The 57,671-nt window shown below is 37.3% G+C and carries 62 protein-coding genes (1 of these 62 running past the window's edge); 24 read left to right on the forward strand and 38 right to left on the reverse strand.

The genetic code is table 11. The features are described 5' to 3' along the window. Positions 1-190: 190 nt before the first annotated feature. From FTT77_RS14335 to FTT77_RS14350, 4 genes are all read right to left on the reverse strand, one after another. The gene (locus FTT77_RS14335) at positions 191-832 is read right to left on the reverse strand and encodes a hypothetical protein (protein WP_033917500.1); all 642 of its coding nucleotides are present in this window, start codon (positions 830-832) and stop codon (positions 191-193) included. A 220-nt stretch (positions 833-1,052) separates the two neighbouring features. Then, the gene (locus FTT77_RS14340) at positions 1,053-1,583 is read right to left on the reverse strand and encodes a hypothetical protein (RefSeq protein WP_005028543.1); all 531 of its coding nucleotides are present in this window, start codon (positions 1,581-1,583) and stop codon (positions 1,053-1,055) included. A 200-nt stretch (positions 1,584-1,783) separates the two neighbouring features. Next, a complete protein-coding gene (locus tag FTT77_RS14345) occupies positions 1,784-2,272 on the reverse strand; it encodes a hypothetical protein (protein WP_005006043.1) in 489 nt (162 codons plus the stop codon). Positions 2,273-2,344: 72 nt separating this feature from the next. Beyond that, a complete protein-coding gene (locus tag FTT77_RS14350) occupies positions 2,345-2,779 on the reverse strand; it encodes a DUF6573 family protein (protein WP_005006045.1) in 435 nt (144 codons plus the stop codon). Between the two features lie 152 nt (positions 2,780-2,931). Here FTT77_RS14350 and FTT77_RS17625 point away from each other — a divergent pair, with 152 nt between their 5' ends. After that, positions 2,932-3,429: a cold shock domain-containing protein gene (locus FTT77_RS17625; protein ID WP_087554211.1), complete on the forward strand. Its 498-nt coding sequence runs from the start codon at positions 2,932-2,934 to the stop codon at positions 3,427-3,429. Positions 3,430-3,498: 69 nt separating this feature from the next. Here the strand turns inward: FTT77_RS17625 and FTT77_RS14360 are convergent, their stop codons facing one another. The 9 genes from FTT77_RS14360 to FTT77_RS14400 all read right to left on the reverse strand — a co-directional run bounded on the left by FTT77_RS14360 (position 3,499) and on the right by FTT77_RS14400 (position 9,559). After that, a complete protein-coding gene (locus FTT77_RS14360) occupies positions 3,499-3,837 on the reverse strand; it encodes a hypothetical protein (protein ID WP_005006049.1) in 339 nt (112 codons plus the stop codon). 157 nt (positions 3,838-3,994) lie between these two features. Beyond that, on the reverse strand, positions 3,995-5,092 hold the full coding sequence (locus tag FTT77_RS14365) for a phosphohydrolase (RefSeq protein ID WP_005028536.1): 1,098 nt from the start codon (positions 5,090-5,092) through the stop codon (positions 3,995-3,997). A 175-nt stretch (positions 5,093-5,267) separates the two neighbouring features. Beyond that, a complete protein-coding gene (locus tag FTT77_RS14370) occupies positions 5,268-5,744 on the reverse strand; it encodes a hypothetical protein (protein ID WP_005006052.1) in 477 nt (158 codons plus the stop codon). Between the two features lie 72 nt (positions 5,745-5,816). Beyond that, positions 5,817-6,131 (reverse strand): hypothetical protein, encoded by a 315-nt coding sequence (locus FTT77_RS14375; RefSeq protein WP_024160757.1) that lies wholly within the window; start codon positions 6,129-6,131, stop codon positions 5,817-5,819. 12 nt (positions 6,132-6,143) lie between these two features. Continuing rightward, entirely contained in the window at positions 6,144-6,986 is an 843-nt protein-coding gene (locus FTT77_RS14380) for a hypothetical protein (RefSeq protein WP_033917490.1), read from the reverse strand. A gap of 250 nt (positions 6,987-7,236) precedes the next feature. Beyond that, entirely contained in the window at positions 7,237-7,767 is a 531-nt protein-coding gene (locus tag FTT77_RS14385) for a hypothetical protein (protein WP_005006061.1), read from the reverse strand. Positions 7,768-7,810: 43 nt separating this feature from the next. Beyond that, positions 7,811-8,374, reverse strand: a complete 564-nt coding sequence (locus FTT77_RS14390) for a hypothetical protein (RefSeq protein ID WP_057694171.1) — start codon at positions 8,372-8,374, stop codon at positions 7,811-7,813. Between the two features lie 144 nt (positions 8,375-8,518). Then, the gene (locus FTT77_RS14395; protein WP_005006069.1) at positions 8,519-9,277 is read right to left on the reverse strand and encodes a Fic family protein; all 759 of its coding nucleotides are present in this window, start codon (positions 9,275-9,277) and stop codon (positions 8,519-8,521) included. A 69-nt stretch (positions 9,278-9,346) separates the two neighbouring features. Beyond that, entirely contained in the window at positions 9,347-9,559 is a 213-nt protein-coding gene (locus FTT77_RS14400) for a hypothetical protein (protein ID WP_005006071.1), read from the reverse strand. A gap of 197 nt (positions 9,560-9,756) precedes the next feature. Between FTT77_RS14400 and FTT77_RS14405 the strand changes: the two genes are divergently transcribed. Next, positions 9,757-10,212, forward strand: coding sequence for a hypothetical protein (locus FTT77_RS14405; RefSeq protein ID WP_005028529.1), 456 nt, complete (start codon positions 9,757-9,759; stop codon positions 10,210-10,212). A 104-nt stretch (positions 10,213-10,316) separates the two neighbouring features. Here FTT77_RS14405 and FTT77_RS14410 read toward each other — a convergent pair whose 3' ends face one another. Further along, positions 10,317-10,853, reverse strand: coding sequence for a hypothetical protein (locus tag FTT77_RS14410; protein ID WP_038350032.1), 537 nt, complete (start codon positions 10,851-10,853; stop codon positions 10,317-10,319). A 358-nt stretch (positions 10,854-11,211) separates the two neighbouring features. Between FTT77_RS14410 and FTT77_RS14415 the strand changes: the two genes are divergently transcribed. Then, a complete protein-coding gene (locus tag FTT77_RS14415; protein WP_024160750.1) occupies positions 11,212-11,472 on the forward strand; it encodes a hypothetical protein in 261 nt (86 codons plus the stop codon). On the opposite strand, the gene FTT77_RS14420 is transcribed toward FTT77_RS14415, so the two are convergent. From FTT77_RS14420 to FTT77_RS14440, 5 genes are all read right to left on the reverse strand, one after another. Next, on the reverse strand, positions 11,464-11,958 hold the full coding sequence (locus FTT77_RS14420; protein WP_024160749.1) for a hypothetical protein: 495 nt from the start codon (positions 11,956-11,958) through the stop codon (positions 11,464-11,466). The genes FTT77_RS14415 and FTT77_RS14420 overlap by 9 nt on opposite strands. A 93-nt stretch (positions 11,959-12,051) precedes the next feature. Continuing rightward, positions 12,052-12,477 carry a hypothetical protein gene (locus FTT77_RS14425; protein ID WP_038350033.1) on the reverse strand — a complete coding sequence of 142 codons (426 nt, stop codon included), beginning with the start codon at positions 12,475-12,477 and terminating at the stop codon, positions 12,052-12,054. A gap of 41 nt (positions 12,478-12,518) precedes the next feature. Further along, positions 12,519-13,412: a hypothetical protein gene (locus FTT77_RS14430; protein ID WP_038350034.1), complete on the reverse strand. Its 894-nt coding sequence runs from the start codon at positions 13,410-13,412 to the stop codon at positions 12,519-12,521. Continuing rightward, positions 13,412-13,840 carry a hypothetical protein gene (locus FTT77_RS14435; RefSeq protein WP_024160746.1) on the reverse strand — a complete coding sequence of 143 codons (429 nt, stop codon included), beginning with the start codon at positions 13,838-13,840 and terminating at the stop codon, positions 13,412-13,414. The genes FTT77_RS14430 and FTT77_RS14435 overlap by 1 nt, the downstream gene beginning before the upstream one ends. A 227-nt stretch (positions 13,841-14,067) precedes the next feature. Further along, on the reverse strand, positions 14,068-14,892 hold the full coding sequence (locus FTT77_RS14440; protein ID WP_038350035.1) for a hypothetical protein: 825 nt from the start codon (positions 14,890-14,892) through the stop codon (positions 14,068-14,070). A gap of 186 nt (positions 14,893-15,078) precedes the next feature. On the opposite strand from FTT77_RS14440, the gene FTT77_RS14445 reads away from it, so the two are divergent. Next, positions 15,079-15,405, forward strand: a complete 327-nt coding sequence (locus tag FTT77_RS14445) for an H-NS family nucleoid-associated regulatory protein (RefSeq protein ID WP_024160744.1) — start codon at positions 15,079-15,081, stop codon at positions 15,403-15,405. A 79-nt stretch (positions 15,406-15,484) separates the two neighbouring features. Here the strand turns inward: FTT77_RS14445 and FTT77_RS14450 are convergent, their stop codons facing one another. Together FTT77_RS14450 and FTT77_RS14455 are read right to left on the reverse strand one after the other, a co-directional pair. After that, positions 15,485-15,754, reverse strand: coding sequence for a hypothetical protein (locus FTT77_RS14450; protein WP_038350036.1), 270 nt, complete (start codon positions 15,752-15,754; stop codon positions 15,485-15,487). Continuing rightward, positions 15,754-16,098 (reverse strand): hypothetical protein, encoded by a 345-nt coding sequence (locus tag FTT77_RS14455; RefSeq protein ID WP_038350037.1) that lies wholly within the window; start codon positions 16,096-16,098, stop codon positions 15,754-15,756. Before FTT77_RS14455 ends, FTT77_RS14450 begins: the two co-directional genes overlap by 1 nt. Before the next feature lie 160 nt (positions 16,099-16,258). Here FTT77_RS14455 and FTT77_RS14460 point away from each other — a divergent pair, with 160 nt between their 5' ends. Continuing rightward, positions 16,259-16,447: a hypothetical protein gene (locus FTT77_RS14460; RefSeq protein ID WP_024160741.1), complete on the forward strand. Its 189-nt coding sequence runs from the start codon at positions 16,259-16,261 to the stop codon at positions 16,445-16,447. 142 nt (positions 16,448-16,589) lie between these two features. Here FTT77_RS14460 and FTT77_RS14465 read toward each other — a convergent pair whose 3' ends face one another. Next, entirely contained in the window at positions 16,590-17,672 is a 1,083-nt protein-coding gene (locus FTT77_RS14465; RefSeq protein ID WP_098733232.1) for a hypothetical protein, read from the reverse strand. A 77-nt stretch (positions 17,673-17,749) separates the two neighbouring features. Beyond that, positions 17,750-18,394: a type I-E CRISPR-associated protein Cas6/Cse3/CasE gene (locus tag FTT77_RS14470; RefSeq protein ID WP_227504916.1), complete on the reverse strand. Its 645-nt coding sequence runs from the start codon at positions 18,392-18,394 to the stop codon at positions 17,750-17,752. A gap of 403 nt (positions 18,395-18,797) precedes the next feature. On the opposite strand from FTT77_RS14470, the gene FTT77_RS14475 reads away from it, so the two are divergent. From FTT77_RS14475 to FTT77_RS14485, 3 genes are read left to right on the forward strand one after another with little or no spacing between them, the layout of a single operon-like run. Continuing rightward, a complete protein-coding gene (locus tag FTT77_RS14475) occupies positions 18,798-19,982 on the forward strand; it encodes a SprT-like domain-containing protein (RefSeq protein ID WP_134253125.1) in 1,185 nt (394 codons plus the stop codon). Then, entirely contained in the window at positions 19,979-20,347 is a 369-nt protein-coding gene (locus tag FTT77_RS14480; RefSeq protein ID WP_005006108.1) for a hypothetical protein, read from the forward strand. Before FTT77_RS14475 ends, FTT77_RS14480 begins: the two co-directional genes overlap by 4 nt. Continuing rightward, positions 20,347-22,014, forward strand: a complete 1,668-nt coding sequence (locus tag FTT77_RS14485; protein ID WP_024160737.1) for a DEAD/DEAH box helicase — start codon at positions 20,347-20,349, stop codon at positions 22,012-22,014. The genes FTT77_RS14480 and FTT77_RS14485 overlap by 1 nt, the downstream gene beginning before the upstream one ends. Positions 22,015-22,159: 145 nt before the next feature. Here the strand turns inward: FTT77_RS14485 and FTT77_RS14490 are convergent, their stop codons facing one another. Then, positions 22,160-22,999, reverse strand: a complete 840-nt coding sequence (locus FTT77_RS14490) for a hypothetical protein (RefSeq protein WP_227553478.1) — start codon at positions 22,997-22,999, stop codon at positions 22,160-22,162. A 201-nt stretch (positions 23,000-23,200) separates the two neighbouring features. On the opposite strand from FTT77_RS14490, the gene FTT77_RS14495 reads away from it, so the two are divergent. Beyond that, complete coding sequence (locus FTT77_RS14495; protein WP_024160879.1) at positions 23,201-23,851, forward strand: hypothetical protein; 651 nt, start codon at positions 23,201-23,203, stop codon at positions 23,849-23,851. After that, positions 23,827-24,618, forward strand: coding sequence for a TraX family protein (locus FTT77_RS14500; RefSeq protein WP_043041422.1), 792 nt, complete (start codon positions 23,827-23,829; stop codon positions 24,616-24,618). Before FTT77_RS14495 ends, FTT77_RS14500 begins: the two co-directional genes overlap by 25 nt. A gap of 68 nt (positions 24,619-24,686) precedes the next feature. On the opposite strand, the gene FTT77_RS14505 is transcribed toward FTT77_RS14500, so the two are convergent. The 4 genes from FTT77_RS14505 to FTT77_RS14520 form a co-directional block, all read right to left on the reverse strand. Continuing rightward, on the reverse strand, positions 24,687-25,433 hold the full coding sequence (locus tag FTT77_RS14505; protein ID WP_024160733.1) for a hypothetical protein: 747 nt from the start codon (positions 25,431-25,433) through the stop codon (positions 24,687-24,689). Between the two features lie 117 nt (positions 25,434-25,550). Continuing rightward, positions 25,551-26,291 (reverse strand): hypothetical protein, encoded by a 741-nt coding sequence (locus FTT77_RS14510; protein ID WP_044111932.1) that lies wholly within the window; start codon positions 26,289-26,291, stop codon positions 25,551-25,553. A 34-nt stretch (positions 26,292-26,325) separates the two neighbouring features. Continuing rightward, positions 26,326-26,865 (reverse strand): hypothetical protein, encoded by a 540-nt coding sequence (locus FTT77_RS14515; protein ID WP_024160732.1) that lies wholly within the window; start codon positions 26,863-26,865, stop codon positions 26,326-26,328. Between the two features lie 80 nt (positions 26,866-26,945). Next, complete coding sequence (locus tag FTT77_RS14520) at positions 26,946-27,368, reverse strand: hypothetical protein (RefSeq protein WP_024160731.1); 423 nt, start codon at positions 27,366-27,368, stop codon at positions 26,946-26,948. Between the two features lie 59 nt (positions 27,369-27,427). On the opposite strand from FTT77_RS14520, the gene FTT77_RS14525 reads away from it, so the two are divergent. From FTT77_RS14525 to FTT77_RS14550, 6 genes are all read left to right on the forward strand, one after another. Further along, positions 27,428-28,234 (forward strand): hypothetical protein, encoded by an 807-nt coding sequence (locus tag FTT77_RS14525; protein WP_024160730.1) that lies wholly within the window; start codon positions 27,428-27,430, stop codon positions 28,232-28,234. Position 28,235: 1 nt separating this feature from the next. Further along, positions 28,236-29,090: a transglycosylase SLT domain-containing protein gene (locus tag FTT77_RS14530; protein WP_024160883.1), complete on the forward strand. Its 855-nt coding sequence runs from the start codon at positions 28,236-28,238 to the stop codon at positions 29,088-29,090. An 85-nt stretch (positions 29,091-29,175) separates the two neighbouring features. Further along, positions 29,176-29,682 (forward strand): thermonuclease family protein, encoded by a 507-nt coding sequence (locus FTT77_RS14535; protein ID WP_005006141.1) that lies wholly within the window; start codon positions 29,176-29,178, stop codon positions 29,680-29,682. Positions 29,683-29,687: 5 nt separating this feature from the next. Next, positions 29,688-29,996, forward strand: a complete 309-nt coding sequence (locus FTT77_RS14540; RefSeq protein WP_024160884.1) for a hypothetical protein — start codon at positions 29,688-29,690, stop codon at positions 29,994-29,996. Positions 29,997-30,168: 172 nt separating this feature from the next. Next, positions 30,169-31,704, forward strand: a complete 1,536-nt coding sequence (locus FTT77_RS14545; protein ID WP_024160885.1) for a site-specific DNA-methyltransferase — start codon at positions 30,169-30,171, stop codon at positions 31,702-31,704. A gap of 15 nt (positions 31,705-31,719) precedes the next feature. Continuing rightward, on the forward strand, positions 31,720-34,407 hold the full coding sequence (locus tag FTT77_RS14550; RefSeq protein ID WP_024160886.1) for a DEAD/DEAH box helicase: 2,688 nt from the start codon (positions 31,720-31,722) through the stop codon (positions 34,405-34,407). A 52-nt stretch (positions 34,408-34,459) separates the two neighbouring features. Here FTT77_RS14550 and FTT77_RS14555 read toward each other — a convergent pair whose 3' ends face one another. Continuing rightward, positions 34,460-37,303 (reverse strand): hypothetical protein, encoded by a 2,844-nt coding sequence (locus FTT77_RS14555; RefSeq protein WP_005028493.1) that lies wholly within the window; start codon positions 37,301-37,303, stop codon positions 34,460-34,462. A gap of 297 nt (positions 37,304-37,600) precedes the next feature. Between FTT77_RS14555 and FTT77_RS14560 the strand changes: the two genes are divergently transcribed. After that, positions 37,601-38,263: a head GIN domain-containing protein gene (locus FTT77_RS14560; protein ID WP_044112290.1), complete on the forward strand. Its 663-nt coding sequence runs from the start codon at positions 37,601-37,603 to the stop codon at positions 38,261-38,263. Positions 38,264-38,407: 144 nt separating this feature from the next. Here the strand turns inward: FTT77_RS14560 and FTT77_RS14565 are convergent, their stop codons facing one another. From FTT77_RS14565 to FTT77_RS14580, 4 genes are all read right to left on the reverse strand, one after another. Beyond that, the gene (locus FTT77_RS14565) at positions 38,408-40,075 is read right to left on the reverse strand and encodes a virulence-associated e family protein (protein ID WP_227518626.1); all 1,668 of its coding nucleotides are present in this window, start codon (positions 40,073-40,075) and stop codon (positions 38,408-38,410) included. Positions 40,076-40,103: 28 nt separating this feature from the next. After that, complete coding sequence (locus FTT77_RS14570) at positions 40,104-41,012, reverse strand: hypothetical protein (protein ID WP_077170259.1); 909 nt, start codon at positions 41,010-41,012, stop codon at positions 40,104-40,106. Between the two features lie 68 nt (positions 41,013-41,080). Beyond that, positions 41,081-42,280, reverse strand: coding sequence for a hypothetical protein (locus FTT77_RS14575; RefSeq protein WP_005028487.1), 1,200 nt, complete (start codon positions 42,278-42,280; stop codon positions 41,081-41,083). Between the two features lie 1,096 nt (positions 42,281-43,376). Continuing rightward, positions 43,377-43,898, reverse strand: coding sequence for a hypothetical protein (locus FTT77_RS14580; RefSeq protein ID WP_078389065.1), 522 nt, complete (start codon positions 43,896-43,898; stop codon positions 43,377-43,379). A 355-nt stretch (positions 43,899-44,253) separates the two neighbouring features. Here FTT77_RS14580 and FTT77_RS14585 point away from each other — a divergent pair, with 355 nt between their 5' ends. The 3 genes from FTT77_RS14585 (at position 44,254) to FTT77_RS14595 (ending at position 48,361) form a co-directional block, all read left to right on the forward strand. Continuing rightward, entirely contained in the window at positions 44,254-46,917 is a 2,664-nt protein-coding gene (locus FTT77_RS14585) for a type IA DNA topoisomerase (RefSeq protein WP_148728177.1), read from the forward strand. A gap of 16 nt (positions 46,918-46,933) precedes the next feature. Further along, positions 46,934-47,932: a hypothetical protein gene (locus FTT77_RS14590; protein WP_148728178.1), complete on the forward strand. Its 999-nt coding sequence runs from the start codon at positions 46,934-46,936 to the stop codon at positions 47,930-47,932. 195 nt (positions 47,933-48,127) lie between these two features. Then, entirely contained in the window at positions 48,128-48,361 is a 234-nt protein-coding gene (locus FTT77_RS14595) for a hypothetical protein (protein WP_005028471.1), read from the forward strand. A 79-nt stretch (positions 48,362-48,440) separates the two neighbouring features. Here FTT77_RS14595 and FTT77_RS14600 read toward each other — a convergent pair whose 3' ends face one another. The 4 genes from FTT77_RS14600 to FTT77_RS14615 all read right to left on the reverse strand — a co-directional run bounded on the left by FTT77_RS14600 (position 48,441) and on the right by FTT77_RS14615 (position 52,114). Further along, the gene (locus tag FTT77_RS14600; RefSeq protein ID WP_148728179.1) at positions 48,441-50,249 is read right to left on the reverse strand and encodes a zinc ribbon domain-containing protein; all 1,809 of its coding nucleotides are present in this window, start codon (positions 50,247-50,249) and stop codon (positions 48,441-48,443) included. 201 nt (positions 50,250-50,450) lie between these two features. Then, on the reverse strand, positions 50,451-50,780 hold the full coding sequence (locus FTT77_RS14605; RefSeq protein WP_005006208.1) for a hypothetical protein: 330 nt from the start codon (positions 50,778-50,780) through the stop codon (positions 50,451-50,453). Positions 50,781-51,022: 242 nt separating this feature from the next. Then, positions 51,023-51,484: an H-NS histone family protein gene (locus FTT77_RS14610; RefSeq protein WP_038350047.1), complete on the reverse strand. Its 462-nt coding sequence runs from the start codon at positions 51,482-51,484 to the stop codon at positions 51,023-51,025. Between the two features lie 111 nt (positions 51,485-51,595). Continuing rightward, complete coding sequence (locus FTT77_RS14615) at positions 51,596-52,114, reverse strand: DUF2726 domain-containing protein (protein ID WP_125274761.1); 519 nt, start codon at positions 52,112-52,114, stop codon at positions 51,596-51,598. 218 nt (positions 52,115-52,332) lie between these two features. Here FTT77_RS14615 and FTT77_RS14620 point away from each other — a divergent pair, with 218 nt between their 5' ends. Beyond that, complete coding sequence (locus tag FTT77_RS14620) at positions 52,333-53,022, forward strand: hypothetical protein (protein ID WP_148728180.1); 690 nt, start codon at positions 52,333-52,335, stop codon at positions 53,020-53,022. Positions 53,023-53,285: 263 nt separating this feature from the next. On the opposite strand, the gene FTT77_RS14625 is transcribed toward FTT77_RS14620, so the two are convergent. Continuing rightward, a complete protein-coding gene (locus FTT77_RS14625; RefSeq protein WP_038350020.1) occupies positions 53,286-54,323 on the reverse strand; it encodes a hypothetical protein in 1,038 nt (345 codons plus the stop codon). Between the two features lie 81 nt (positions 54,324-54,404). On the opposite strand from FTT77_RS14625, the gene FTT77_RS17505 reads away from it, so the two are divergent. The 3 genes from FTT77_RS17505 to FTT77_RS14640 all read left to right on the forward strand — a co-directional run. Next, the gene (locus FTT77_RS17505; protein ID WP_257224732.1) at positions 54,405-56,351 is read left to right on the forward strand and encodes a hypothetical protein; all 1,947 of its coding nucleotides are present in this window, start codon (positions 54,405-54,407) and stop codon (positions 56,349-56,351) included. A 119-nt stretch (positions 56,352-56,470) separates the two neighbouring features. Then, a complete protein-coding gene (locus FTT77_RS14635; protein ID WP_042893442.1) occupies positions 56,471-57,316 on the forward strand; it encodes a hypothetical protein in 846 nt (281 codons plus the stop codon). 183 nt (positions 57,317-57,499) lie between these two features. Beyond that, positions 57,500-57,671, forward strand: partial view of a hypothetical protein gene (locus FTT77_RS14640; protein WP_228160833.1) — the 5' portion only. Its footprint extends 332 nt past the window's final position; the window shows 172 of its 504 coding nt (coding positions 1-172); its start codon is at positions 57,500-57,502; its stop codon lies off the right edge, out of view.

Genomic DNA, 57,671 nt, shown 5'->3' on the forward strand with positions numbered 1-57,671 from the left:
AAAATCATTTGAATGATTTCTTCTTGGTCTACGTGCCATAAAATACTCCATATATTGATGTTTATAACATCATTTGAGGAGCAGAATATCACTTATAGGAGTTGTTCAAATTTACGGATCCATCTCTGTTGTTTGGTGCTTCGTAGCTCAATTCAATCAATAAGTATTTTTTAGACATGATCAATATTCCTTAGTACAAAACTTCAGTGCCAACAACGCAATCCAAAAACTTACCTTGCAGATCAAATACTAAAAATTGTTGCAGTTCTTTTTGTGTCGAGTGGATGTTAAAAACAGGCACAATCAAGCTGTCTTTTTCAAATAGGTTATGGTTGTTAATGACGAAATCATGAGCTGAATAGCAATGACCTTGCAGATATACACCGCAACGCATCAGCTTATCTAAATCAAAAGATTGAGAGATGTAGTGAACATCTTCTGGTGCATATTCACTGGCAATATCTCGGCTATATGCAAGATTGACTTGCTTGACCAAGCTTTGTTGAAAAAAGTCGCTGTCATGCACTTCTGAACGTGCGATGTCAGTAACAACTAAAATGGGTTGTGTTTCCCAAAAAATGCTGAGTAATTGATTAAAATCAAGATGTTCAGGGAATTGAACTTTTGAAGTAATCACGCCCCAATCATCAAGGGTTAAAGATAGAAAGTTTCCGTAATGATCACGCGGAATAACCGTTAATACATTAAGGTCTTGATGCAATTCTTCGTTATACGAAAAATCAGCAAGGGAATGACCTGTATTTAATTCAGGATTCACAATAATGTTTAATGTTTTAGAACGGTTTGTAAAAAAATCAAGTACGCTTTTCATATCTTCAACTCCAAGTTTTAAGCAATTGCTTAGGTATGAATTAATTATATCTGTGAAATATCCCTTAAAAACTTTTCTCAAATTACTTATGGAACTGGCAATGAAAAATTTCAATATTTTTTTAATCAATTAAAAAACATCGTATACGTCATTAAATCTAATGGCATAAAAAAAGAGGGTAGACCTTTATTGGATCTCCCTCTATTTGTTTAATGGTTTCTTATGACAGGTTGTTTTTAAAGTACTCAATCAGTCTTAAATAAACAGTGTTCGCCATAAAATGTGAGCTATGCAGCGCATTAAAATCTGCGACATCTTCAAAACATTCAGTCAGTAATGCACTGGCGAAACCTTTATTCCATGTATTGAACTTTTCCAGTTCTGCATCTGACAGCAAATCATATTGAATCATGTCATTAATGGCTTGGTGTTGTAAATTTATCGCCACATCCATGACTTCGCCCTCAATCAATGCATGAGAATCATCAGGACTGAATCTAAATGATTCGTGAGCGTCTGCGATGGCTTGAACCTGTAACGGTGCATTGACTTCAATGCAGTAGGCTTGTGACTTATGTTGGTGAAATAAAACGACATCCAGTTCAATGTTAAAAATAAACTGCGGATCTGCTTTGGTTGCTAAGCCAATCACATTGATGACGCAACTTGGTAAACCGTCATACGCTTGGGTGAAGCTTTGTAGCAAGTGGCGCACATTAGCAGTACCAGTATTAAATTTTTGTAGTTGCATTGTCGTATCTCCAAGTTTTAAGCAATGAGCTTTGATGTATTCATTATATCGGTGCATGTGGCCTGTATAACTTTTCAGTAAAAGTATTTCGGCTGATAGGCTCATGATTTCAAGTTATTTTTAATCAATTAAAAACACCGTTTACGGCCATCATCTTATGAAAGGAATAAGCTATGGGTGCTTATTCCTGGTGGGTGTGATTAGTGCGGTTCTACGTCATACGTGTTTTCATTTTCTTTAAGTCTGGCTTTTTCACGCTTCAGTCTTAAACGCTCTTGATGTTCCCTGTACAGGTTGGTGAGTTGACCGACTGGCAAATGTAGAAACTTTAGATCAATGTTTCTTACCCAGCTATTAACAGCAAACTTTTTGCTTTTTTTAACGTCTGGTATTTCGTAATGATCACCCTTGATTGCGCCTTTTACGGCATTTAACACGAGATCCGCGGTAGCTTCATTCCAGCACTTGAATAATTTAATGCCTTTAAACGCCTTATATTTAGCTGGTACTTTTTCACTGTACTTAAACAGCTCTCCAGTAGATGTCACGGCGATAAACCAGTCACAACGGACAAGCTTCATCGTTTCTATACGTTTTAATTCGTTTTTTTCTCTTTGTTGTTCTATTGCTTGCATATTTGCAAAGCCGAATAGGTCAAGGTTGTCAATTTTCATAGTAGCCATTTGCATTTTTAATACCTCTCAATGAACGTTCGGATCTCAAAAAACCTAGCATTGGTTGGTCAATGCTAGGTGTTGTGTTTATTGGTCTTCAGGCATCATAAAAGTAATGATAGGCTCACCATTCACGCCAGGCCCAACCGTAGCAATATTGGTGATTAAGGTGTCAGAAAAGGTATGCGGTGTATCTTGTAGAGCATATTTAAACTTAACGCTTTGGTCATTAAGTGCAACTGAACCACGAACGCTCATGTTCAACATATCAAAGATGGTATATCCCATTAAATCATTGATTTTTTCAGCATCAGCTTCCGTACCATTCGGAAAAATTGCTTTTGCAGCTGTCAGGTGCTTGTTATACAAGTTGCTTGTAATATAAACAGGGAACTTATAGAACTGTTTGCAATCTTTGGCATGTTCTTCTTTATCGCTAAGGCAAAGAATCACGCCCTCTTCTAAAGCGTCTTGTAAAGAAAAAACAGTGATGACTTCAGCACCAGCGAAAAAATTATTCATAATAGCTACTCCAAGTTTTAAGCAATTGCTTTTGATGTTTTAATTATAATAAATCCATAAACCTTAAAACTTTTTTTTAAAAAAAAGATAGTATTTATTCAGGTTTAATAATTATAATTAATATAGCTTTTAATATATATTTGAGGTTTTAGGTGGTACTAACAGGAACAATTAAAAATTATAATATTGAGCGTGGTTTTGGTTTTATATCCACGAGTAATTTTGGTGATGTATTTTTCCATATTAAGGATTTTCAGAAAGGTGAACAGCCAATACCAGGTCGAGAGGTTTATTTCGAGGTAGTTAAAAAAGAAAATAAAAATAGGGCAATCCATGTTTACTATTCCGACCATGAACAAACGCAAGACAAGCAAAAACCATTGCCAATATATCTATGGATAATTTTTATTAGCATAGCTATTGGGGTGGCATATCCAGGTAGCATTCAATTAAAGAAATATCTATATAAAGATAATCAAACTACAAATGCTATATATCAAAAGCCAGTAGCCTATAAATGCGATGGTCGTAAGCATTGCTCTCAAATGCGATCTAAAGAAGAAGCTGATTGGTTTGTGAAAAACTGCCCAGATACCATGATGGATGGTGACGGCGATGGCGATGCCTGTGAAAATGATTCAAGGTGGTAGTTGTATAGTTTCAGACAATAAAAAATGAGCTATTAATACTTAATTAATAACTCATTCCTTAGGTTGATTTTAGATTTCTGCCAGTGTTTTACCGTCTTGTAATTCATTAATCTGCGCCAGTGTGACAGCTTGAGCGTCATATTCTTCTGTCACATACGATACAATTTCTTCTATTGAGCATTCACCAACTACACCCCAAAGCGTAAAATTGGTATGGGTTTTTTCATTCCAGATCTGCTCAACTTGTTCTAGATCCAGATGTCCAATACTCACCAAAAGGTCATAAGCCAATGCCCAATTTTCGTAACGGCTGACAGATTCATCAATGATAGGATCATCAGACATTAAATAGGTCATCATTGCCTTAGCTTTACAGAACTTTTGCATTGTTTCGTTTAAAGTTGTCATAAACATCATCTCATATTGATTGGTTTAAAATCATTTTATGCTGACAGGTGGTGTCAAAAACTTATTCAAAAACAAAATTATTCCAAACCATTTTTAATCAATTAAAAAACATCGCTTGCGGTTTTCATCCTAAAAAGGTGCCAAATGGCACCCTAATTTACAGCGATCCACAACCCTCCTTGTTGAATGCGCCTGGTGGAACCGTCCAGTTATCCGTGAACACTGGTAGGTAATAACTTTCAATTTTGGACTGTACCAGTGCTTCCATATCCTGAATGTCGAATGGCTCAATGCGATTGCTCAGACTGACGACATCGATCTTTGAGCGACTGATCGTACAGTCAAACTTTTGTTCATAACCAGCGATCAGCTGAGCGCGTTCAGGGTAGTAGGTGCTGATGGTTGACCAGATTTTAGGACTGTTGAAGATACAGGTCATGCATGAGCTACGGCCCCAACCTAAGCGATATGGCACTGGTGGCGTAACCTTGTACTTCTCCAGTAACGCCCATACTTGCTCTTCAGTGAAGTGAAGCACGTTCTTCCACCAGTCAACGCGTCTTGCTTTCTTACCGCTTCTACGGTCGCATGGGTGCGGTTCTAGCTGGTTGTACTTACTGCGGTTTGGTGACTCTTCACGGCGTTCACCAGTGATAAAACAAATGTTCTTGCCGTCAAAACGTTCTTGGTTGTTCAATGCTCTGCGTCCGACATCGATCTTTAACGCTGAAGAACACCAGCGCGTCATGAGGCTGGCTGCTTGTTGTGGGAACTTCAAGCGTGTGCCTGGTTTACTGCGGTTGTTATCGCGTTCAAGCTTAATTAAGCCCTCTGGTGTTTCTACGAAGTGGGGTTTTGAGTAGCTGTTTTCTTTGAGCATTTCGCCAAGGAAACCGCCCTCGAGCCAACTGAAGTACAATGGTGTGTCGAATGCCTGAGCGAATGCTTTGGTATAGTTTTCCATGAACACCCAATCCATGAACGGCTGGTTTTCTTCATCAATTTTGTGGTGCCAAAGCTCAATTTTGCTTTTATCTACTCCAGCATCCAGTAAGCGTAAATACGCTGCAATCGAATCCTTACCGCCACTTAAGCAGACAATAAAAATGTCATAGATACTTAGATCGATGTCTGGTGCTTCATGAAAAACATGCTCAGCCAGTTCTTTGTTTAGATCGGTACCAGACAGCAACTCCAGTTGCCCGGCTATTGTGGGGATGATGACTTGATCATCGTACTTATGCGCTGTATTCATTCGACTTACTCCAGATTTAAGGCTTTGTGCCTTGCTTGCTATGGATTAAGTATAGAGGGGTGTACCAGGGGAAAACTTTTCTCAAAATTTAAAAATATCGAGATATTTTAATCAAATAAAATCCATCGTAAGCGGTTATAACGCCTAGCAAAACGGCATTGCGCCGTTTCGGTGGTTACTTATATTTTTGGATGATGCGTTCAATAAATCGAATCATTGTGTCCTTATCAATTTTGGCCTGGTCGTAATTGTCATAGCTAAACATCACCAAAGCATCTTCCTGAGTGATGCCAAAAAACTCACGTACTGCTTTCCACTGGTAAACGACTGGTACAGTGACAACAGGCGCATCTTTTAGCTCTTCATTGCTGAGTATTTTTTCATACATGAAGATTGGCCCAACAGAACCATGAAAATTGAAACCTAGATTTTGGAAATACTCGACAGACGTAGCCCAACCAATCAGGCATCCTACAATATTTTTATCTAACAATTCTTCAGTGGTGAAACCTGAAAAGAAATCGGTGTGTTGTTCTGTATGGCTTGCGTCATAATCACGCCAAATGTCGAAATCAAAGCTTTCATCAGGAATGACCTCGATCACTAGCTCAATCAGCTTTTCTAAACGCTCAACGGTCGTTGCTTTGTTCATATCTGCTCCAAGTTTTAGGCGGTGTGCCAAAAGGGGTAGCGGTACATACTGGCGCACGTACCGCTGTTGGACTTACAAATCCAGTTGAATTAAGAACAGTGGTAAAGGTGCATCACTGTCTTGTGTAATGAGCATAGGCAAGAAGAAACTAAATCCCTCAAAAAACACGCCCATGTCGTAATCATCTTGAAAAGAAAAGGGCTGTGAAGTGATACTGACATTCTCAATAGCACTAATTAGTGCCTCGATGTTGGTATGTTTTGCTGTATCGATCACATACACACGAAAACCGGCTTCTGTGGTGTTCGGTATCTGTTGTACTTGCTGTGGCAAGTAAAAGCCAAGTTCGTTGATGGCACTGACGAGTTGCGGATTTTCAATTGTCATGGGTAGGTTTCCTTATTGAACTACTTTTGCGCTATTTAAATTTTGCAATGCGATATGCGTTAAACGTTGATTAATGATTTCGTCATACGGCGAAATGAAATCCTCTTGCCAGTTATGCATGAGATGTTCGATCGGGTATGTTTCCAGATATTCTTCTAATGCTTCATTCGGCTTAGGAACGAAAGCTAATGGCTCTTTAATGTTGTAATTGCTGGCGATGTATTCCAGTGGATCACAATCACCTGGTACGTTGACCGTAGCAACAAACTCAAGATAAGCACCATCGGGGAAAAACTTATTGAAGCAATCAACCACAACAGATATTTCACGGACTTCATCATCATTTAAAGTGAACTCACGGACTTCTTTATCCAGTGCAACAATTGAGCTAGATAACAAATGGTCAAGGTCTTGTGGACGGATGTTTACACGATCAATAACATGGTTGATATGATCAATAATCTCGTCTTTGATTGGGTCTTCAAAAGCGTAATTGCTCTCAAAAATAATATGATCGACATCTTCATAATTGAGTCCAAAAAACTCACGTACTGCTTCAGAACCGCGATAAACAACATTTGTTTTGAGTTCTTCATAAGTGAATGGCTCACCAGTATTCGCACGGAATGGTGCATAAAGGGGAACGCCGTCTAACATCATGAAGTTAAGTCTTTTAAATGTTTCATCAGCTGTCGCCCAACCTATAACGCAACAATTAGCATCACTATTTATAAGTTGAGCAAAAGTCATATTGTCGGTACCAGGTATCGTGCGCCATAAATCCAGATCAAAACGTTCATGTGGTACTTGCTTGATGATATTTTTTAAATGATTTAGCTTATCTAGTTGATGCATTAGAGGACTCCAAGTTTTAAGCAATTGCTTTCGATAGAGTCATTTTATTTAAAAAATACTAATGAATAACTTTATTGGAATTAATTAACCGACCTAAAACACGTAAAGGATATTTAAAATATTTTAATCAATTAAAATCATCGTATACGTTTTAAGCCATGCTTAGACAGCGTATATACCGGTCTATTTTTCTAATGCAAAAAAAAGAGTACTTAAGTTCGGACTTAAATACTCTTAATGAGTTGGGGCATTATTCCCGATTGGCTAAGTTGAAAAATAGTGAATACATTGCATTCTTAAATAACCAAAAGGTGAGGGGATTATCCGCTTCATCTTTAGACTGGTGGCGAATGATATTCCAGTTGAAATACTTTTCTGAATAGCCCATGTGAGTGACATAAGCAAAATTACGAACGTCATTTTCTGAAACGTATTGGAATGCTTGTTTAAGCTCATTTTGGGTGTTTTGTTCGCCGTCATGGTCAAAAGCATCAGCTTCTAAGATAAGTTCGCGCATGCCGACCATAGCAAGGTATATGACTGCTTCAAAGTCATAGTTCATCATGCGTAGGAAGTGTTTTTTCAAAAAGGCTTCGTCAATGTGTTCAACTTCTTTGTAATTTTTAAGTGCGCTTAGACCATGCACACCAAAGATATATTTAAGTACACGAAATTGAGCGCATAACGGCAAGTTTTCACCCTCCACATGTGAGCAAAGGGCGGTGTAGCGGTTCATGTCGATGACTGAGCTTAGAGATTGTTTTAAAGCGCCTAATAGCATTGTTATATCCTTTTTCGGGTTTTGTTTATTGTATGGTGTACGTTTAAGCAAGAAATGTGTTAACTAAATGAGTTGTGTCATGGTGTTGAGATAACTTTTCGGCATCCATGTCGTTATGTTCTTCATAGATAGTTTTTAAGGTTTTGATGGTTTCATGCATCAAGGTTTCATGATGCTCAGTATTGAATTTGAACTTGTGGCACTCTTTAGCAAGGGATACACGAACTTTGAATTTTTCTAAAAATTCGATGGTTTTATTGGTGGTGTCACTTTCACATCCAAAGTAACAAACATTATCAATATGCAATGCGGTTGTTTTCAGCATTAATGGATTTTTATCAAACACAAAATAAGCAAAAATGCAGCTTTCTCGACTGTTGTAAGTAATGTAAGACTTCTCAACATTAATTGCGTCCACTGATTTAAACCAAACAACGCCATCGTCATAGGTTTCAGCATGGCTTGAGAAAAGCATATAAATTAAGGTGTCGATAATTTCTGCGGTGCTGTTGCCGATAATTAAATGATTCAGACTTGAATCACTTCCGTTTGTAAATTGGTATTGAGCGACCACTTTATTTGCAAATTGATGTGCTGCGTTATTCATTATTCATCTCCAAGTTTCGGACAATATTTTCCTAAGGTTTTATTTTAATCTGAGTCACTTCATTATAAATTTTTCTCAAAAAAAAGATTCTTTTTTCAAGAATCTTTTAATCAATTAAAAGCTATCGTATACAGATTAATCTAATTATCCGTAACTCGGTGAATCATCATCATTTGATTTATCCTGGTCATTTTCCTGTTCTTGCTCTTGTTCTTCAGTATTTTCAAGCTTCAGGACTAGATCGTATGGTTCAATGATATTGTCCATGACTTTTAAAAGGTAAGAGAGGTCTTGTTCCATCGGTTCTAGGTTTTCATAGTTTTCACCGACATAAAGCTCTTGATCTGTCAGTGAACGTTTAAACGCATAGTTCCAATCTGATACGGCGACCTTGCTATATACCATGGTGTAACCAGCATCATTCGCCAGCTGGTTCATCATCAGTTTAGCAGCGCGACCGTTACCCTCTTCAAAAGGGTGAGCTTCATTTAACTTGGCATAAAGCTGAGTGAACTCTTGCACAAACTGGTCTTTGTCCAAACCTTTCAGGTGGTCTTTTTCTTTAACCGCCTGTGAGAACTTATTCAGTTCATCAGGGATCAGGTTTTTATCTAGGAAATGACCGATTTCATAATTACCGTTCGGGTCGATCGCACGTTTAGAAATGTCGTCCAGACGCACTTCTCCAGCCCAATCGTAAATATGCTCAAAGATTTTTTCATGGATTTTAGAGAGGTGGTCGAGATCGTAATTGCCACGTAACGGCGAAATTTCCATTTTCGCTATTCGATGTTCCGTGATTTCTTTTTCCAGTGCCTTTTTATAGTCGCCTTGCGCTTGGCAACTGGTAGGTTGAGATAAGATGTCTTTCGCATCTAAATAAAACTCAAGTTTATCGTCCATATTGTTCTACTTATGAGTGATTGGGTTTGGTAATCCGCTGTAAGCTAGATTAGGTTGTATTCGCGATCATTAGGCTTTGTTTTTAAGTGCATTCCATTTCTTCATCAATGCAGCTTCTTCCTCGTCAAATGTTGTTTGACCAGTTGCTAAGCGCTCCATACGTGCGTTTGATGATGCTTCACATGCTTTAACAATGTGAGGGGAGAACTCTTGAGCTACATTGCCTTGAGCAGAACGGTATGCAGCACGTACACGGTCTTCGTATTTTACTTCTTCAGACATATCGGTTTCCTGTATCAACAATCTGTAAATTACAATAATTGTAACCCCAAACAAGGGGGCGATTCTTGCTAAATTGCGTATAAACAATCTTATTGGTATATACCGATTAACAAAATCAAATAAGATTAAAATTCCAAAAAAATCAAATATCGTATATTAAGTATATAATTTAAGTATATACAGGAAAGTCGTTAAACATGAACGTATTCAAAACACTAAAACTATTTGCAGTTGCAATAATCTCAGTGTCTATGTCGTGCGCTGTTTTAGCTAATAGTTCTTTAAATAACCTGAATACAAACAGCTTAAAATCTGCTGTTGCGCTTTCTCCTACTGCTGAAAACAAACGTAAAGTTGAGCGTTTACTTAACACTAAAACACCGTACCAGATTGAAACTGGTGCGGTACTTAAAAAAGTGAAGTATTCAAAACACTTTAATATGAACGTTCAGATGTCTAGCAAAACTGCAGATAAATACTCTTCTGATGAAACTGACTCTTTAAACCGCTTTGTGAATGAAAAGATTCATCCGTTTTATTGCTCTGTATTCGCCAATGCTCCAGTTAAACCAGATCTGTATGTAGACATCGTGGACAATCAGGGTAAATCATTCTTTGGAAGTGCTGAGCGTTATTCAGATACTTGCCAATAGTTTTAAGGGCTAAATATTACATAGATCTGTTAACGCCGTTTTAGGCAAAAACAAATAGACCGCTTAATTGCGGTCTATTTGTTTTTATACTGACACCTAAAACCTTATGGAAAGGTCTTAGGTAGCACCGCTGTATAGCCTACGATCTTGCGTATTTTGATCTGCATATCAAGATGCAACGGCTGTACTGTCAAACGATTGAAGTAAGACTTAATCTCGCGCATCCACGCATGGAAACGATCATCGCAATGACGCATAAGCTTCTTAAGGTGATTGCGGTCAGCTTCTTGTAAGAAACTGAGTTCGCTGTCGATTGACCAAAGATCAATATCCTGATCATTTATACATAACAAGTACTGCGTATCAACGACCAATGAAGATACCAACTTGCCTTGGTCTTGCTTGTAGATCAGCTCAAAATCAACTAGTGCATCTAAAGCGCCGTTGATATTTTCGATTTGAATGTCACGGCGTAAACGTACTGGTAGCTCCAGCAGTACAGTATTCTTATTTGACTGGTAATAATCAGCACGGACTTGGCTATCCCATGCAATATTTTCAAACATAAAATTTTGAAAAGAGGTGAGAGAATCTTCTTGTAGACCAACAACTTTTGTTTTAGATAAGATTTTAAAGTTCATATAATTTCTCCAAATGGTGAGCATTGAGCCCATACATTCATTATATTTCACTGTACCTTTTCAAAACTTTTTTCAAAAAATATAGATTGTTTTAATGCTGTCCACGTTTACATTACATAGACAATGGCAAGAAATCTAATTAAACTGACCTTGAATAAGAAATGCGTTCAAGTGATTTGTGTTTTTTTATTCACCTTTCAATTTTAAAGAGCCAGGCGTTTTGCGTCTGGTTCTTTGCTTTCTGGTATATACCAAGCACATTTTTTTAATGTGCATTGACCAATCTCAATAATAAAGTTTCAGTTTTAAAGCTTATTTATCGCTACGATTAAGCTAGTTGCTAGATGGGCTTTAAGATATGAATGCATCAAGTACAATAGCTTTAATGGCGGTATCTATTGGTTTTCCAGTGGTATTAAACTTTGACTTTGCTTTTACTTATTTAATTGTTTTTGCCTTATTCCTCTGCACGATCGCTTTAATGTTTATGATAGTTTTTATTGTTCATAACGGTACTGTGACGGAAAAGATTAGCGCAATAATTAAAAGGATGTTCTTTTTTGCTGGTTATTGCGCTTGTGTATTAGGTGCGGTTTTGTTTACAAGATGCCTAGTCTAGTACGTTAATATTTAATGCATATTTGCTAAATAAGTAATACCCAATCATACAGATCGCTAAAGTAACTACCGTCACTTTACGCGTTGAGTTCACAACTTCAGCACTATCTTTCTTGCTATTAAAAATACCAACTTTGACTAACTTAAACACTGAGTCAAAAAGGGTGATGGCAAACCACGTTCCTAAAAAGTAAATCGCCATGGTCAAATATTCCTGTTTGTGCAACACATACTTATATAAATAGACCAGTGTAGTGACCACAATTAATGAAAATGAAGCGCCATAGTGCAAGGTTTTGACGGCATTGCGATGTTGTTTTTCATTGTTGATGTTAATCGCTGCGTTGATAAAACAAAAAATTGCCAATTGTCCAATGATGACGACAATCCCCATTGCAAATAATTGGATGTTAAGACCATAAGCCTCTTCCACTAAAATTACGGCGCTTGCAAACGCAAGGAACATTAAATATATGAGATATGGCATGATTCTCTTGGTATGAAGCGATGATATTGGATGATTCTAGGCTAAGGTTCAAAAAAAAAGAAGTATGCTGGTCGCAACATACTTCCGATCTGATCAGGCTTCTACGTTCTGATTGATATAGTTTTTGTAGGCTAATTTCACTTCACTTAAAAGGGCTTCTTTCAAAACACCTTTGTCTTTTATCGTTGGATTGTGCAAACCAAGTGACGCACGGCGCTGTTTAGTGGTGTTTTTATTGGCATCTGTTACCCAAACTGAGTCGATATAATCATCAACTAAAGCATGCAATTCGTTTGGTTTTACTGCATTATCTAAATTGGAAAGTATAGCCTTATTGTTTACGATCGCTAAACTTTCATCATATTCTCGATAGCTTGTACGTAAAGTATTCTTAAAATGAAGCAATTGATCTTCAATTTTTAATTTACCGCCATCAAGCTCGATGTCGATTACAAATGTCGTGATTTTAGATGATAGACCTAAAACACCAACTGATTTAACGCGAACAATAGTATCCATAACAACTCCAAGGTTTTGAGCAATTAGCTCAGGTAAAACGGTTAAACTTTTGTGAGATCTGCTTCAATATCTATCAGCAATTCTTTTACTGCTTTCATGTGTGGCAATAAAGTATAGGTGTTTATTTCGCTATTAAATGCACCAGCTTCAAGTTGTACACCAGCAATAAACGGCTCATTGATTAAGTTGTTGCCAATGAGATGACTTAAGCAAGCCTGTACCAGTTCGTTATTTTCTTCAGACTTAACCAGTAGGGGATACAAAACCACGAGTATTGGTAAATCACAAAACTCCATGTTGTTTGCATCAAGTAGCTGTTTAAGTGCATCCTTAATATCTTCGTTGAGAACCAACAGTTCTAAACCTTTTTTCATGTCTTTATAGGCGTTATCAATGGCCACTTCGGAAAAGTAAAACCAATCGCGCTGGTCATCGAGCATGAAGCTATCTAATGCAGCGATTTTCTGTAAGATCTGCAATTGTTCAGGGTTGAACGTGCGAATCGCTGTTCCATTGATTTTATGCTGTAACAACAGCTTTAACGCCTTTTGCGCTTGATCGTTTAACTGCTGTACTTCTTGATTGAAGAAACTGCATAACTGATTCGACAGATCTACAAAGATAGAATTGTCATAGCAATCAGGTACCACGTTTTGAGTGGATAGCAACATAAAGCCATTTTCTGACAGCTCAGGATTCATATAGATACAAAGATTATGATCTTCGGTCAGCTCTGCAAAACCTTTTAAAGTGGTATATGCAATTTCATGATTAGGCAATTCAATGCCAGCATGGATATTAATGTGAAAGCTTGGGCTTTGGTCGCCGTGGTCTTGATCTGCAGTACTGATCATAGATAACAGGGTTTCCAAAAGCGCCGTATTCTTACGAATAGGCGCCATAGCTTCATTAATTAAGATAAAGCTACTATTCATTAAAGTGCCTCCAAGAATAGTGAGCCCACAATATCAGTATTGAGTGGGTTAATTTCAATGAATTCGACTAGCTCCAGCGCTTTATCAAGTGTGAGTTCCTTAGCGCGGAAATCAAAAAGTGTATCCACGCCAACGCCATCAATCACACCATATGAAGACATCAACTCTTCCAATTCAGGGATATTTTGATAATTTTCTTCAGCCAAGTTTTCCAAGGTCAAAAGGGCATTATCTACATGTGATTTGAACATGTGAGCAAGGAAGAAAGCTAAACGGTGCTCATGAGGTGCTCGAATGAAGAAATACTCACTATGCTCGTCATCGTTAGAATCCTGGCGTGACGCTTTAACCAAGAACAAAGGTAAATTGTCAGTACTGCCGTAAACTTCGTTAAAATCGATCGGGCAAAAATTAGGGTTTAAATTCATGAGCTTTCTCCAAGTTTTAAGCTATTTGCTTGATTTGGTTTCATTATATTAAGAATATGAACGGATAAAGTTTTTTTAAAAAATACTTATTTAAGCATCCAGAAAGAATTAATAATGACGAGCGCCATTGCAGCGCTAAAAATTCAAAACCTTTTTTAATCAATTAAAAAAACATCGTTTACGTTTTTAAGCGCAACTTTAAGAGATTTCTCTCTTAAAGGCTTGGTTTATTCAAAAGTGTTGGTGTATAAGTCGGTCTTAATAAGATTAAACACATACTCGCATTCAACAACGAGATTTGCATATTCATCATCAAAACATTGTTCATCTTCAAGCATAATTTCAAGATTTAAAGGCTCAATCACTGAATAAGGGTTTTTGACGCCAGTTTCTTTGTAATTTGAAATAATGACCTGAATAGCTCCAGATGCGAAGTCACCCTCAAGCGTATGGCTAAAGTAGAAACGGTTTCTTGTATCGCTGTGAGTGCTGTCGATAGGTTCTAAAGCTGTACCAAACTTGTAGGTAGTCAGCAACTCTATAACGTCTTGAGCAAATGTCGAGTTTAAAGGGGCATCACTTTTTAGGTTGAATGCAATGTCTTTAAACTGCTTCAAGATTTCTTGCTCTTTAGACTCGTTAAAGTTTTTGAAATATTCGTCAAACTTATGCTCACCATGATTCGACAAAAGTTTATGGTGGTAGTTGTATTCGTCTACCACAGTCAACAGGTCAAGTTTTTGCAATAATTCAAACTCGTCTTTTGTAATTTCTTTAAAACCTAAAACGTAAAAAGAATCACCGCTGATTTCCCAAGAGTCATAGCGAGTTTTAAAATCATGTTCTTCTAATAAGGTTTCAATGTCTTCAAGTTCTTCACTCTCATAGCTTGAATACTTAAACAGGGTGTAATTAACCAATGCCATTAAAGCTGGCACTTCTGAAATTTTCTTAGAGGCATATAAGCCGATATTAAAATCACAAATACGGATACCAATTGGTAGTGCTGATGTTTCGTTAATCGCAAGATTCATCATGAGATACTTGTGCATATTAATTTACCTAACAGGTTGAATGTATTTTTAGATTAATGGATTTAAAGTGGGAATAACTTATGCTTAAAAATTAGAATAGCCATGGAATAAGTCGAATATTTTAATCAATTAAAAGTACCGTATGCGGTTGTAAACAAAACGCACTGGTGTATATTTGATATATCCAAATTTTCGAGATTAGTTATGGAAGTTGAAAACCTAAGTAAAGACCAGTTAGAAGACCTAATTAAAAAGGCACAAAACCAAATTGTTGTAGTAGAGAATAAGAAACTTGATGACGGTTATCTCAAAATGTTTGAGATCGCAAAAGAATTAGGCTTAACTATTCTTGAATTAAATGAGCACGGCGAAAATCGTAAATTAAATAAAAAGCCAGTGGTTAAAGCAGATCCTAAATATCGCAACCCGAATAACCACAAAGAAGTGTGGGCCGGTCGTGGTAAACGTCCATCCTGGTTAAATCGTGAGATTGAATCTGGTAAAACATTAGAAAGTTTTCTTATCGTATAAATATTAAAAGGGCTTAAATGATTTAAGCCCTTTTTTTAAATGCCATTGTCAGTGTTGTTTAGAGCAGGTGCGCGATTACTTAACAAAGTTCAGCTTTGATGTGTTCTAACACATCATCTTCAACACCCTCATTAGAAAATGCTTCAATGAATTCATTCAGGTTTTCATTGCTTAATGGCAAACTTCCGTATTGATCTACTGCAATCATTTGTGAGTTATGCACCAGATATTCAATACTGCAGTCAACAGAACAAAAGGTTTCTTGAATTACATCATTCACCTGATGGCCAGACTTTTTATCGTTAGTATCAATATCACTATTACAGTGAGGGCAAGTAAATAATCCCATTACGCAACTCCTTTCTCAATTAAGCTAATTACACCGTGTTCTAATTGATCATCAAACCAGTGCCAGATAATGAAGCGGTCTGTACCTTTGCCCCATAGATGAAAGTCTTCTTCGATTTCATCATCATTGTTTATCGGGGTGTTGCCAAACTCTTCCCATAATGTTTTATGGGTTTTGCCTTGCAAGCTTAATACGCCATTTTCAGAATTTGCTTCAAACCAATCTAGGATCTGATAGCGATATGTACCTTTATTCCAGATATGGAATTCGCATGGTAAGGAATTAGATTCATCAAATTGAATCTGCTGTAATTCACTCCATAACTGGTCTATTGATTTAGCCATGCTTTATAACTCCTTGCTTAATAATTCAATTTTAATAAATAAAAGCGCTCAAAAACTTTTCTTAAAAAACATATAAAATCTGCTAATAATTCCTTTTGGAAAAATACTATCTAAGCAAAACTATTGTTATTATCGAGTGAGCTTATTAAGAGGTTTAAGCATGAATCTAGATAAATACGTTAAAACAGATATAGACGATGGCAATGGTCACATTTGGCTTAAATTTACGAATGATTCAGGTAATGATACTTTTGCTTGTAGTCAATGTGGCTATTTGAGACGGGTAGATAGTAATAATCGCCCACTAAACAAAAAGTGTGTTGGTAAAGTGAAAATCACGCTGCGTTAAAATTGAGATTTACAAAAACAAAATAAGAGCCAACATAGGGCTCTTTCTTATTTCATGGGGCTTTTACTGGCTTTACGGAATCAGTGTTGGAATCCAATATTTTTTAGACTACCCAACCATTGCGTAATTAATAACTTATTCCTTAGAGCCCTTTTTCTTTAGGCACACCGCCAACAATCTGAAATGGTATCCAATGGTTAACCCATTTTTCTTTGGTACCACGTTTGCCCAACCAGTAAAAGTTCCAGTGAGGAACCCGTGGATGTGGTTTTTTGGTACCTTTGTAGTTGCCAGACTTTAGATCTTCATCGCGCTTTAGGATCGCTTCATTGATCTTTTTATTTGTTTCGGTACCAACAATAGTCGGCTTGTACTTATTGGCCTCAAATAAACGCAATTCACGCTTAATCAGCTCTAATTTAGGCCTGGCTTGTGTTGTTTCTGGTGTTAATGGTCTGAGATCTGGTTCTTTTTGGCTGAACCATAGAATCAAATTGATTAGCTTCTTCTGCAGTTCCATGAACGTGTTAATTTCTTGTTCATCTGGCAAGTTCTTTTCATCAAAAAACGTATCAATGAAATCGGTCATGCAGTCCTCAACAGTTGATTCAAAATCATCATCATCAGGGAAGTGCATGGTAATGGTTTTTGCTAAGCCAGTATCGGTATATACCGTGGTAAATAGCACCTTGCGATCGTTCAACGTGTTTTTCGCAAAAATAACACCGACCACTTGTTCATTTTGCACGTAGAGATTGGCATTGTCGGTTTGAACGTAGATCGCAATATCAGGTAGGTTTAATAGGAAACCGGGGATACTGCGGTTGTACTCGGTCTTTACAAGCATTTGAATGACTTGATCTTCAAACCGATAAATATTTTTGGTTAGGCTCCATGAGCCAAGAGTAATGATTTCACCAATGTTGCAAGGTAGCTGATTGATAAATGAGAGTGGAATTTCTTGGCCAGTGGCTTGAACACCCATAATGGTACTGGTGCGTTTCATTCGTTCACGCCAGATAGGATCTCGACAATCTAGTGCAGCATATGTCCATTCATCACCACTGATTAGGCATTCGTGCGGATCTTTACTGTTTTGTCGTGCGATCGCATAAGCTTCTACACATTTCATTAAGCCATTGAGGTTAAACTTCACATGTTCTAATCGCGCTGTGATGACTTTAAGTGGTATTCCTATCTTTGGATCTAAATCTTTATTTCTCATGTTGAGCAACCAGGATCTATATCAGATCAATATCTGAAAAAATTTCGTTTAAAAAAGGACTTTAAAAGTCCTTTCGATTAGGCGTGAGCACTATTATTACAAGGCGGTGTAAACAAAGTACCATCTAAGCGGATCATTCCAAAGCCGTAGGTTTTATCACGACCAATACCATTGAGCCATGCTGTTTTAAATAGCTCTAAATCACCAACAGTCGCACTAAATGAAATATCTATGGTCTGGACTGGAATATTCAAAATGCTGAGCTGTGGTCCACATTGTTGCTCAATTATAGTGACATCCAATAGACCTTTGCTACTAAGAGCGTTTTTGGTGAATTCGGCTGCTTCATCTCCAGTTAGATTTTTACGCTTCTTACCTGAATTGCCTTTGGGTTTTTCGCCGTGGACCGAAATGTATTCTTCAATTTCTTGGCGGTTAAAGCTACATTCACGGTTAAGAGGAACCATGATTTTTCCAGTGATTTGCTGACCGTGCGAAATTTCAATGTATTCTTTGGCCATTGGGATTTTGACGTCCGATACGCACGTTCTTAAATAGATGTGCTTGCCATCTGTAAAAAATATGACTTTTGCGGAACAGAATGTCTCGACCTTATTTCGTTTAAACATTTCTCTAAAAATGTACTTGAACAAGTTCTTTTCATTTTCAGGATGTGTAAGGGCAAAACAATTGGCTGTTAGTTTTATGTTATTCAGACTCATTTCGATATCCAGTTTTCTATAAACAGCATTATTAAGAACCATTGCCTTTAAATAGCGCCTTATTGACAATAAGGGTATTATTCAGCATTTATAAACGCTAAAAGTAACTTCTATGTGCATTTAACAAAAGTGGCTTATAATATACTTAAAACCCTCAAAATTGATATAGGAACACCAGTTTTGTGTGGAAGTAAAGCGTAACACTCATATTATGAAAACCAACCACAATTTATTAAACCTACACTTTAATGATACTTATTTTTTGTGTTGTAATTTTTTTTTAAAAAAATATATGCTTTGCTGATTATTTTAAACTATTGACTGTATTTTAAGCTGTGCGTAAACTTTAAACGTTGTTTTGTACAATCCACACCTAGTTTGATCCTGTTTGGACGACTGAAAAATGAACATAAAGAATAGAACTACGTTGCAGTTTTATGAAGAACTGCAGTTGGTGTATGACCGTTTCAATGAAAGGCTATTCAAAAATGAATTACCAGATTGTTTGATTACGCTTCAACGTATCAACAAAAATACCGGTTATTGGTCTGAGAATAGATTTGCTTCGACAGAAGATGATACGGCGTATACGCACGAACTGGCCCTTAACCCTGATTACTTTGGCACCCAACCATTGCTTAACATTTTTAAATGCTATGCACATGAGATGTGTCATATGAAACAAAGCATTTTTGGTGAGCCATCTAAACGCTCATATCACAATGCTGAGTTTGCGGCATTTATGCTTGAGATCGGTTTGATTATGACTGATGACGGCACAAAAGAAGGTCGCACGACAGGCGAGAAGATGACCGAAATCGTTGCACCTGATGGCTTGTTTATTCAAGTGTGCAATGAGCTTGTCGATGAAGGGCGTATCATCAAATGGTATGACAAGTACGCACCCAAAACGATTTCAAGTCTTGAAATGATTCAAGAGCAAGTGCAGTTGTTGGAGTCCATTCCGACTGCTTCTCCAAAGCTATTTCATATTGCCTTACTTGGCAATGAAATCAATTCAGCTTTGAAATCACCTAAAAAAGAGAAGCCAGTTGCCGAACCGGCAAAAGCACCAGATTCCCTCACTGGATATGCCATCCCAACAAGTGATGAAGAAGAGGAACCGACTCCCACTACAATGAATCCCTTTGATGTAGCGATCGGACTAATCGACATATCAAATACCGGTGCAAACCTTGGCGGTTATTATCCAACGGCTTTTGATGAAGATCCGTTAGATGATGACGACAAACCAATACCAGAACCTAAGGTTGTTAAACTTTATAAGGGTGAACAACCAAACGGCGATGATAACGAGCTTATTGTACTCAAAGAAACTATGATCGGTGGAACACTCTATCAAGAGCTTGGTTTAGCCAATTTTGAAGAGCCTGAGCCTGAGCCTAAGAAACAGACTAGGGCATCTTTTGCGTGTCCTGAGTGTGGCCGTGGTGCAACGTGTAGTCCTACTTTTAGATTATCGTGTACTGAATGTGAAGTTGAACTGGTACCATCAAAATCCATTGATAAAAGCCAGGTGAAGAAAAACAAAAAGGCTGCTAAAGCTGACCAAGGGGATGCAGAATGAAAACGATTGAAGAGCTTGGAATTCTGTTTTCTTCACACAAATACCGTTTTTATAACGAAAAAGACTTACAACTCGCGATTGAGCAAATGTTTATTGCCAATGAGATTCCGTATGAACGTGAGGTTCGTCTATCAAATAAAGACATCATTGATTTTACTGTTGAGCTTGATGTCGGCAAGGTGGGTGTTGAATTAAAAATAGATGGTGCACGTAACGCATTATTGCGTCAGATCAATCGCTATTTAAGCCATGACAGCATAAAAGCGCTCTATGTGGTTGGTACACCGTATTGGGTGAATAACATTCCAATCCAACTGAACAATAAATTTATTTACCGCCATCGTATTTTAGTGGGGGTCTTCTAATGTCTAAATCTTACGGCACCATTTCTCGTCAAGAAAAAAACTGGCACATTGAATGTGAACCACATGTTAAAACACGACTTAAGCGTGTATTCCCACAAGTCAGCCAACATGCATCAAAATTTATTGAGTTAAGCGATACGCCGTCTAATTGTCACGACCTACTTTGGTTTATTGAACGTTATCCAATGCATGTTGATGATCTTAAATACATGAAAGCGCAATCTAAGGCTTATGTGTCGCTAAAAGAAGATATTTTGGATGTGATGGACTATAAACGTCCGATCAAAACATTTGATCTTGCCGTGCCTCCATATGAGTATCAAAGAGCAGCTGCAGATCTACTACTTAATGTTAAAGGTTTGCTCTTGGGGGATGATTTGGGCCTTGGCAAAACAGCGAGTGGAATATGTCCGATGATTCTACCTGAATCGCTCCCGGCGCTTTTTGTGACAATGACACATCTTCCAATGCAAATTAAGAATGAAATTGAACGCTTTGCTCCGCACCTAAAATGTCACATCCTAAAGAAAGCATCGCCTTATCCATTGCACAAAGAGGGTGAAGCAGCACCCGATGTCATTATCACCAGTTATTCAAAGTTGAACGGTTGGGCTGAATATCTTGCCGGAAAGATTAAGTACGTAGTGTTTGACGAGATCCAAGAGTTACGGACTGGCTATACATCGCAAAAGTATTCCGCTGCTAAACTCATTAGTGACCAAGCTGAATTACGCCTCGGTCTATCAGCTACACCGATTTATAACTACGGTGATGAATTCTACAACATCATTGAAATATTGCGTCCAGATAGCTTAGGTACCGCTACCGAATTCGCTCGTGAGTGGTGTTCACACGAAAAACGTATTAATGATCCTAAAGCGTTCGGGATGTTTTTACGTGATGAAGGTCTAATGTTGCGCCGTACTCGAGCAGATGTAAATCGAGAGTTACCGCCAGTACAAATCATCCCTCAATATGTCGAAAGCGATCCTAAAGTACTGGATCAAATTAAGGGCAAGGCAATGGAACTGGCAAAAGTAATTTTAAGCTCTACTCAAGAATTCCAAGGGCAAAAGCTTCGTGCGACAGAAGAATTCAATATTATGATGCGCCAAGCAACAGGTATCGCCAAAGCGCCGTATGTCGCTGAGTTCGTGCGTATGCTTGTTGAGTCTGGTGAATCAGTCATGCTTTATGGTTGGCATCGAGATGTGTACAACATTTGGCTAGAACGCTTGGCTGAATTCAATCCTGTTATGTATACAGGTACGGAAGGACCTGCAGCTAAGGAACGATCTAAACAAGCATTCTTGAATGATGAAAGTAAAGTCTTCATTAGTTCATTACGTTCATCTGCCGGGCTTGATGGCTTGCAGTACCACTCAAAATGCAAAACATTTGTGTTTGGTGAGTTGGATTGGTCGCCTGGTGTTCATGATCAATGTATTGGTCGCTTAGACCGTGACGGTCAAATCAAACAGATCTCGGCATATTACTTGTTGGCTGATTCGGGTTCAGATCCAATTATTTCTGATGTCTTAGGCATCAAAAAAGGCCAGTTGGAAGGAGTTAAAAACCCGAATGGCGAATTATTTGAACATTTAATTACGGACGGTGGCGGTATCAAGCGCTTAGCCGAACACATACTGAATAAGAAGGTAGCTTAAGAGAAACTTTATGACTGAACTTTACCTAGCTTGTTTTAGAGATTCTGCTACAAAACTTCGGTATGACCAGGCCCTTTCGTTAAAAGATCGCTATATTCTTCTTCCTTTTGATATAGCCGATGCACATAAACTACCATGGTGCTATTTATGAATATTGAAATGCTTTTGTGTATGTCCAACTTAAATTGACCAACAAATTAGGTTCTTTATCCAAAGCGAATAGATCTGAATAAACATTAAAGTTTTTACCCAAAAATGCATTGTGTAAGAAGTGAATAAGGTCTAGATCCACGTAGTTAACCGTAGACACAATCTTTAAGTATTCAGACAAAGCTTTAAACATCGGTGTTAGCTCTGCGATGGCACGGCTATACCGCTGTTCTGATTTATGCTCTCTATATTTTTCAAAGCCATTTTTCAAAATCCTTTTGAGCTCTGCATCATCAAATGGAATATTTGAATAAAACTCACCAGTACTAAGATCTCCAAAATTAGACATAAAGTTATCAATCACGGGTAATTTACGTTCTAGAGATAAGCGCTGCGTTGATCTGATTAATTTAATGAATGAATAGAAAAACGGTAAGAAGCGTCTGTAGTAATCATAAATGACCTCTGCAAGCTTACGATCGCGAACATCAGCATTGATGGGTACACATTTAGGATATTGCGTAACAAAATTGGGTTTCTGCAGATAAATGGTTAGGTCCTTAAACACCTCAGCACCATTTAGGCGATTAGATTTAAGAAATGACCAATCTACCAAGTCATAATCTACTGCACGAATCTCTCTTAGATTTAATTCATCAAACTTAAAGTTGAGTAGGCGTAGGTAATCTACAAAATTAGCCAAGTACCATGGCTGAGTTTTATCGATGTTGTATTCAGGATGACTATCAATGTCCAAGTGATTTAATAAATTGGTCCACGACTGGTCAATTCCAGCCAAATTAACTTGTTTGTCTATTCGATCAGGGGTAAGCATAGTAATCCCAATTGTATATACTAATTCGTAAGAAATTAGATACATTGTATCAATAATTCCTAGAATAAATATTCTTTTAAATTTTTTATCAATTCTAATTCGCCACACAACAAAAATGCTTATTTACTGAGCTAAAAACTTATATCCAATTAATTAAAACCCTATATAATTATTTTAATACTCTAATTCGAGTGAGTTGTTATGATTAGTGATCCAATCGAAATCGCAAAATTAAAACAAAGCATCTTAGATTTAAGAAACAATATTTTTCCTCCACAAAACCTTTTAACGGTTGATGGATTACCAATTTATTATGGTGAGAAAAAGTTTGTTGATGAATATCTTGCACAATGGATGGACTTTTATCAAAAAGCATTAGAACTTTCTAATCCTTTTGGTGATCCTATTGATTTGTCCGAAATAAATGAAATTCATTTGCCTGTGCATTTTAATTTGCCCGTGTTTGCTCGTAATGTCACTCGCATGATTTTAAATAAAACACTGGCCAAGGAATCTATTACTTTTCGTTCAAGTGCAGATCTGTTTGAGAAGTGCGGATACTTCAATCGTGAATATACGGATTTAATTTATGAGTACTTTGATCGTGATGAAGATAACGTATTGGTCGGGCATCGACCGTATAACGATATTCGTGCGTACTTGTTTTATGCCGGCGATGAAGAGCGTCATCGCACGAGATTTTATAACTCTGGCCTGGTGCTCGGTTATCCCGAAGGTTGGAATAGCATTGAGATCTTAGATAATCGTAACAACACCCGAAAACAGCGTAGTGATGCTTATACAAACCCTTTAGCGAAAAATAACACATGGTTCATCTACAAGAAGCTGTAATTAGCCAAAGCGCCGTGCGAGATCGCAATAGAGCCTTGGATCTATTGAAGTGGATTGCGATTGTGACCATGGTTATTGACCACGCATCAATATTATTTCCTCAATATAATCTGTTGTTGAGGACGATTGGCCGTTGGGCTTTTCCTATTTTTTGTATCATGCTTGCATTCAATTTGAACCAAGCTATTTCTAAAAAGAAAACCCATACATTAAAAAACTATTTTAAAAATTTGGCGTTGTTTTGTGTGCTATCAGAAGTACCGTATCAACTATTCAACCAAGAGCCATTTACAACTCTGAACGTCATGCCTACGTTGCTTTTAGGATTTTTGCTTGTTGTATTAGGGGAATCTAAACATAAATATGCAACGCTGCAGTTTGTCTCTCTGTTAGTCGTGATCACATTGCTATCTAATTTTATTATGTATAGCGTGTGGGGCGTTTTATTAATTGTATTCCTGTATTTATTCTTTAAAACAACCAACGTTCATTCTAAGAAATACTTTTTAATGATCAGCGTCTTGCTCACTTCATTGGCCAACATTTTCAACTGGTTGATTGGTGGCTACTATACGGATATGACTACATATTCTTTGGCATTCTCATTTGCTGTCAGTAGCGCCATTGCAACGTGTATTGGTGCACAATTCCTACTGAAAGGACAGCACATGAATATACCTTTTGAATTACCGCCAGTGGGGAAGTGGGCGTACTGGTTCTATCCAGTACATCTCGTCATCATTTGGATTCTTTTTAAATTTGCATAATAAATTTAGGCATAAAAAAAGCACCAAAGTATTTATGACTAAGGTGCTTTTTTATTGCTTAATCAGCGTTATTCGCTAGATCCAGCATCTAAACCGAATGAGCTAATTTCTTGCTGTCTTTCTTGCTCAGCTGCTTGTTCTGGTGATGCTTGTGGAGTAGGTGCACCAGATTGGTTATTTTGTTGATCATATTGATTCAGCAATTGCTTTAATGCTTCAGGATCTTGAGCAATTTGATTCGCAATTTCTAATGTTGGGTCCTGTTGTTTTTTACCAGCAGCATAACCAAAAATAGCCAAACCAATGAAAGCAGCAAAGAAAGTGGCAAGTACGATCAGTACAAATTTACCAATAATGCTACCTTTGAAGCGTTCAAACCAAGTTTCATCTTCATAGTGGTAAGGTTGGTTAATGTTTTGGCAACCATAGCTAAATGCATCCATCCACGCATTACGAACCAATTGTTTAATTTGTTCTGTTTGCGGTAAATGACCTTTTTTAGCCACGTTTACTTTGATTTTTGGCTCTGCTAATACAAAACGTTTTTCTTCACCATTACCTAGTGTATTAACGAGCTCTACGGTACCAGAACAAGTGAAATAACGACCAACATCATTGTTTTCTAAAGTATCAAAACCACTGATTTGTATTGTTAACTCTTTAAGATCGGCATTCGGGATTTTTATATTTTTAGGTTGACGATTCAAATCTTCAGAATCCGTATCAACTGAGATTGTTAAAAGGTCATTGTTACTAAAAATTGAAACAAGAGGGTCGTGAGATAGAATGTCTTTTTGCTTCTTAATTAAACTCACAATGTATCACCAGTTAAAATAGAAATTAAAAGTATTATATTTTAAAAAAGGGTTTTAGTGATAGTTTATTTTATGTTTAACGTAAAAAAGCCACTTTTAAGAAAGTGGCTTTTAGGTTTAAGGGAGGTAGTTATTATTTATAAAATATTCCTTTTTAATTCTCTTAATCTCCATGCCTTTGTCTAAAAGCAATTTAAACTCATTAAAATCATCACGCATAAGCTTATGAACCTTTAATGATTTTTGACTCTTAGCTTTGATAGCACTGTTGTATTGTACTGCAGCAACCAGATCGTAATGCTTATTTAGATCCAAACCATAAAGTGATGTTAATTTTTCAGAAATATAATCAAATATAACGGTCAAACAGATGACCTTATTGTTAGTGTTAGTCAGTATCTCTTCTGGAAATTCATTATTTCCCGAAGCTGCACTGGCTAAACGTGCCCATTCTGTCATGGGTAGGGAACCATCTTCACCAATCACGTTGATTAAGTTGTTTAAAAAGATAAAGCGGTGATTAAAAAACTTCACTTTGCTTTTTTGCAAAATTCTAAATGTATAAACGTTTGCCCAATACACAACATAGTTTTTAATCTTTAGACCATTGATTGAGTCTTGCGTTAATAAATCTTCATTGGTGATGCCATGATATTGAGTTGCTTCTTCAGTGACTTGTTTTTTTGGCTTCCAGTAGCTCTCTTCAGCATTATAAAGATACTGAGCCTGTTCTATTGATGATGTGCGGCACTTTTTAATACGCGTCAAAATAGACGACTTAATAATGTCAGGCACATCAACTGGATTCTTGACTTTGGCGGTAAATTCCAGTGTGAGGAAACATAATGGTGCTGGCATAGCTTGGCCTTTCTAATATCCCTTAATTTATAACTTAAAACGTTCTATTTTCTGAATTGATATTCGCGAAATAAGGAACTAATTGCTTTTCTCGGTCATGAATGTATGCAGTTGATGACATATCCAATACCGCACCTGGTACATAAGTTAGGTTTAGATTGATATTTTCACCGTTACCATCGATCAAGACGCCATTAAACCGCGCTTTGTCTGGATCTCCTTTTACAAATAGCTGTTGGCCAACATAACCGGACAAGCTATTGATATAGAGGTTTTTCATTTTTTCCGAAGATTGCAAAGCATTTATATAGAGAAGATCCATAATTTTTTCTTCTCCATTTTGATTTCTAATTTTTACTGTTTTTGGACCAACAACATCCACAATTGTAGCAATCCATAAGTCATGATGTTCAACTTCCCAACCATTGTAGCGACTTTCAATCCAATCGGGGCTTAAGAGTCTTGGCTTAAAGGGGTAGGAGTAGATTTTGAATATTAAGATCGAAACCACAATTATGATTGGCAAGCCAAAACATATTTTTATTTTATGTTTCTTAAAAGCACTGTTAAACATAACCGTATATACCAAAAAATTTAAAATCATTTTAACTTAAAATAATAAGTTTGTATTGGTTAAAACCATTGATATATCAATTATTCATCACTGTTATAGGTATAACCATCATCACTACTGCGATCTTTACCTACTAATAATTCTTCAATACGCTTAGCTTCAGCTATTGTTCTGAGTGCATTTTCCTTTTTTTCTTGTCGTTCTGTATTTTCACGAATCGCTTCAAGAATCTCAGGAGATAAGGCCTTTTCAGGTTGTTGTTCTTGGGCTTCAGGCTCGGAAGCACTTGCTTCTTCAGCCTTTATAGGTTGGTCTTTTTTCTTAGGATCTACCAAGTCATAAAACACAAGTTCTTTTGATTCACTCGTTGCGGATTCGTCTAAAAACTTCTTTTCTTGACCTTTTAATGGATCTTGTTCATTTGGAGTATTAGAGTTATTACAGGCACTTAAAAGGGTGGAAATTAAAATAACCGTTGCGAAGTTAAAAAGGGTTTTAGACACGTTGAAAATCCTTTAATATAATAACGTATTCTACATAATAAAAGTCCGTAGGTAAAAGTATGTCTTCAGATAAAAATAGTTCTGATAGTGCTACACAAAAGGTAAATATTACCAATGAGGTTTTAGATGAAGCTGCCATTAAACAGGCAATTGAAGCTAATCAACCCCGTAAATCAGGTATTTTAAAGCGAGTCTTTTTTGATTTCGGGCGTAAAAGCCACTGGAGTTCAGCTAGAAAAGGGTTTTTACCGCATTTATCTAATATTAGATCAATGCTGTCGCCAACATGCCCCGAATGCGGTAAATCGATTTTAATGCATGACAACAGGATTCCACGTTCTTATAAAGGCAACGTGAATTGGGTATGTGCACACCCTTTATGTGAATATGAAATTGTCGCACCTAACAATTTTAAACAACTGAAAAAACTCATTGCTAATACTCACTACCCAAGAGGGCAAGAACGTTTAGCTTCAATGAGTAATGATGAAATAGACAAGCTTATTAAAAACCATCAGTTTTCTTCTTATTTGTATTTAGCATTATCTATGTTTACAGGCTTGTACGTAGTTTATATGTTCTTTAAAGCGCTATATCCAATGCTTGTTGTACCAGGTGTATTATTGGTGTTTTATCTATACATGGTTAGCATCAATTCAGCTTATCGTGCATGGCAAGTCCGTACTGGTCTTTTATTCTTACCGAATTCGCCATTCTTGGCATGGTTCCGCTATGCGCCAAAAAAATATAGCTTATCGTGGTATGACGGCAAAAACCCATTGCCAGTTGAAACACTGAATAAGTTAGCTGACCGTAAACAGCACCTAATCGACAATTTCAACAACAACGATAAAGGTGCTGATTAATATGCTGTTAAAACCAACGCTATTTGCGACTCTATTAGGATCAAGCGTTGCTTATGCTCAATTGCCTCAAAGTTCTGAGGCTCTAGGTTCATATGCAAACCATGTCAATTCTAATGGATCAAGTACACCATATCGACCATTTCAGGTCATGACCAACACTCAGCAAGAAACGGCGCCAGCAAAGCAAAGAGGCTTTACGAGTCGTTACTTGGGCGTGAAGTACACACCGAAAAAAACTGAAGAAACTTCGACTAGCACTGAGCGCACGGCAGTTGCACAAAATGGACCACAACCTAGTGGCCAGCAAGCACCAGCACCACAACAACAACCCGTTCGCCAGAATATCCGTCCTGTTACTTATACCTATCCAACTACGCAATACAATCAAGCGAGTGCATCTTACGATCAAACCGTACCGGGTAGAGTCGCTACTTTGAGTTGTGTTATTCATGCTGCGCGGTCAGAAGGTGTTCCGCTGTATGTTTTATTGGGTATACATAGCAAAGAGCGTGGTACCAATGGACAAACAGTGCAAAACAAAAACCTTTCATTGGATATGGGGCAATTCCAAATCAATACCATACACTTTAAACGTGGCGGTATGTTTGAAAGTTATAACAGCCATTATGTGCGTACTGATGGATGTCTGAATGCGCGACTTGCAGCCAAGATCTTGCGAAATCGATTAGCCACAAAACCGTCAACCGATTTTTGGGTTAGAGCAGCTGCTTACCATTCATGGACGCCATCTTTTAATGCGATATATCGCAATGGCACGGCGAAACAACCTGGTTTAGTTGCGTATGCACTTCAATGGAAAAACTGGCTTGAGAGAAAGGGGATAAATCCTAACTAATCAGCTAAATATATTTTTTAAGAAAAAAATTCCAGTTATGTAATGCGATATAATTTACCTATTCTTTACCCACTAAGGATTCAAAATGAACCTTAATACAACTTTAAAAAGTTTAGCTTTAACCTTATCCATGTCTGTTGTTGCTACTGCAGCTCAAGCCGATTTTGTTGGCAAAGTTGTACGTATTTCTGACGGCGACACTATCACCGTTTTAAACAACAACAATGAGCAGATCCGTGTTCGCTTCAACCAGATTGATGCACCAGAAAAGAGTCAAGCTTTTGGTCAGAAATCGCGTCAGAACATCAGTTTCTTGCATGAAACGATTGTGTATGTGCAAGAAAATAGTAAGGACCGCTACGGTCGTACTCTTGGTACCATTTTTCAGATGCGTACAAACCAAGTGCCTAACTTAAACATCGTGAATAGTGTTAACTATAAGCAAGTTAAAGATGGCTATGCATGGGCTTATCGTGAATATCTCAAAGATAAAATTATTTTGAGTGCTGAAAGCAACGCACGTTCTCAACGCCTTGGTTTATGGGCTGATCCAAACCCTGTTTATCCAAGCCAGTACCGTCACAATAAGTAATATTGATGAACGGTGAATTAAATACCGCTAAAGCCGTAGCGGTATTAAATAAATATGTACTGCAACAACAATGTGGTAATCGTATGGAACTGCAGTTTTTCAGTGAAGAACTGCAAGCTCAGATTGAAGCTCTCAGCTTGGCTTCTGTACGAAATGAGTTGGTTACTCAGTTGGCAAATTTGGGAAAATGTCTTTGTGATGAAAAGTTGGTGAATTGTTCAGCCAACGCAAATTACTCAGAAGTGGCAATAGATTTCCTTGAAATGCACTTAGAGTCGCTGGAAGGGCGACAGTTCAAAGAAGGTTTTATATGACATCTATTGTCATATCCACGGAATCCAATTAATCACCAAAACAGAACAAGCCACTAAGCTATTTAGTGGTTTTTTAATGGGTTAAATTAAATATTTTCATCATTCTTATAGATATAAAATAAATAAATAGTTGATAATAGGTTATTAATTTAAACCTATAATTGTGATTTTTATGCCTTTACTCGATTGGGTTAATCGTAACCAAGCCGAAGAAACAGCAAGCCAAGTTCCATTCCATCTTTTAAAATTCCAGAAATCATTTGGTGATACCGATACAGCCAAAGAAAACCTTATTATTCAGGGTGATAATCTACAAATCTTAAAATCTTTACTACCTTTATATGGCGGTAAGGTTAAATGTGTTTTTATTGATCCACCGTATAACAGTCAATCAGCTTTTGAGCACTATGATGATAAATTAGAACACGCTCAATGGCTTACAATGATGTATCCACGTTTGCAATTACTAAAGGAGCTTTTAACTGAAGATGGTTCTATTTGGATTACTCTTGATGATAACGAATCACATTATTTAAAGGTCATGTGTGACGAAATCTTTGGAAGAAAAAACTTTGTAGCAAACATCGTATGGCAAAAAAGATATTCGAGAGAAAACCGTGAAGCTATTGGAGATGCTCACGACCACTTGCTTGTATATGCTAAAAACTCAATGGAGTTTAAAAAAGTTCGTAATCTAGTTCCTATGAATGAAACGCAAGCAAAAGTATATAAAAACCCAAATAATGATCCTAAAGGCAGATGGCGTGGTATTCCTATGACAGCGCAAGCTGGACATGCTACACCAGAGCAATTTTATGAAATTGTGAGCCCATCAGGTAAATCTTTCAGACCTCCAGAGGGAAGGTGTTGGGGTGTTTCAAGAGCAACATATGATAGATTGTTAGAAGAAGGGCGAATATATTTTGGTAAAAATGGTGATTCACAACCTAATATTATTAGATACTTATCTGAAGTTAAAGGTGTAGTGCCTTGGACTTGGTGGAACCATGAAGATCATGGACATACCGATGAGGCAAAAAAAGAAAGTCAACTTTTGTATGGAAAAGATGAAACATTCTCTAGCCCAAAACCTGAAAGATTGATGGAAAAAATACTCTATATTGCGACAAATAAAGGGGATATGGTTCTTGATTCATTTTTAGGTTCAGCGACTACCGCCGCTGTAGCTCACAAAATGGAAAGACACTACATTGGTATCGAAATGGGTGATCATGCTCAAACTCACGTTATCCCGCGTTTAGAAAAAGTCATTGAAGGTGAGCAAGGTGGCATATCTAAATCCGTGGAGTGGCAAGGTGGTGGAGGTTTTAGTTTTTATAAACTAGGCAACGCCGTTTTTGATGATCAGGGATTTTTAAATTCTGATGTTAAGTTTATGGACCTAGCTAGTTATATTTGGTGGCTCGAAACTAAATCAGCATTCAATAGTGCTGTAAGCCTTGAGAGTCCATTCTTAGGTGTTCATGACGGCGTATCTTATTTCTTACTATATAACGGCATTTTAGGTGATAGACGGCCTAATAGTGGGAATGTACTCACACATTCTATATTAAACTTCCTCAATGATTGCCATACCAGTGAAGGTAAGCGTGTGATTATTGGTGAAGCATCACGACTAGGTAAAACCAAATTAGATGAATTAAATATTGAGTTTAAACAGATTCCATATTCGTTATATGGCAATTAATACGTAAGGTTCCTCATGACTTTTCAATTAAAAAACTATCAAAGCCAGTCTTTACAATCTTTAGAGAACTACCTAACTTTAGCTGCCTCATTAGGTGCTGAAAAAGCTTTTAATAAGTGTGTCGGTGAAGACATTAAATATAATGATCGCTTAGATGGAATTCCTAGTGTATGTCTACGCGTACCAACTGGAGGGGGTAAAACCGTACTTGCTTCACATAGTATTGCGATTGCTGCGCGTAACTACGTAAATACAGATTCTCCAATTGTACTATGGCTTGTACCAACAGATATGATTCGCCAACAAACACTTTTGGCGTTATCTGATGCTACACATCCATATAGAAAAGCATTACAAGGGTATTACGGCGATCGCATCAAAGTATGTGACATTGAAAGTCTACAAACTTTGAACAAGCATGATGTGAATCAATCATGCATTGTGATTGTGACAACGATTCAAGCGTTCAATATCGACAAGGAAAAGACTTATCAACGCAATGCTTATGCATTTGATGAATCATTAAGTGAACATTTTACGAGCCTTACTGACTTCCAAACTGAAGGCATGGATCGAGTATCAGAAGATACTTTGAAATATCAAACATTTCTAACGCAACGTGATATAGGCCGTGTAAAGCATTCCTTGGTTAACTTTTTTCATTTACATAGACCGATCATCATTGTCGATGAAGCTCATAAGAACCGGGGTGGTAAAACGTTTTTTACTACATTAAAAACGTTGAATCCAAGTTGTTTGATTGAGCTTACAGCTACTCCAAAAGACAATAATGTGCTTTATTCAGTATCGGCAGCAGAATTAAAATCAGAAGAGATGATTAAACTTCCTGTAGTTCTGACTGAACATACTGGTAGTTGGCAAGATTGTATTCGCGATGCGCTAATACAACGCCAGAAACTAGAAGTACTGGCACAAAATGAAAGGGAATATATCCGACCAATATTGCTAATACAAGCTCAGGATAAAAATGGTGATGCTAATGTAAATGTTGTTAAAGAACATTTATTAAGTGAATATGAAAATATTACTAACGACTGGATTGCTATTTCTACTGGTGGTACCAAAGAGCTTGAAGATGAAAATCTATTTAGCCCTAAAAGCAAAGTCAAGATTGTAATCACTGTAGAGGCATTAAAGGAAGGTTGGGATTGTTCTTTTGCATACGTGTTAGCAAGTTTGCAAAACATAAATTCTGCAACTGATGTTGAGCAATTATTAGGCCGTGTTTTACGGATGCCATACGCTAAACTGCGTCAAAATGACGAGTTAAATAAAGCGTATGCTCATGTCATTTCGAGTTCTATTGCACAAGCTACGATGTTACTTAAAGATCGCATGATTCAAAATATGGGGTTTGAGAAGTGGGAGGCTGATGCAACAATTGTCGCTAAACCTCAGTACAATCTTGGGCTTGGAGGCGATGGTACAGCAACGAAACAAAAGATCCCTGAAACTATGATCTCTGTCCCGTTTGAAGTAAAGCCAGAAACCCTATCCGAAGAACTTAAGCAAGCAATTCAGACAAGAGAAAATAGCCAAGGTACCTCTTTGATTATCAATAAAGGTACGACTAATGAAACTTTTGATAAGATTGAAAAGGCCGTAATTGATCAGACTCCGCCTAAACAACTTGAAAAGGTTCAGGAAGTCTTTAATGAAGCTCGTGCTGAACGCCAGGCATATCAAGCACCTGAAAACTGGAATGCTTCTTTCGCATCAATTCCACAACTAGGTTTGTTCGTGGATGGTATGTGGCAAATTGCAGATAAGGAAACAATAGAAGACTCTATAGAATGGAATCTATTAGATTTCCCTATACAACTTGAAGGTTTTTCTATCAAAGAAACCGTCAATAGTTTTGAGATTGATCTTAATATAGATGAACAAAAACTCAATTATGCGTTACTTCAGAATCAACAAGCTCAATTTTCTAATATGCCGACTCTGGTTACTGAAACCGATCTTATTAATTGGCTTGATCGCAAAGTAAGTAGACAAGGGGTAACGCAAGTTCAGCTAAGAGCATATTTAACAAAACTGTTAAGTTATTTGCTTCACGTAAAAAACTTTACTCTTACACAATTACATCGTGCTCAGTTCCAACTATCCCTAGCCATCACAAAAGAATTGGATCGGTTATTTGAGTTGGCGCGTCAACAGGCTTTCCAAGGCGATTTGTTTAGTCAATTCCAAGTGGCCAATCAGCCTCAACCTGAAAATACATTTAAGTTTGAACCAGGCAAGTATCCTGTAAAGAAACCTTATCGTGGTGGATGCAAGTTTGAAAAACACTTCTATGCTCAAATTGACGACCTAAGAGAAAAAACTGAAGGTGGTAGCCTTTCGGAAGAGTTTCGATGTGCTCAACTACTTGAATGGCACTCTCGAGTAAAATATTGGGTCCGAAATATACCGAAACAGCCACAAACATCATTTTGGTTGCCTACTGGTAAGGACTATTTTTATCCAGACTTTGTTGCTGAGTTGGATGATGGATCTATATTCGTTCTTGAGTATAAAGGTAGTCACTTAGATAGTGCCGATGATGCGAGAGTTAAAGATGCTATTGGTAGACAGTGGGCTAAAGATAGCCAGGGTAAGCGTATTTTTCTTATGGCGACAAAACTAGATAAAAACGGACGTAGTTTGGAAGATCAAATTAACCATGCTTTAGCAAAATAGATATATACCCACTAAAAAAGCCCCGATATTCGGGGCTTTTTCATATCTGCTTTTACATATCGAACGACTGTCCACGTTCGTTAGTTTTGTTTAAATTTTGCGGTTCTATACCATACAGCTTTAGACCATCACCTAGAACGAGATCATCTACACGCTTTTCAAAACGAGTAAAGAAATCGTTCAGTCTTTGGAAGACTGGTGGTTCATCTAACAGTTTGGCCATGTTGTTTAATGTTTTACTTAGACCGTTCACAAGATTGAACTTTTGTTGACGGTCCAAAGACAAGCTGTTCGATGTATCTAAAAGGGTGGTGAGGCTTTCTTGAACCTTTTGATAGTTTTGATCATTGGTCACATTACTGACAATCAAATGCACTACTTTGTTTTTGATCTTCAATGTATCCAGATTCAATTGATCAAATGCAATGGTCCTATCAGTAAGATTTTCTCTAAATGTTTTGAGATTCTGCCACTCTGGATGTGCAGCCTCTAAATCAGATAAAACTTTCATGATTGACGCACGGTATTCGCTATCAGACGCACTAATCACAAAAAGTTCAGGATACGACCGCTTCTTAGAAACTTCTTCCTGAGCTTTATTGAGCTTATCTTCAGCGACAGCAATTGAACCCTCAACATCGGCATTACTAATACCAGCTTCATGAATTAACTTTCTAGCTTTATACATTTCTGCTGAATGAAGCCAAAAAGCGGTAAAGATAGCTGACTTAGCGTAGCTATGATGATCGATACCTTGCTGAAGGTTTTGTTCGGGAATGGTCGAACGATCCACACTCTGCAATTTAACTGTATCTTTGTTGATGTCCTTGGATACATCAATATGTACTTTGGTATTTTGCATGCTATCCATACTTGGGTTTGTGCTAGTGGTTGGTTCTTTGGCACCCATTTTCTCGAATTCAATATCACCGGCTTTAATCTTTTGATGGCCATCTGCAGTAGCTACAACTTTCAAAACATCATTTTGAACTTTGGTGACATCAATTTCAGAAAGGATCTCCATATAAGACTTAATGCCCTCAAGAGTCATGACGGGCGAAGATACAGGTGCCGTAGCGGTTGGAGTTGATTTATCATCAAATGCTTTATCAAATGACGGCGGTTGGTACTTTGGTTTTGCATAGGATTTCGTGCTACCTGTACCAGCTGGTCCATCATAGTTAGCTTTTGATAGATCTTGTTTACGCTTTTCAATATTTGCGTTGTAATTTTCAATATTTGCTTGGTTTTTAGCTCGTATGTTCTGCAATTCCAGATATTTTTCATCTGATTGTGCAATCACAATGCCGTAATTCGGTTGGTATTCTTTATTAGGGAACTTGGCTGCATAAGCTTCGCGTTGACGGTTGTAGCGGTTAATTGCATACGCAACTTCAGGGATCTTGTTGTCTATACGTTTGACGGCGTTATTTAGTTCTTTTGCCAACTCTGCAGCTAAACGTTCAACACCTAAATATTGACGAGCATCATCCCAATCAGAAACAGATAATTTATTTTGGAAAACTGGGGGTAGGGTGATACGTGTATTTTCATGTTTGCTCACATCACCTAACACACCACTTAATGAAAAGTTGTGACAAGCTTCTTGTAAGCCAGGATTCAAACCAGACTCAAGCGTTTGGCCAGCATCGTTATCATAACCAACAAATATATTGGCTTCAGGATTGATGCTGCGGATAAGCTCAGCAACACTTGAGATATTGGATTTACTGTATGACGCTAAAACTTGTGTGTTTTCTGCAGTAAAACCCTCACCCAATAAACCAAGCTCTAAACCAGCATCCAACGCCTTACGTGCGCTGATCGCTGTTGCCCAACCCTCCTTGATCAAATAGTTCTTTGCATTTGGGTTAAAGACTTCATAGCCAACATCAGGATTTTTGCTAACAGGCAAGAATGCATCTTTCGTTTTGGCTTTATCAAAAAAGTACTTGCCCTTATGCAGTACTTCTTCAAGCTTGTTGGTTTCTTTGTTGCGCTTTTTTTGGCGATGGTGGGTGATACGCTGTAAATTGACGACTTTGTTATTGGTGTCAATTAACGGTGCAAGAATGACAGCTCTGCTTTTACGTAAATCAAAGCCTTTTTTCTTTTCGCCCTCAAGCTCAGGTTCAAAGTTGATAAAATGCTTTTGATACGCTAATACATTCTCTACTGTTTCAACGAGAAGCTGTTGATTGGTGGCTGATTCAGGAAGTTCACGCTTTACTGCTTCAATGGCTTCATCACGGGTAAAGTTATCTTTACGCATGATTTTAGCGCCGTATGGCTCTAGGTTCTTTTCAACCATATACGGCATTTGTCGAATGTCGCGTTTAAAGGTCTGAATGCTTCCAGTTTTATTATTAAAAAATGAATCGTCAATAACTTTACCAGCACGTTGCCACTCAATACGGATAGCGATTTGTGCAGCTAAGAGCTCTTTTTCTTGTTGAAGTAGATGCTTCTTTTGAGCTTCTTCAAACTCACGTACACGGCGATCAACATCTTCTTTGCTTGGTGGTTTGTAGTTAGGGTTTGAATCTCGTTGAGGCTTGATTACGTTCTTATAGTGGTCAGCAAAAGCAATTGAGATTTCAATGTCAGTTACACCAAAGCGGTGTCCTTTGAGCACTGGCCAGTATTCACCAGTATCACGGTTCATGTTTGGATAGATCCAATACATCCCTCGTGGTTTGACATTGTTGCTACTTGATTTACTAGGGTTATCTGATTCGGTGAGGCAAGGCACTTTTTCATCAAATACGGTCACGAATTGATATTTACCAGATGACTTGAATACGAATCCGTAGTTTCGCTCCAGTTCTTCTTGGAAAAACTGAAACATCGTATTTAAATCACAATTATGTCGGGCGCTCGGTACTTTCTCAGCCATAACAATTCCAATTTCTAATATATATTCAGGTGCAATGTGCTACCCAGGTTGCATAGGACTATTAATCATATGCTTAAGAAAATTTATACTTTTAGTATATACCGATTCTAAAAACATTTCTGTTTAATCTTTAATATAAGCTATGTCTAATAAAGGTTTAAAGAAAAATTAAAAGTTTTAATTTATTATTTTAATAAAAAAGATTTAAGCCCTCAATGTTATAATTTACAGACAATAAATAGGTTATGAGTGACCACTTATTTAGGGTTAAATTACTTTTATTAATTTGAGGTTTATATGTCAAAACAGTTTTTTTCGGGTTCTGTTGTAATCAATGGCAACGCCAATGTATACAGTTCAGGTTCAAACCATCAAATCGTTGGAAGTGGAAAACGAGTGACTAAGCAAGTACCTGTAAGCCCATTTAACGAAATCTGTATGAAAGGTCCAATGAGTCTGAAGTTTTTTGCTTCAAGTGATTCTAAAATGGAAATTACTGCAGACGATAATATTGTGGATCTTATTAGTGCTACTTTTCAGGGTGGTGTATTGGTTTTAGCTATTCAGGACAATGTGAGTTTTAGTACTCGTTCACCGTTAGAAGTATCGATCACTTACCCAACTTTAAAAGCTATTGATTTAAAAGGTTCAGGCAATATCCAGATCTTAAATCTAAATGAAGATAAATTTACCGCAAGTATTAGTGGATCTGGAAATATGGATTTAGACGGTACCATTGAACACTGTGTCTTATCTTTGAAAGGATCAGGCAATTTTGATGCGTTACCACTGAAAAGCACCAATTTAGAAGTGGCGCTATCTGGTTCAGGCAATATCTTTTGTACAGCTATCAATTCAGCTCAAGTACAGCTTTCAGGCTCAGGCAACGTTAAAGTTTATGGAAACCCAATCCATAAGACACAAAACCGAACTGGTTCAGGACAAATTAGTTTTAAATAGGTCGATAAACCTAGTTGTAAGACACTAAACCGAACTAGATCAGGAAACATTTGTCTTAAGTAGATCGATAAACCTAGTTCAATGAAAGTTTAGAGAAAAATAAACCCCAAAAGTTTGCTACCTTTGGGGGTCTATGTTTGACATTCAAATTATCGAAATAAAAATATTATTAATGAAGTTTTCGGACCATTCAGGATCGTTCGATTTACTCAAAATATCTTTGAGCCAAACCTTTAATGTTTCAATTGGATAATCTGCATTTTTGTATAAGTTAATCACGGTGATAATCTGTTGATTCAGTGCTGTTGTTGAATCATTACGTGCGATCATTTCTACAAGTTTTGTGTAGGCCTGAAGGAGTTCTGGTTCTTCAGCTCCAGTGACTTTACGGGGTTGCTTGCTAATCTGGCCAAGAATCTCAATAAATTGTTCTTTGACCAGCTCAATCGGGTGGATCTGACTAAATCCCTGTTGAGTCAGTAAGGCGTATGCGCGTAAAACCAAGCTAAACCAATTCTTTTTGGTCATGCTATCAGGATAGAGGCCTATATCATCCAACTGTTGTTTGATGCCAAAGAATAGGGCACTGATAGAGTAGTTCGGGTTAACCGTGCTTTGAATTGCAGTCGTCCACACGGCATTTTGCATTTTATGACGTATAACATCACGCGTGTAATCAACGCCGTATAAACATTTAAAATCGTTCCAGTCACTTAGATCTAGCTGTTCTTCAGTAAATTCAGGTCCAATCATGGCTGCGTTTACAGCTCGGCATGCTTCTGTTGCGTAATAGATACCGGGATTGCGCTTTATTTTGCTTTCTAATGCTGTTTTATGGTCATTATCATTGAAAATATAGAAGCGTGAAAACGGGAATTCGGCACGGAAATCACGTACTACATTCATGATGTTGCCAGCCACGTACACGACAATGACTGGAATAGAGTATTGAATTGATTCTGCAATTGCTTCACCAGTGGCGTAGCCCTCACAAAAGATTATCCGATCTTGGTTCCATGCATCCAATGGATCTTTATATAAGATTTTGAAAGCGCCGTTTGCAAGTACACCACGTAATGTAAACTTATCTTCACCACGCTTGTTTTTGTGTTCAGCGATGGTCTGAAGGAAAATGATTTGATTTTTGAGGTTTTGCCCCTCAACTAAAAGCTTGTTCTGACGTAGCGACTGTTGATCTAGATCTGGTTGCAGATCAATAATACGGTTCAGAATAATGGTGTTGTTCTTGTGTTGAGGGTAGTACTGGCTGACATAATCAATCAGCTCATTTTTAGTGAAGTTGCTTGGATTGTACAATCTAGCATGACTGAAGCTAATCTGCTTTTTCACATTGTAGTTGTGTGGACGGTTTGGCAAGGGTAGGCTTCTGGCCCATTCAAAACCCGTATAGATTTGAGCCAATATCTCTTGGTCTTTTTTGTTCTTCTCAGCACTTTTGCATGAGTTTAAGAAGCGTTTAAGATCTTCTTCTTGCTGTTCCTTGGTATATACGGTGTCACCAGGTTGCAGATCCATTTCTTGAATGTATTCATACAAGCTGTAAGTGAAGTTTGCACCGCCAGCATGAAACCAACCATAAGACATACGTGCGTTATCTAGATCTACGAGATACCAGGCCGTTTTTTTCTTATTTTTTGTGGCGTCATTGTGGTGATTGGTTCTGAGGTAAATACGTTTAGAGCTTCGTTCAAGCTGAAAGTCACTCTCACGATCAAATACAATGCCCTCATTTTCAAGATGCGATCTAAATATTTTAGATAGCGTACCAATATCGATACCATACTTGATCATGAGGGGGTTCATAAATAAAGAAACTCACTTATAAATATTTTATAACCAGCGGTTGAGCGACTACATATTTTGATGGGTTGTTAGTTTGCAACGTGATTTCATGAGCGTAATGCCATGCCTTAGTGATACGGTTTAGGATGACACTTTCAAGGTCGTCTTCTAAGAATTCGTAAAGATTAAATCGCACGTTGTTTAAGATCAGTTTTTTATAACCTTTCACAAGGGTATTTAAAAAATTCTGGGATTGGTCCATAAAGGCGTTAACGTCAGCATCATAACTTATTGTTTTATTCACGACTGCATTATAAAAGTACTGCTCAGAATCAATTTTAATAATATGCATCTGCTCTAAGAATGACTCTAAATAAGCTGGATGCATATTTTTACTTAAAAACTTACAGATCCGCTTATTCTTGTTGTCGTTAAAATAGATGTATTTAGAGGTTAGCTCAGCATTAATCACTGTGACATATTCGCCGTCCACACGAAACTTCACGGTATTATTGTTGGTGAACTGCAGCATTAATTCTGTGAAGATATAGCTATCTAACGTTTTTTCATGCTTAAACGTCTGCTTGTCCAAGAAATAACTGTTGTACTGAAGATCTGCAACATTGGCATAGCTTTGAACGAATTGAGCGATGTCATTGTGCATGTTTTGGGTGTCGAGATCCGATACTTCAGTTGAAACCGATTGAAAGGCACTATTTTTATAAAGATGCCCCAATAATTCTGTTTGATTGTAGTTTTTAGGTTTAACTTTCAAGCCAACAGTAAACTCGTCTTGCTCATAATTCCCTTTAATTAGATTGCTTAAATAACTTTCAGCTTCTTGAAAAGATACGTTTCCAAGGTTGTCTAAAAATGATTTTAAGGAAGTGCCATCTAATCGTACTGCAACATGAGATATAAATGATGGATCGAACTCGAAACGCATAATACTTCATTGATTGAAATGGGTATTAAAATTATATAACAGGTTTAAGGAAAAAAGAATGAAAACCTTTAAGTATTATTACCATAAAAGTAATTTTGAATTGATTTAATAAGTTTAGTTTCGGTTTCTTGAGTATATAAACTACCTGAAATTAGTTTTAAGCCAGTATCAGTTTTAAGCCAATGTAGTGTATTAAAATGGTCATTAGCGATATGGCTACTCTTGTGCATGCGCGACACAAAACCAGTGTTCAGACCAGTATCAAACAGGCGTGGACAACTTGGTGCGTGGACATGATAGAGGACTTCACGGCGTTGATTGCTAGAGGGTGATTTACCTACGCCACGGCGTACTGGCATACCTTTGTGCTTTCTATAACTATTGAGAAATGAATCAATCGTATCGTTATACGTGGGTTGCATCAGGTAGCCACGGTGATTGTAGATGTCAGTTTTAGGATGAATAGAGAAATTAAATAAGCTAAGCATTTTACCAAGTAAGATTAATAGCTCAGGACTACCTTTAAGGTTGGTACCAATCAAACTATCTTTAATGGTTTTAATAGTATCCGTGCGATACTCTAAAACCACATAGTCTCCCCAATTAGAGGTTAAGCTTAAAGGATCTTCATCAGATATGTTGGCTTCAGTATCTTCATAGCAAAACACGATGATCAGTACTTTAACGTTGTTTCCGTTAAACAAAACTTCGTTTTGATGCGCGAAAAAACCATATAAAGGTTTGTCGTTGTGTCCTAGACCTGGTGTATGAATAAAGTTGGTCCACTGAAAGTAGTAATTCAGCAAATGACCATCGACATAGCGACCGTTTTCATCATTCAATAGGGTGCGATATACATCATTTTCAAGCTTTAGCACGGGTTGGCTGTACCGCCAAGCGCTCAACGCTGCAGTCGTAAATGCAAAGTCATAAAAGTTAAACTCAGGGTTCATATTTTTATAGAACAATGCATAAGGCTGTAACACACTTTCCCATACCTGTAATGGGATAAAGATGTTGGAACCCCACTTAGGAATCTCCGCAAAATAACCAGTGCCATAGGTATGATTTACGTTATCCCAAAACAGGCGTTCTAGCTGTTTATAGTCTGGAATGTCTTCGCTTTTAACCAATGATGCTGTACATAATGCTAACTTTTTCTCCAGTGCCAATAATTGACTGACAGGAGGGTATAAGCGACCAGCTTTTTGCGTAAAAACTTCCGCATTCAACTTTGATATAACATCAGCAAAGATTGAATCTTTCACTATACTGGTCTTCCATAAAAGGTGTGTGAGGGTGGCTAATTAGTATAAGGCATTCTAACAAGTTGTATGTATTCTATAAGGCGTAAAACTCTAAAAAGTTGATAATATATATCAGTTTTTAAAGCATTCACATTTCATACATAATTCTAACCTTGCTCAAATATAACATCATATTGTTTGCGATTTCTAAACAACAGTTTAACTAATCTGCAATATATCAGGGTAGAGCTGAGTATAGGGCTTAATCATTACTTTTGTTCAGCATGAGATAATAGTTTGTGGAATTTCCGTGAATATGATTAAAAAAGCTTTAAAACTTATTAGAGATCGGTTATATTACGAATCAAGGGATATTACCCTATTTAATAAACTATTAGACTGAGATTGTTCTAATAGTTTTTTTTTGCCCTTTTTTTGACATTTCCTGTTTTTTCTTCTATAGCTTCTGCTATATTTCTCCATATTTTACTCTATTTTTCGTTATTTTGATTAATTTTTGATCAATGTTAAAAGCTTAAATAATCAACAACTTAGCCATTTATACCCACTACTATCCACAAAAACCTGTGCATAAAAAAACCAAATATTAAATCCCAAAATGGAATTTCTTCAATTTTAAGCTATAATTATGCTCATAGTTTTAATCATTGTAGTGGACTTAGTTATGAGCCATGTAGACCAAATAGAAACGATTAAAATTACTAACCGCGAAATCGGAATATTGCCTAACAATGTGCCAGTAGTAGATCAGTTTTTGAATAACTACCGCACACATAAAGCATCAACGACTCATTCAGTGGCTAGTAATTCACCTTTAATGAACATTACCAATTCAATGCATGTGCATCGAGTAGAAGATTCCCCCTATACTCAACCTATTCGTAAACTTCATTAGAAATAAAAAAAGCAGCGATTTCGCTGCTTTTTTATTGCCTATTGCATTTCTTTAGTGCTGATCCATATAGCTTTGAGTGAGCTTCTTACGCTCGTAATTCTCTTTGAGCTGTATGCCAATACCAATAATTATTATAGGTAAAATGGCTAGGGCAAAAAGAATGCAGATCGAATCAAAAATTGGCCTGGGCATATGAGCGCATTATTGCGGATTCGCATTGGTTAATTCCTCCAGTGTTGGTGGTTTTGTGGCGACTGGTTCATTTGCTGGTGCTTCAGGTGACACTTCTGGTACTTCAGGTGATACTTCTGGTGTTGAACTTGGTTCTTGTTGTGGATCTAACTTGTCTTCATAAGACTCTTGTGGAAGGCTATTGCTTGCAACAAAGTTATCTAGAATATCCTGAGCCTTATATGCCTTATTGCATTCGTCATTTGAGGCGTACATTTCTTTTTGTACGCTATCGTCTAAATACTTTTCTCGGCCATCACTAACATCATCGCTGTAATAACCAGCTTTCTTAGCAGAATCTATATAAATGGAATAACAAATATTTAAAACATTACTACGCTCGTAATCATGTTTGTAATACCAGTCAATACTACGTTCCTTTGCATCAGTTTTCGTATCTTCAAGGTATTGATCTAAGCGTTTCTCTTGTGGCGTAGACGAACACCCGATGATTAACAATGAGGTGCTTAAAACTATAAGTTTTTTAATCATGGTTTTAGCTTAAAACAAACGATACCTTTATAGTACAACATTAATTCGTTAAATAATATTTTTGGAATTTTAATTTGTGACGGTTAAACAGTGCATTTTCAAACAATTAAGCCATTTTTTCCCATAATTTTAGATAAATATTGTTGTCTTTTTTCGCGTAGATTATTGAAAACAGGAAGTAATTTAACCACTTGAAATGTTCATCCAACTAAAGATTAAGAAATAAGCCCTTAAAAGTGTTTGTTTATCAACCCTTAAACCTATTTAAACATTTTAAAATTGTATATACTTAAACCATTACTAGATTAACTTCAGTAATTATTACTAAAGAAAGTTAAAAATTGGATGAATTTTAATGAGTAGTTTGTTCATAGTAGAGTCACCCGGAAAGGTCGAAAAAATTCAACATATCTTGGATGACCTGTATCCGCACGAATTCGTTGTACGCGCTTCAGTTGGCCATGTATGTGATTTACCTAATCATGAGATCGGTTTCTCATATCCAGCCTTTGTTCCTAAATACGAAATATCTCAAAATAAAACACGCGTTGTTCAAGAATTAAGACAGGCTGCTAAAAATGCAGATACGGTTTTCCTCGCAACTGACTTGGACCGTGAAGGTGAAGCCATTGCATATCACTTAAAACGTATCCTGAACTTATCTGACGATCAGTATATTCGCGTCAAATATAACGCTATTGATAAAACTACGATCGCTAATGCACTTCAAAATGGTGAAGAGCTGGATCAAGGTATGGTGGCATCTCAAGAAACACGCCGTTTCCTTGACCGTATGATCGGTTTTTACTTGTATGAGCCAATTTCAAATATTTTAAAAGGCAAATTTCCTGTTGGCCGTGTTCAATCTGCCGTACTCGTTGTGCTTGGTGATTTAGAAGATCTACTGAAAAACTTCAAATCACATGAACATTACAACCTTGAAGTAACTCTAAAACAAGGTTGGGCTGCGAAATGGGATTTTTCTAAGTGGCTTAATCCTGAAATGAAGGATGTGCACAATAACCAGTGGTTAGATAAAGCTTCAATTACCCGTCTACAAAGCGAAATTGATAAAAAAGACTTAACCATTACCAGTGTTGAAACTAAGCCATCTTTCCGTAGTGCTCCAGCGCCGTTTATTACTGTTGATCTGCAAGCTGCAGCTGCAGCGCGTCTTGGTTTGGATCTAAAACAAACTATGGATGCAGCGCAAAAGTTATATGAAGGTGGTTATATCACTTACCATCGTACTGATGCTGCCGTAATTTCGCCTGAGGGCATGCAAGCTCTAGAAGCTTTTGGTGAGAGAGAGGGCATTGCGATTATCGGCAATAAAGCCAAATCTCGCGATGGTGCTCAAGAAGCACATGAATGTATTCGTCCTAGTGACTTCTTTACCTTTGAAGCTGGTGAGGACAAAGTTCAAAAGGATCTATACCGTCTAATCTGGTTGCGTACTGTTGCATCGCAAATGGCTCCAGCTGAATACGAAGTTAAATCCGTTGTAGGTGTCTATAAAGATGTCACGCTCAATGTAGATGGTGAAAGCATTACTAAAGATGCTGAATTCAAAGCTTCTAGCCGTATCTTAAAGGAAGATGGTTGGTTGGGTTTATTAAAGACCTACAGTATTGATGAAAATGCACTTGAATACGTGGACGGTGAAGAAGATTCAGAAAAAGAACCTGAACATACGCTACCTATGGATATTGAGGTCGGTCAAAACCACAATGTTATTGCTGGTAAAGTTATCGCGACCAAAACCAAACCACGTTCACGCTACACCGTACCATCATTGGTCAAATTACTTGAGAAAAAAGGAATTGGTCGTCCTAGTACTTATCAATCAATCTTTGAACGTTTAATCAAGCACGGCTATATCAAGCTTGTTAAAAAGAAAATTGAAGTTACACCGCATGGATTGACCTTGATTCAAAACATTAGAGGTAAGTTTAGTTTTGCAGATCCGCTTTACACCAAAGAAATTGAAGAAACACTGGATCTAATCGCTACTGGTGATGCCGATTACAAACAAGAACTCCAAAAGTTCCATTTAGGGATTGAAAGTGAATTAGGACAGTTCTCAAAACATTGGCTTGATTCATTCCCTATCTACAAATGTAATAACTGTGATGACGGACGCATGTTGCCGAAAATCGGTACCAATCGCGACAAAACAACATCGGTCTACTGGTCATGTAATTCATGCAAAAGTTCAGCGCCAAACAGAAATGTTGATGGTAAAGATGAACCGGGTAAGCCAACTGTACGTGAGCCAACTGCTCATTTATGTTTATGTGGCAAATCACTGACTCAGGTTACAACTGATAAATCTGTATTTTTTGAGTGCTCTCAACGTGCGTTCGTAGATGGCACCTGTAAAGAAACATACCGTTCTACAAATGACGAAAGCGGTAACTTGGTTCCTGATTTTGACGAATATCGCCGTAACCATACATACAAATGTCAGCTTGAAGGGTGTGGCGGTTGGTTGCGTGAGTTAAAAGGTATTTCAACTTCTTCAGGTAAGCCGTATCACTTCTTTTCTTGTGAAAAATCCAATCCAAACCTGAAAGGCAAAAAATGTAAGTCGGGTCCATTAGAGGTGTTCCCTGATGGTAGTCCTAACTACGAGCCAAGATTCCAAGTGACCAAAACAGAGTATCCATGTATCTGTAAAAAGCCTCTTGTACATACCAAGTACCGCAAAGAACCTGGTGTTTACGAAGAGCGATACAGTTGTGAAGCTGCATCATGTAAACGTTATTTCGACATATTGCCAGATGGATCACCAGATACCCAACTTACAAAATCTCGCACTGGCAACGAAGCCAAGTGTTTTGAGTGTGGCCAGACCATGATTCAGTCTGCATTTAATTTACGTGGTGAACGTAAGTATAAATGGGATTGCTTTAGCTGTGGTGCAAGTGGATACGACAACAACGGTGAGCCAGTTCAACGTGGCAAAAAGAAAGCCAAGTCTAAATCGACCTCTACAAAAGCTAAATCAAGTAAATAATTGAATAGGTGAATAAATGAGTAATCACGAACCAGATGATATGGACAACATCGGGAAGGAAGCTGAAGAAGCGATCAAAATCCAACCCGATGATGAACATGTAAGTGAGCCTGAACAGCCAGCCAAGACAGCAAAGAAGGGCAAAAAAGTAAACATTGATGAAAACTTTTTTGCTAAGCATAAAAAGCTAATCTTGATTGGCGGTGGTGTTCTTTTCTTTTTGTTATTTGCTGTGGTTATTTTTGGCAATCAAAACATCGAAGTTGAACGTCCACAACAAAGCGATGTTGAACTTGAAGCTCGACTGCAGAGTGAAGTTGCAAGACGAGTAAAAGAAGAAAGTATGAAATTGGCTGCTCAGCGCAATAAAATTATCGACCGTATTAGTCGTAACTTTGACTGTAACGCACCACAAGTATTCTGTCATGCACAAGATACGTCAGAACCGTATTCAACTGTCGTTTCTAGTTTGCAGAACTTCCAATTTCAGCCAGATACGCCGTATGAAGTTTACATTGAAGTCTACCCCTTGAAAGTGGATGCCCAAAACCCACAAACAAGTCAGCGTAAAGGAAGTGTTTGTAGCGCGAACAACGTGCACCTTTTCTTATGCCAAAAAATCGTAATGAAAAATCCTGCGCTTATGGCCAATCAGATCCGCGAACTATATGCGCTACTAACGCCGTCTATGACTTATCGCTTGCAGATCAGCAGTCGTCCAATTACGCCAAGTGACATCGATCTGACATTGATTACTACCGAACTGGACAAAATGAATGCCGATTCTGCAACTGCTAGTGAACCTGAATTGGAGTGTGTACCGCCAGATCCTAAAAAAGATCCTGTTGCGTACAACTTATACGAAACAGGGGGCATGTCTTGTCAAGACATCATGAAGGACTTAGCTGCACGTAAGACAACTGCTCCAGCTGGTCAACCTGGTCAAGCTCAACAAAGTGGTGGTGAACAACCACAACATCCTGATGCATTTGGTACGCCAGTAGCAACACATTAAACATACTAATAAGAAACGGATTGATTTTGGTTAATCCGCTATTAATTGGCTTTTGGTTGAGAATACTAATTTAAGCATCTGTTTATCAAATAGATCTTAAAAAAATGAAACAATAAAATGCAGATTTATTCTGCATTTTTTAATTTTCACATTACAATAGTTTAAATTCGCAACTTTTAAGCAACCGGGTACGCTATGAACAACCCAACCAAAATTCAAGATCTGCAAGTGGCAGATTTGCCGTCCACGTTTAAGCTGAAGAAAAAACATAAAGAAGAAGTTTTTCTGAAGTACAAAGAGTTGAATGAGGCACTATTCAAAGTAGGGTACATTCCAGTGACGTTCTCAGACTTTGTGCATGCACTTATAGAAACTGGCGTAAAGGGATTTTCTGTCGAAGAATATGTCAACGCTCAATTAAACTCTTAATTTTAGAACTCTAATTATTTTTTTGATGTCAAAAAAAATGGACCACATTCGTAATCCATTCCTTTATTTTCTTTAACGATTAACTTTCTATTTTGGTACCACACTGAGGGCAAAACAGCATATTGTCCTGAAGTGGTTCACCACATTTCACACAAAACATATTCTTTTTCGGTTTGATGATCACTGGTACTTGATCTGATAGATCCTGACTGTGTGTTTCAGGGTTATTCATCAATCCAAGATGTGTACCATGTGTTCTTGGTGAGTTTTTATTGATTGCGCTATTCATCTGGTTCATAGATGACATGCGGTTAATATCTACTTCAGACGTTGGGGCAACCACAATGCTTTGGCTTTTGGCAAAGTCGGCTAAATGCTCTTTCAGTACAACAGCATCATCAGTACAAGCAGTCATGCTCAAGATCGCACGGTTTTGATATTTACCGAAGGTCGTTGTGCTAATTTCAGCGTACCAGACACGTAACGTCATGGTTTCAACATTGATGACTTCTTTTTGTGATTTCACGCTGTCGTCAAGGTAACGGCCAAAGTTCATTTGAGACAATTGATAGCTACCTTTAGCCTCAACCCATATTAGTTTTGATACAAAGTCAAAACGGCTCCATAGGTAATTACCGTGCTCAAAACAAAACTTCCCTAAGATCCACATCGATACACCAAAGAAACCATAAGTGAAGTCGCTAAAATCCAGATAGCTTCCGTTATATAGACCTTTGGCAAAAATAGTCATTAATACGACTGAAGCAATAAAACTTAACAATCCAAAACTATTGAGGATGGCTAACCAGCGATACTTTTCTTCTTTGAAGCATGAGCTCAATGTCATATCACGAAGGGTATTGATTGGCACTGGTTGAGTTTCTTCTAAGATCTCACCCTCAAAAGCACCGTTTTTACTGCGAGAGTTGATAACTGGCAACTGGCGTGAATAGATTCTGTTAGGAATAGCACTTTCCCAATTCTTTTGTAGATGGCGTTCAAGTTCATCAAACAATTGCATTGGTTGGCAATTCATACTCAAACTATCCTGAACGACTCCAGCACTGGCTTGTGGTGGCTGTTTTACCATTTGAGCAATCACGGCCAAGAAGAATATCGCAATCGCAATCAGCGCTGCAATTAACGTAAAAATTGCTTTATCCATGCTTGGCAACCAAATAGGTGCAACTGCATGTTGGGTAAGGATAGGAACCAATACAGGTCCAAGAATGGCGACTAAAACCAAACCAATGACTTTAGATAAACCAATTTCTTGTGCACCTGAGTTCGGATTAGCCATAGGACGCAATAAAACAATCAAAATAATGGCGTTGTAAACAATCCCAAGCCAAGCACCTGTATTGGGTGATGCACCCACATACGCGATTAGAGCACTCACTAAGGTAATCAGAAAAACAATCGCATTTTGAAATTGAGCTTCTGCAGCGTTACGGATGAATAATGGCGAAAAAATAAGATTAGGGAACAGTGAATATAGAATCCCGTTCACTGAGCCTTTTGGTTCTTCATAAATCAAAGCGCTTTGGCGTAGGATCTCTTTAATATCGGTTGCACCAGGATAAGCACCAGTTTCTTGAATGGATAACTCCTGTGCAAGTCCGGCTGGTTGATCACGACCAAAGTAGAACTTTAGGTTTGATAAGCCTGTGGTCAGCAGTAGAGCGCCATAACTGAACATTGCTAGACCAACTATAAGCGGTGGTAGTGCAACAAATACACCGTTACTGAATAGACCTTTTGCACTGAAAATTAAGCTTAGGCCAGCCAGCATAAAAACGATGGCACCGATCACTTTAAAAATGTTTTCTATTCGGTAGGGATTAGGGAATTCAAACCGCTTATCTTGCGAGTTATATTCATATGCCATTTTTAATACTCCTTAACGCATTTATCTAATTACGTTTTAACTGGTTAATTATAACTAAGTCGTGGGGTATAAAGTTTTTTTAGTTAAAATGAATCACTGTTTTAGTTAAGTTTTAATAAGGGAATTTAAAAAGTATTTTAAAGGCGCATTAAAAAAGGGGATAACGAATCCCCTTTAAAGATGTACCAAGCTTATGTGCTGTTATTTGTTTTGATCTGCTTGTTTTTGAGCATCTGCAGCTGCAGCGTTCAGCATAGAAGACATATCATTTTGCTCGTCCTCTTTTGGTGGATTTTGTTCTGCAGTTTTTTGATGTGCATCAAAATCGTGGCCCTCAACTTTTGAAGGTTTTTCATTATCGACATAAGCTTCACGCGCTGCTTGTAGGTCTGCAGATGGATCTACTTTGTCAATTTGTTCATCTGGTTGAATAGGTTTTGATTGAGATGTTGATTCTTCTTTTTTACTACAACCAACTAAAACCAAACCTACAGATAATAAGCCAGTTAATAATAGAGTTTTGAATGACATTTAATCGCCTCCAGCGAAACATAAGCAAAGGTATAGTCACATATACTTATAATGTATATACCAAAATTTAACTAAAACTAGTCCGTTGTATAACGTGACCTTTATAAAAACGGTTTAAGTATATACCAATTGCAAATTTTCTTGTTATCGGCTGAAAGCTAATAGAATAGGGTATCGCTTAACGACACTATATAATGGCAAAAAAAAACCACCTTTTACGGTGGTTTCACTAGTTTTAAAGATTAAATCTCTTTAAGGTCTAGATTTTGTTCGCAATAACTACGTACAGCTTCTTTATCTGAAGGATCTAAACCCTTTTCAATCATTTCTTCACGTAACCATTTAATTACTTGACCGCGACCAGCCCAACGTAAGCTGTTGTTTTCACGGTGAACCCATTCATGCGTAAGCTTACGTTTTTGACGTCTTACAGGCTCAACTTTTGTGGTATCAATGTGGTTGTTTTTTAGATATTCACTAAGTGTATGGATGTCCACAACACCATCGGCAGTAATTTTTTCTGAAATGATTGCATTAATGGCACTAACAGCATCGTGAAAAGCTTTATTTTCTTTAACGACTAGTTGTTGTTGAAGTTCTTCAATATAATTCTGAAGTTCAACAGGTGACATTTGAGCAACATTTTCTGGTTTTGATACATTTAACATGTCATTAGTTCCAGTATTGCGAGTTAAGTTGTTCATGATTAAACCTTTAGAAATATATTTGAAAATTAATTCAAAATATCTCTTACGACAAAACCATTTTTACACATTTACATTATTAAAATCAATTAGAGTTAATCGTATTTATACCTAAATATACCTTGAAATGGTTTTTCTTATAACTTTTATGTCTGGAATTTCCTTAAACCTAATGACAGGAATGCCAGCACTCTTCAAAAGCTCGTCACGCCTTTTATCTTTATCCTGGGTATATTTATGATAATGCCCATCAAGCTCAATAGATAATATAGGATTGTAGTCTTCATCAACAATCAAATAGTCCACGTAAAGCCTAGAAAACTGATTTCGGGTACTTATGTTTTGCGTGGTCATAAAAGCACTCATGCTTACTTGCACCAAAATGTTGCGTGATGGAATGACCTGTTCTAGTGCATCAAGCATTGTAATCTCGTCTTTTGTAAGGACTTTTTTAGATACAAGCTCCTGATTCTTTTGAGGCTTACGATAGCCTTTTTTTGAATTCTTTTTGGCTTTAGTTTTAGGTTTGCGAAATACGCCACATAAAGCAAAAACGAACTTATACACTATATAAAACAATAATGAATAAATTATAGACTTTAACAAAAAGGAATTTAAAATCGTTTCCATAAACCTAATACACAACAAATTTTAAAGGGTGCTTAAACTTCTTAAACATATTAGATAGTTTTAACGGTGATTGATACGAATTAACTAAAAATGTTTAAGGACTATTAGTGATGCAATGTTAAAAATAGTATAATCTTGTAAAGACAGCTTAGAAGCAGTTTTAAAAGTAAAACTGGTTCTCACAAATAACACCGACTATTTCACTGGAAAAGTTTAAAATGGTATTTAATAAACGTACTTTAGCTTTACTGATTGGTACAATCTCGCTATCAGCACACCTCTATGCCAACAACACAACCGTTAAAGTCTCACAAACTCCAATTGTATCATCTTCACCAATTCCCTTAGTTAAAGCGAATGCAATTGAACAATATTATATCAATGTTAAACATCGCTTTAATGGTGCGGAATTTGAACAACCGCCTCGTAAAATTAAGAGCATTAAACTTAACTTGAATGTTATTAATAACGGGGAAGTGGTTTTAACGGCGCACGAAGCTGATAAATCCAAGCTGGAAGACTATTTACAGCAAAACCCTAAAAACTCGGAACTATTGGCCAGTTACGTTGCTCGTATGATCAATTACAACCACGGCTATACGGTTCCTGAAAACAAGGGTAAATACAGCAAGTATGCAAGTACGACTGTATATGAAGCTCTTCTTGATGAATTGAACTATAACTTCGCAACTACGCCAGTAGGATCAGTAGATAGCTATGCAAGCCAACAACAGCTTGAATCTGCTTATCTATACATCCTTTCTCGTTTAGATCCACAAGAAAAAGCGGTGTTTTGGCAATTTGTGAACACATACAAAGTAGGGGATAAGATTGAGATCCCTGAAGGTACTGTTATAGCAGATGTCTTGAACACTTATAAAATCCAATTGAATTTTAAAGCGCCTTAATCACTAAACAAGTAAGGAATATTTTCGAGTAGCTGAAAAGGAAAGTCATTTCAAATATCAGGTTATGTAGGGAAAAAAATTACTGTTTGTGGTACTGGTGTTTTATCCAATCATAAAGGAAAGTTTCAAATTAAAATTGCCGACCTACGTTCTTTGACTTTTAGATAGATGTTATTCAGGTTGGGATTCCGTAATTATTAAGCCTTTTCCTTTTTGCATTAAAAAAGCCTACATTGTAGGCTTTTAGCTTTTTTAGATCTGTATTACTGAATTAAGTCGTCAACGGCTTCACCAAGGTAGGTTGGATCGTATTGCTTATACAAATAGTTTTCCAGAATTGGTAAATCTGGTGCTAAAACCATTCGCGTAATTTTAGGACGATCTTCTTCAAGGTTAAGCTTCACATGTACGGCGAAGAAATCAATGTTGTTCGTGATGAAGTCATATTCTTTACGACCAGCACTTTTGAGTTGATCAACCATACGCGAAAAGAAGCGGTTATTCGTAATAGAGCAATTCAAGAACTCTAACGCATCTTTTTCAGTAACATTAATTTCAATAATGTTATTGAGGAAGGCTAGCTCTGGTTTAATTAAGTTGCCGTTACGGTCTGCAGTTAGACATTTTGTAGAAAAGGTACCAATACCAGCCATACGACCATCATATTTCACAAAACCGTGCTCTTCAGATGCAACTAAGTTTGACGCATGAACGTATAGAGTAGGGTGGTGCTTTGTATTCCACTCTAAATCAATAACGTCAGTTTCATTTTCTACATAGAGAGTTTGTAAAAGGGATCTATTGAGGTTGGTATAGAGGACTTGATCAAGCTCTAATACTTTGCGGCGATATAGCTCAGCGAAGGCAATACCGTACTGAGATAAGATATTACATGTTGTATTGAAGCTATTGCAGTAAATCGCACGGTTATCGTTACCGCCGTCTCGATCCTCACTGACCACAATTACATGGTTCCCTAAAACACCATTGATTTTATAAACCACAATTGAGCCTAATGCGAAGTTTTGGGTAAGTAGTTCTTCACCCTCAAATCGTACTGCCGTGCAGTTTTTAATATTTTCTGCGCTTAAAGGATAATTACCCGGTGTGATGGACCACAATGTTGAGACTGGTACAAATAGAGGCTCAATAGAACTACTTAAGTCAACTCGACCAATCGTGATGATGCTTGTGCCGTTAAAACTATCGCCCTTGTGTTCTGCAACGGCTGATGTTCCGATCGTACCTGGTATTTGTGCGTTCTCTGAAGCGCTATTATTTGGTACAACTGATTCTGTCATGAAACAACTCACTAAAAGTTTTATCTTTGTTTAAAAATACCACATGATAAATAGTATTAAAACTTATACCACTATTATAAGATGATCTTTAAGATTCATAAAGGTATATTTATGCTAAACCATAAAACCCAAGTTTGTTTTTTTAATAACCTGATTGGACGTTTTTATAAAAACCATTTGATCATAGATGTTAAACCTTTAAACCTAGATTTTATTTTAGATGTTATTGAATTCCCGACATCAATTGAAGGTTTCAAAAAAGCACCTAAAGTATCAAAAATTAAAATACCTTTTACGCAACTTGCTCAGGATCTTCAGCCACAAAATTACCTAGATTTAGTCCAATCTGATGCCAAAAATCTGTATCTGCAGATTGGGCAAGAAAGACGTTATATTCACGGCGAACAAACTAATTTTTCATATGCTACATCGGTGTTTCAGCAGATCGGTGATGATGAAGTGCTCCAGCTTGAGGCTTTGAACTATGCACTGAAGCTCCAAAGCATTACTAATGGTATTCAGCAACATACAACAGCGATTGAGACATATATCGAGCTAAAGCCTTTACGATATGCGTTTAGCTTAGATACGTTCATAAGTGCAACTGCAGATCTAGATCAACCTTTCGATACTCGTGAAGCGCTTTCTGGCCATATCGTTAACCATTGGGAAAAATGGGTTAAAGCAAACAATATCACCAGTGAAAGTTCTTATGATGCGGTGCTAATAAATACCGATAAATTAATACTGGTTCGAGTCGGTATTCACTCATTCTCAGTGAAGATTACAGACCTTGAAGTGGCTGACGGCGTTATCTATGCTTCTCTTTGTGATTTAGAGCTCTTACAGGTGCTTCTACCAACGTTCTTTGATGGTATACCTTGCCGTATTACTGCATATGCCGATATGAACATTCAATATGCTGTATCGCAATATAAGACTTGGCTATCAAGTCAAAACCTGAAGAAGATCCAGTACGTTCGCAAACAAGGTATTGAGAAGTACTTGCGTAAAAAATTAGAAGATGAAAGTGACTTAATCGGTAACGCGCAACTTGCCAAAACCTTAATGAATACCAGCTATACAGAACAAACAGTCTCGTTTTTTTCTGACGCTTGGGGATTATCGTACGCAAACCATTTTGAGAAGAAAATTCGTCATGCTTTTGATCTGGTCATACAGGCTTTGGATCATGAAGGGATCTCATTAGAGCAGCTGCAGTTCATCAATAGCCTAACAAAAGGGGCAATTGAGAATGCTATTAACGAGATGCTGAACAAGACTGGTTCACCGTTAAACGTGGTACCAACACTCACTCAAGAATTACTGTTAATTTGCGATGAATTCAATGCCAAAAAACTCAACATATCAAGTGAGCTCTTAGATGCAATCACTCAGTTTGCAGAACAATATGCAGTATCACCACTGTTGGCCATTAAGCGTGATAGCGCCGTGTATTTGCTGTATGAACCATTAGATGCCGATAATCAGTTAATTGATTATGAATGGTTTTCTACTGCGGTATATACCAAAAATCAGTTTGTGCCTGAAGCAGATGAACAACATAAAACAAATGTAGCGGATCTTCTTAAATCGGTTGAAGTACTGCATGTATTCAAGCCGAATATCCTGTCGTGGACCAATGGCAAGGTATTTGAAACGCCAGAAGAAAAGAAAAATGCTTTTATGTTATGTCTCACACCTGAAGCATTTGAAAATCAAATAGAATTCTTAAGCACGAAGAACGCAATACCAGGATATTTTAAAAACCTGATTACATCCTTAGGTGGTTTAAATTCAGTGGCCACGGAACAAGATAAATACGGTGTATTTTTGATTGAGTCGATCGCTAAAAATTTGACTGGTTTTGCATATCAAGGACAACTCTTTCCTATCGATCAAAATGCCCAAATTGACTTAGATCAATGCTCAAATTTAACGCTTAATTCTAAACTACTACCAAAAAACTACCTGACCTTTAAAAGACTAATGAGATTAAGCGATAGTTTAACGAATGGCGTTAAATAGGTTTAAGGAATATTATTATTTTTACTTTAAGTTTAAATAGTGGTTTTTTAAATGCACAAAAATAAAGTATTATAGTTTCAAACTTAAAACCCTTTTTAAAGTTATATAGAGAATACTGAATGAAACTATTAAAAACTGCGATGGTGGGTATCCTTGGTACTGTATTAGCGCATACAGCTTTCGCATTTGAGGATGAAACTATCCCAACACCGAACTTTAAGGAAGCGTATGTAGGACTTTTAACGCCATCTAAAAGCTTTAATGTTGTTGCTGGTGGTCTTAGACCTGAGATTAGCGAATACAAACTGTCTGATAGCTATTTTGAAAACAATTCAAATCAGCGTTATAAAGCGACAGCTCACCTTTACCAGCAAATGAATACTCAGCAACGTGCGATGTATATATTGCTTCAACATACAGCGTACTTAAACGATATTTTCTATCCTCAACGTAATCCGCTGACCAATCCGAACGTATCTGACGAACAATTAAATGTAGAGCCGGTACTTAAAAAGCTCCAGTCATTCCGTACTGATAATGGCCTGGTTGAAAAAGTTGTAGACCGTGAAACGATGCTCCAAGCATTAAAAGCACATTATGACTATTACATGCGTGACCAATTCACCGTGCGTTTTTATGGCAAAAACCAAAATACCTTTACCTATGGCATTGATAACTTTTCAGGTTTAAAAATTCGTTCGGTAGAAGGGAATATTCGCATTGTCGATCGCAAAACAGGTACATTGTTGGGTGATTCAATGATTAAGTTAAACCACTGGATTCCATCTAACCGTGCCAAAGAGCGCCGTACTATTGATTTGCCGTCTACCATGCCTGAGTGGAAGGACGTAGACATTAAAGATCTTGCAATCAAATTCCAACCAACTGCAATCACTACCATGCAGGGTAAACGCATTGATATTAATAAGATCTATGCGTACAACACTGAAAAATTCAATTTTTAATGCATAAAGCGGTCTATCTCGACCGCTATTTTTTTTGCTTATGTACAATTATTAACCGTAGCCTAAGCAAAAGTTATAAGTTACTTTTCCCACGAATCAAACTAAGGTTGAACCTATGAAAAAAGCTCTCCTATCAATTGCCACTGTAATCATGGTCGGGGATGCTCAGAAGTGCCGAATGATATGTCACATATCGATGTTTTTTCTTCCGATCGCTACCTATCAACTGCACATCAATTTAATAAGCTTGTTGATGATACGTTTAAGTATCCGTATTCTAAAATACCGTTTTTTCTAGTGACGAAAGGGTGGAGTGTTAGTGGTCCAAAAGAGCCAGTATCGCAAATTGTGTATA

This window comes from Acinetobacter sp. YH01010 (genome assembly GCF_013420775.1).
Lineage (GTDB): Bacteria > Pseudomonadota > Gammaproteobacteria > Pseudomonadales > Moraxellaceae > Acinetobacter > Acinetobacter amyesii.

Coding starts and splice junctions, on each gene's coding strand:
- FTT77_RS14370 (WP_005006052.1), bottom strand. CDS start 5,744: ATGAACAAAGCAACGACCGTTGAGCGTTTAGAAAAGCTGATTGAGCTA.
- FTT77_RS14360 (WP_005006049.1), bottom strand. CDS start 3,837: ATGACAACTTTAAACGAAACAATGCAAAAGTTCTGTAAAGCTAAGGCA.
- FTT77_RS14365 (WP_005028536.1), bottom strand. CDS start 5,092: ATGAATACAGCGCATAAGTACGATGATCAAGTCATCATCCCCACAATA.
- FTT77_RS14425 (WP_038350033.1), bottom strand. CDS start 12,477: ATGGATACTATTGTTCGCGTTAAATCAGTTGGTGTTTTAGGTCTATCA.
- FTT77_RS14385 (WP_005006061.1), bottom strand. CDS start 7,767: ATGCTATTAGGCGCTTTAAAACAATCTCTAAGCTCAGTCATCGACATG.
- FTT77_RS14400 (WP_005006071.1), bottom strand. CDS start 9,559: ATGTCTGAAGAAGTAAAATACGAAGACCGTGTACGTGCTGCATACCGT.
- FTT77_RS14380 (WP_033917490.1), bottom strand. CDS start 6,986: ATGCATCAACTAGATAAGCTAAATCATTTAAAAAATATCATCAAGCAA.
- FTT77_RS14490 (WP_227553478.1), bottom strand. CDS start 22,999: ATGCTTACCCCTGATCGAATAGACAAACAAGTTAATTTGGCTGGAATT.
- FTT77_RS14625 (WP_038350020.1), bottom strand. CDS start 54,323: ATGACAGAATCAGTTGTACCAAATAATAGCGCTTCAGAGAACGCACAA.
- FTT77_RS14605 (WP_005006208.1), bottom strand. CDS start 50,780: ATGTCATTCAAAACTCTATTATTAACTGGCTTATTATCTGTAGGTTTG.
- FTT77_RS14435 (WP_024160746.1), bottom strand. CDS start 13,840: ATGAATTTAAACCCTAATTTTTGCCCGATCGATTTTAACGAAGTTTAC.
- FTT77_RS14410 (WP_038350032.1), bottom strand. CDS start 10,853: ATGAACTTTAAAATCTTATCTAAAACAAAAGTTGTTGGTCTACAAGAA.
- FTT77_RS14455 (WP_038350037.1), bottom strand. CDS start 16,098: ATGGCTAAATCAATAGACCAGTTATGGAGTGAATTACAGCAGATTCAA.
- FTT77_RS14565 (WP_227518626.1), bottom strand. CDS start 40,075: ATGATCAAGTATGGTATCGATATTGGTACGCTATCTAAAATATTTAGA.
- FTT77_RS14485 (WP_024160737.1), top strand. CDS start 20,347: ATGTCTAAATCTTACGGCACCATTTCTCGTCAAGAAAAAAACTGGCAC.
- FTT77_RS14615 (WP_125274761.1), bottom strand. CDS start 52,114: ATGGAAACGATTTTAAATTCCTTTTTGTTAAAGTCTATAATTTATTCA.
- FTT77_RS14445 (WP_024160744.1), top strand. CDS start 15,079: ATGGAAGTTGAAAACCTAAGTAAAGACCAGTTAGAAGACCTAATTAAA.
- FTT77_RS14585 (WP_148728177.1), top strand. CDS start 44,254: ATGAGTAGTTTGTTCATAGTAGAGTCACCCGGAAAGGTCGAAAAAATT.
- FTT77_RS14430 (WP_038350034.1), bottom strand. CDS start 13,412: ATGAATAGTAGCTTTATCTTAATTAATGAAGCTATGGCGCCTATTCGT.
- FTT77_RS14420 (WP_024160749.1), bottom strand. CDS start 11,958: ATGCCATATCTCATATATTTAATGTTCCTTGCGTTTGCAAGCGCCGTA.
- FTT77_RS14570 (WP_077170259.1), bottom strand. CDS start 41,012: ATGCGTTTCGAGTTCGATCCATCATTTATATCTCATGTTGCAGTACGA.
- FTT77_RS14340 (WP_005028543.1), bottom strand. CDS start 1,583: ATGCAACTACAAAAATTTAATACTGGTACTGCTAATGTGCGCCACTTG.
- FTT77_RS14610 (WP_038350047.1), bottom strand. CDS start 51,484: ATGAACAACTTAACTCGCAATACTGGAACTAATGACATGTTAAATGTA.
- FTT77_RS14600 (WP_148728179.1), bottom strand. CDS start 50,249: ATGGCATATGAATATAACTCGCAAGATAAGCGGTTTGAATTCCCTAAT.
- FTT77_RS14440 (WP_038350035.1), bottom strand. CDS start 14,892: ATGCACAAGTATCTCATGATGAATCTTGCGATTAACGAAACATCAGCA.
- FTT77_RS14500 (WP_043041422.1), top strand. CDS start 23,827: ATGGTTCATCTACAAGAAGCTGTAATTAGCCAAAGCGCCGTGCGAGAT.
- FTT77_RS14525 (WP_024160730.1), top strand. CDS start 27,428: ATGTCTTCAGATAAAAATAGTTCTGATAGTGCTACACAAAAGGTAAAT.
- FTT77_RS14375 (WP_024160757.1), bottom strand. CDS start 6,131: ATGACAATTGAAAATCCGCAACTCGTCAGTGCCATCAACGAACTTGGC.
- FTT77_RS14405 (WP_005028529.1), top strand. CDS start 9,757: ATGAACGTATTCAAAACACTAAAACTATTTGCAGTTGCAATAATCTCA.
- FTT77_RS14590 (WP_148728178.1), top strand. CDS start 46,934: ATGAGTAATCACGAACCAGATGATATGGACAACATCGGGAAGGAAGCT.
- FTT77_RS14535 (WP_005006141.1), top strand. CDS start 29,176: ATGAACCTTAATACAACTTTAAAAAGTTTAGCTTTAACCTTATCCATG.
- FTT77_RS14395 (WP_005006069.1), bottom strand. CDS start 9,277: ATGGACGATAAACTTGAGTTTTATTTAGATGCGAAAGACATCTTATCT.
- FTT77_RS14595 (WP_005028471.1), top strand. CDS start 48,128: ATGAACAACCCAACCAAAATTCAAGATCTGCAAGTGGCAGATTTGCCG.
- FTT77_RS14560 (WP_044112290.1), top strand. CDS start 37,601: ATGTCAAAACAGTTTTTTTCGGGTTCTGTTGTAATCAATGGCAACGCC.
- FTT77_RS17505 (WP_257224732.1), top strand. CDS start 54,405: ATGATCTTTAAGATTCATAAAGGTATATTTATGCTAAACCATAAAACC.
- FTT77_RS14515 (WP_024160732.1), bottom strand. CDS start 26,865: ATGTTTAACAGTGCTTTTAAGAAACATAAAATAAAAATATGTTTTGGC.
- FTT77_RS14415 (WP_024160750.1), top strand. CDS start 11,212: ATGAATGCATCAAGTACAATAGCTTTAATGGCGGTATCTATTGGTTTT.
- FTT77_RS14480 (WP_005006108.1), top strand. CDS start 19,979: ATGAAAACGATTGAAGAGCTTGGAATTCTGTTTTCTTCACACAAATAC.
- FTT77_RS14555 (WP_005028493.1), bottom strand. CDS start 37,303: ATGGCTGAGAAAGTACCGAGCGCCCGACATAATTGTGATTTAAATACG.
- FTT77_RS14495 (WP_024160879.1), top strand. CDS start 23,201: ATGATTAGTGATCCAATCGAAATCGCAAAATTAAAACAAAGCATCTTA.
- FTT77_RS14545 (WP_024160885.1), top strand. CDS start 30,169: ATGCCTTTACTCGATTGGGTTAATCGTAACCAAGCCGAAGAAACAGCA.
- FTT77_RS14510 (WP_044111932.1), bottom strand. CDS start 26,291: ATGCCAGCACCATTATGTTTCCTCACACTGGAATTTACCGCCAAAGTC.
- FTT77_RS14620 (WP_148728180.1), top strand. CDS start 52,333: ATGGTATTTAATAAACGTACTTTAGCTTTACTGATTGGTACAATCTCG.
- FTT77_RS14460 (WP_024160741.1), top strand. CDS start 16,259: ATGAATCTAGATAAATACGTTAAAACAGATATAGACGATGGCAATGGT.
- FTT77_RS14465 (WP_098733232.1), bottom strand. CDS start 17,672: ATGAGAAATAAAGATTTAGATCCAAAGATAGGAATACCACTTAAAGTC.
- FTT77_RS14350 (WP_005006045.1), bottom strand. CDS start 2,779: ATGAATAATTTTTTCGCTGGTGCTGAAGTCATCACTGTTTTTTCTTTA.
- FTT77_RS14530 (WP_024160883.1), top strand. CDS start 28,236: ATGCTGTTAAAACCAACGCTATTTGCGACTCTATTAGGATCAAGCGTT.
- FTT77_RS14470 (WP_227504916.1), bottom strand. CDS start 18,394: ATGAGTCTGAATAACATAAAACTAACAGCCAATTGTTTTGCCCTTACA.
- FTT77_RS14390 (WP_057694171.1), bottom strand. CDS start 8,374: ATGAATAACGCAGCACATCAATTTGCAAATAAAGTGGTCGCTCAATAC.
- FTT77_RS14580 (WP_078389065.1), bottom strand. CDS start 43,898: ATGATTAAAAAACTTATAGTTTTAAGCACCTCATTGTTAATCATCGGG.
- FTT77_RS14540 (WP_024160884.1), top strand. CDS start 29,688: ATGAACGGTGAATTAAATACCGCTAAAGCCGTAGCGGTATTAAATAAA.
- FTT77_RS14475 (WP_134253125.1), top strand. CDS start 18,798: ATGAACATAAAGAATAGAACTACGTTGCAGTTTTATGAAGAACTGCAG.
- FTT77_RS14635 (WP_042893442.1), top strand. CDS start 56,471: ATGAAACTATTAAAAACTGCGATGGTGGGTATCCTTGGTACTGTATTA.
- FTT77_RS14335 (WP_033917500.1), bottom strand. CDS start 832: ATGAAAAGCGTACTTGATTTTTTTACAAACCGTTCTAAAACATTAAAC.
- FTT77_RS14345 (WP_005006043.1), bottom strand. CDS start 2,272: ATGCAAATGGCTACTATGAAAATTGACAACCTTGACCTATTCGGCTTT.
- FTT77_RS14550 (WP_024160886.1), top strand. CDS start 31,720: ATGACTTTTCAATTAAAAAACTATCAAAGCCAGTCTTTACAATCTTTA.
- FTT77_RS14450 (WP_038350036.1), bottom strand. CDS start 15,754: ATGGGATTATTTACTTGCCCTCACTGTAATAGTGATATTGATACTAAC.